Origin of the sequence: Novosphingobium ginsenosidimutans (assembly GCF_007954425.1) — a bacterium.
Lineage (GTDB): Bacteria > Pseudomonadota > Alphaproteobacteria > Sphingomonadales > Sphingomonadaceae > Novosphingobium > Novosphingobium ginsenosidimutans.
This window is the reverse complement of sequence record NZ_CP042345.1, coordinates 1328372-1384239: the sequence shown is the minus strand read 5'-3', so window position 1 is coordinate 1384239 and position 55868 is coordinate 1328372. Positions and strand designations below refer to the sequence as shown.

Below are 55868 nucleotides of genomic sequence, written 5' to 3'. Positions count from 1 at the left end.
AGCATCAGGCCCTTGCCACGGACGAGCTCGAACATGTCGGGGTAGTTGCCGATGAACTGCTCAAGCCGGCTGCGCAGGCGCTCGCTGGTGGTGCGGACCTGGGCGAGGAACTCCGCATTGGCAACGGCATCGAGCACGGCTTCAGCAGCAGCCATGGCCAGCGGGTTGCCGCCATAGGTCGAACCGTGGGTACCGATCACCATGCCGCGGGCGGCCTGCTCGGTCGCGAGGCAGGCGCCGATCGGGAAGCCGCCGCCCAGGCCCTTGGCCGTGGCAACCACGTCCGGAACGATCCCATACTGTTCATAGGCATAAAGCGTGCCGGAGCGGGCCACGCCGCACTGGACCTCGTCCAGCGCCAGCAGCAGGTCATGCTCATCTGCGAGCGCGCGCAGCCCTTGCATGAACGCATCCGAAGCGGGACGGATCCCGCCTTCGCCCTGGACCGGTTCGACCAGGAAGCCGGCGGTGTTCGGGCCGATCGCCGCCCTGGCACCTTCCAGGTCATCGAAGTCGACGTATTTGAAGCCCTGCAGCAGGGGCAGGAAGCCCTTGTGCATCTTCTCTTGGTTGGAGGCGCTGATCGTTGCCATTGTCCGACCATGGAAGGCGTTCTTGAAGGTAATGATCTCAAACTTGTGGTCATTGCCGACATGCTGGTGATAGGCGCGTACCGTCTTGATCGCGCATTCCACCGCTTCGGCGCCAGAATTGGTGAAAAACACTGTGTCGGCAAAAGTCAGATCGACCAGCCGCTGGGCCAGATGCTCCCCCTGCGGGCTGCCATAGAGGTTGGACACGTGCATTAGCGTTTCGGCCTGCTTCTGAATCGCGCCGATCAGGCCTTTGTGCGAATGGCCGAGCAAATTGACCGCGATGCCGGCGGCGAAATCGAGATATCGCTGCCCGTCTTCCCCGATCAAGTGACAGTGCTCACCGCGCACCGGCCGGAAGCCGCAGCGGGGATAGACTGGCATGAGCGGAGTGATCGACATCGCTAAGTTCCTTTGCTGGATGCGAGATATGCACGAATTGGAAAACGACAAATGGCGGCCCCGCGAAGGGCCGCCATTTGCGGTGTTCTAGGCCGTGGCGTGTCCCGGAGCAACCCCGGGACCGGCACCGGCAGGTCAGCCCTGCAGCGGCGTCAGGTTCACGGCCGAATATTTGCCTCGTCGGTCGACTTCGATGTCGAACTCAACGCGGTCACCTTCATTGAGGCCGGACATGCCCGAACGCTCAACCGCGCTGATATGCACGAAGGCGTCCTGCTGACCGTCATCACGGGTGATGAAACCAAAGCCCTTCATCGAGTTGAAGAACTTGACCGTGCCGGTCGCCTTCTCACCCGTGAGCTGGCGCTGCGGCGCGGCTTCGCGCTTGGGCGCTTCGATCAGGTCACCGACGATCTCAAGATCACTGGCCGAAACCTTGCCGCCGCGATCGACGAGCGTGAACTTCAGCGTCTGGCCTTCAGCCAGGCTTTCCAGCCCGGCGCGCTCGACCGCGCTGATGTGCACGAACACGTCTTCGCCGCCTTCATCGCGCTGGATGAAGCCGAAGCCTTTGCCGGCGTTGAAGAACTTGACCGTGCCGGAACCTTCGCCAACGACCTGGGCAGGCATGCCGCCGCCACCGCCGCCGCCGCGGGGAGCGCCGCCGCCGAAGCCGCCGCGACCGCCACCAGCACCGCCGCCGAAGCCGCCGCGATCACCGCCGCCAAAGCCGCGGCCCGGGCCGCCGAAGCCGCCACGATCGCCACCACCTCCGAAGCGGTCGCCGCCACCAAAGCGGTCACCACCGCCACCCGCGAACGGATCGAAACTGTCTTCGCCGAACCCGTCGCGCTTGTCGCGGCCACGGCCGCGACGTCCTCTATCAAAACCCATAAACCCGAACGCACTTTCGTATCGTCCGCCGTATCGCAACCCAAGCCGCGCGGACGAAACGCACCGGGGAGGCAGGCATGAGGGAATCTGGCCCGCAACGCTGCAGGGCTGGTGATAACTCATCTACGGCCCCTTGGCGAATCGAATCGCGCGAGGGCCCACGCCACCAGCCGGACTGTGACATTTCTGCCGAATGAACGACTTGCAGCTGCTGCAAGACCGGCTTGGCAAGCCGGCGCTGCAGGGCTAGGCGGTGAGCAGTTCCAGCCTATTGACGGGATCCTGCACCGATGTTTCGCCGCCTGTCCGATACCGTGCTTGCCAGCCCCCAGATCTCGATCGCCGACCTTGCTGAGGCCAAGGCGCTGGGTGTTGGCCTGGTGATCAATAACCGGCCCGAAGGCGAAAGCGATGACCAGGTTCCGGGCACGGAGATCGAGGCAGCGGCGCGCGGCCTGGGGATGGACTATATCGCCATCCCCGTGACCCATGCCGGATTTTCGGGTCCTCAGGTCGAGGCGATGACGGCTGCTTTGGCGAACAGTGCAGGCAAGGTCCTGGCCTATTGCCGCTCAGGCACCCGCTCGACCCTGCTCTGGGCGCTGACCCAGGCGAGCGAGGGCGCCGATCTGGAAGCGGTAACGGCGCAGGCTGCCGACGCCGGCTATGATGTCAGCCCGGTCCGTCCGCTGATGGATATGCTCAAGGCCCGCAACGGGTGAAGACGATGGAAGGGGTCTGGATCGATCTGGCCAAGTTCGGCGTCTCGCTGATTGCGATCCTGGGGCTCGCCTGGCTCGCGCGCTGGATGGATCTTGGCGGCGATCTGCGCATTCGCGACGCGGCCCATGCGCGCTTCCTGGCGAATGAAGCGATCGAAGGCTTCGAGCCGGTCGACCTGGCACTGGACAAGGCCGGGATTGGCGCGCTGCTGCGCGATGCCGCGGGGCGGCAGATGCTGCTGCGACGCCACGGCGCGGCCTGGGTCGCGCGCCTGCTTGATGAGCGGACCGAGGCACGGCTGGACCGCGATTTCCTGACCATCGGCACCGGTGAGAGGAGCTTCGGCACGATCACCCTGCACCTGGGTGAAGCAGCTGGCGTCTGGGCCGCAGGCCTGCGCCGTTTGCCGCAAATGGGGGCCAAGCATGCCTAAGCTGCCCAACCCGGTCGACTATGCCGTGCCCTTCTTCATCTTGCTGATCGTGATCGAGATGATCTGGGCCAAGCGCCAAGCGCCCGAGAAGTACGAGCCGCGCGATACGCTGGTTTCGCTTGGCTTTGGCCTGGGCAGCACTGTGGCCGGACTGATCTTTGGCGGCGCGATCTATGGCTTGATGCTTTGGCTGTGGGATCATCGCGCGGTGACCGTGCCGTGGACCTGGTGGGCCTGGATCGCATGCTTCGTGCTCGACGACCTGCTCTATTACCTGTTCCACCGCAGCGCCCATCGGGTCCGCTGGTTCTGGGCGAGCCACGTCAATCACCATTCCAGCCAGCACTACAACCTCTCCACCGCGCTGCGGCAAACCTGGACAGGATGGCTGGCGCTGTCGTTCCTGTTCAAGCTGCCGCTGGCTGCGGTGGGCTTCCATCCGGCGATGATCCTGTTTTGCAGCGGGGTGAACCTGATCTATCAGTTCTGGATTCACACCGAGGCAATCAAGCGCTTCCCGCGCTGGTTCGAAGCCGTGATGAACACGCCCAGTCACCACCGGGTCCACCACGCCACCAATCCGCGTTATCTCGATTCGAACTATGCCGGCGTCTTCATCGTCTGGGACCGGATGTTCGGCACTTTCGTGCCCGAGGTTGATGAGGAACCGATCCGTTATGGGATCGTGCGCCAGCTCGGCACCTTCAACCTGCTCTACTCCGTGTTCCATGAATGGATCGGAATTGCGAAGGACGTCTGGCAGGCGCCGTGGCGGCACAAGCTGTCTTACCTGTGGCGACCGCCCGGCTGGACCCACGACGGCAGCCGCGACACCTCGGACACGATCCGTGCCCGCTGGCACGCCCGCCGGATGGCCGAGCCCGCGGAATAGGATTGCAGGTATTTAACCGGTCGCTTAACGCTCTTTCGAAAGTGGAGAGAGCCAGACATGGACCAGTTCGATATCATCGTGATCGGTGGCGGCAGCGCAGGCAGCGCGGTGGCGGGGCGCTTGTCGGAAGATGGCACGCGCCGGGTCTGCCTGCTCGAAGCCGGGCCGGATAACGACACGATCCGGATCAAGACCCCCGGGTTCATGCCGTTCATCCCGGAAAAATCGAACTGGCGGTTCGATACGGTTCCGCAGAAAGGCCTGAATGGCCGGATCGGCTATCAGCCGCGTGGGCGAGGCCTGGGCGGATCGAGCGCGATCAACGCGATGGTCTATATCCGCGGCAACCACTTTGATTACGACCAGTGGGCTGAGCTTGGCTGCACCGGCTGGAGCCACGCCGACGTCCTGCCCTATTTCCGGCGCTCTGAAGGAAACGAGCGCGGCGGCAACGAATGGCACGGCGGTGACGGTCCGCTCAATGTGATGGACCAGCGCTGGCCGAGCCCCGGAAGCGAGGCCTTCGTCGCCAGCGCCGCTAGCCTCCAGCTGCCTGAGAACAATGACTTCAATGGGGCTCGCCAGGATGGCTTCGGGCTGTACCAGGTGACGCAGAAGGCGGGCGAGCGCTGGTCGGCCGCGCGCGCCTATTTGACCCCGCGCCCCAACCTGTCGATCCGGACCGGCGCACTGGTCGAGAAGATCGTGATCGAGGATGGCCGCGCGGTTGGCGTCCAGGCGCGCTTCGGGGGCAAGCGCGAAGTGATCCGCGCGGCCGGCGGCGTCGTGCTTTCGGCTGGTGCCTTCGGCAGCCCGCAAGTCCTGATGCTTTCCGGCATTGGGCCGGCCGCCCACCTCATTGATAAAGGCGTTCCCGTCCTGCTCGACAAGGCCGCCGTGGGCGAGGACTTGCAGGACCACATCGATTTCGTCGCCAGCTGGGAAACCGGCTCGCTCGACTTCATCGGTGACAGCCTGTCCGGCACCTGGAAAATGGCCAAGGCGGTGATCGAGCATCGCCTGAAGCGCACCGGGATCATGACCACCTGCTTTGCCGAGGCTGGCGGCTTCTGGCGCACCAATCCCGATCTGCCCGCCCCCGACATTCAGTACCATTTCGTCCCCGCCATGCTCGAGGACCACGGCCGGACCAAGGTGAAGGGCCACGGCTTCTCGATCCACGCCTGCGTCCTGCGCCCCGAAAGCCGGGGGACAGTGCGGCTGAACTCGGCCGATCCGGCTGCTCCGCCAGCGATCGATCCCAACTTCCTCGATGATCCGCGCGACATTGCGACCCTGCGCGCCGGGGTGCGGCTGATGTACCGGATCGCGGAAAATGGCGCGCTCGGCGCCTATGGCGGCACGCCGCGGCAGCCGGTTGACCTGGCCAATGACGCGGCGCTCGACGATCTGATCCGCAGCCGCGCCGACACGGTCTATCACCCCGTGGGCACCTGCCGGATGGGCGGCGATGCCGGAAGCGTGGTCGATCCGACGCTCAAGCTGCGTGGGATCGACGGACTGTGGGTGGCCGATGCCTCGATCATGCCGCGGCTGGTTTCGGGCAATACCAATGCCCCGTCGATTATGATCGGTGAGCGCGCCGCCGACTTCATCAAGGCCGCGCTGCAATAGCCGCCAAAGAAAAGGGCCCGGCTGCTGGTGCAACCGGGCCCCTTCTTCAGGCTATCGCCAGGTTCAGAAGGTCTGGCGAACGGTGAACCCGTACTTGCGCGGGCTGCCGACGTTGTAGCCGATACGGGCCCGCCCACCGCGCTCACGATCGAGCGAGAGCAGCGGGGTCTCGTTGAACAGGTTGTTCACGTAAAGCGACATCGACAGGCCGCTATCCCACTCCAGCCCGGTCGACAGGTTGACCAGGTTGTAGCTGGGCAGGAGGTAGCTGCCGAAGTTGTAGTTGCCGCTGCCGAAGGCCGAAGTGGCCGGGTTAAAGAACAGCGAGTTCGTGAACGATCCGGTGCCCGGCTCCTGGTCACCCGGCTGGGTGTAGCGGTTGCCAACGTGCTGGAAGCTGGCGTTGAACGACCAGTCGAGCCCGTCGCTCACTTCCGTCACATAGCTGGCATTGGCGGCGATCTGGAACTTCGGCACGGTCGGCAGACGGTTGCCATCGCGCATCCCGGCAATCACCGCGCCGCCAGCATCGACGACCGAGCTGTCGAACTTCGAATCGGTCACGCTGCCGTTGAGCGAGAACTCGAAGCCCGGGGTCGGCTTGATGCCGATCTCGACCTCGACGCCCGCGCTGTGGGCCTTGGGCACGTTGAAGACGACGCGCGACGAGCACGAACCGGCATCAGCGGTGACCTGCAGGTTGCGGATGTCGTTGTAGAACACCGCAGCGTTGATCGTGATGCCATTGGTCGAGGCCTTCACGCCCGCTTCATAGTTCCACAGCGTTTCGTCCTTGTAGCCCGGACGGCCGCCATAGGTCCGCGCATCCGGACCGGTCGCCCCGCCCGAGCAGAGTGGGATATTGAGCGGATCGTTCACGCCGCCGAGACGGAAACCCTTCGAGGCCTGAAGGTTGAGCGACAGATCGTCGCTGGCCTTGTACGACAGGATGACGCGCGGGGTGAACCCGTTCGAGCTGGTCTTGTCGCCCCGGAAGGTGTCGCCGTTGGCGAAAATCCCGCCCGAGATGAAGTCACGCGTTTCGCTGAAGTCGTAGTAGCGGCCACCAGCGGTCAGCTTGAACTGGCCGAACTCGTAGCTGGCTTCGCCGAAGATCGCGTACTGTTCGATCTCGTACGGGATGTCGGCATTGTACGGCGAGTTGGCCGGGAAGCCATTGTAGGTCGCCGAAATCGGCAGGCCACCGGCTGCAGCATTCAGGAAGATCTGGCCGAAGGCATCCGAACCCGGGGTCGGCAGGCGCTGGGCATAGGTGCGATCGACATGGCTGTAGAAGCCGCCGAGCACCCACTGCAGCGGGCCTTCGCCGGTCGAGGCAAGGCGCAGTTCCTGGGTCCACTGCTTGAGCTTGGTGGTGTCGAGCAGGTTCGAATCGAGCCGTGCACCACCCGCTGCTGCGGCAGCAGCACCAGCAAACGAGACGTAGACCGAACCGGTCAATGCCGAGGCATCGCGGCTGACCAGGATGTCACGGTTGATATAGCTGGTGACCGAGGTCAGCGCGATCGTATCGCTCAGGTCGATACCGACGTTCAGATCGGCCAGGGTGGTCTTGTCGCGGAACTGTTCGCGCAGCTTCAGGTACTGCGTGTTCTCCGGCATGACCTGATTGATGTTGATCAGTGGGTTGTAATAAAGGTTGTAGCGCTCAGCCCGGTTGAAACCGTTGGCCTGGACATCCTGATAGATAATGCGCGGCGTGATGCGGATGCCGTCGGTCGGCTCAAGCAGCAGGCTGACGCGGCCACCATAACGGCGCCCGTCGTTGACATCTTTGCCGCCGGCCGGGCCAATCGCGTCGATGAAACCGCCAAACTTCTCACCATAGGCGACAATGCGCAGTGCGGCCTTGTCACCCATCGGCACGTTGATCGCGCCCTTGGCGCCATAGCCCAGCGAACCGCCTTCGAAGGTGTTGATACCGGCTTCGACCTTGCCTTCGGTCACGCCCAGCTTGGGCTGGTTGGTGATGTAGCGGACAGTACCGCCGACCGAACCCGAACCAAACAGCGTGCCTTGCGGGCCGCGCAGCGTTTCTACGCGATTGAGGTCGAACAGATCGAAATCAGGGGTGAACAGCGAGAGCGAGACCACCGATTCATCGAGGTAGACGCCAACCTGTTCCTTCACGCCCGGCTGGTCGCGGACGATCTGACCGGCCGAAACGCCGCGCACCGAGACCTGGCTCTGGCCCGGCCCAAGGTTCTGGACGGTGAGGCCGGCGACATTGCGGGCGATGTCTTCGATGTTGCCCGCGCCGGTCTTCTGAATGTCAGTAGCAGTCACGGCCGCGATCGAGAAAGGCACATCCTGGATCGTTTCGTTGCGCTTGGTCGCGGTCACGACGATCTCGTTGCCGTCAATTGCCTCTTCGGCTTCCTGGGCATTGGCCGGGACAGTCAGCGCCAGCATGGCGGCGCCGGCGAGCAGGCGATAGGCCAGCTGCGTTTCGAACTTCTTCTGCATGTGTTCCTCCCTTGGATTTGCCGGGAATTCCGGCTTGCAATCCTGGTGCGCGCTTGCTGAACCTAGAGCGGAATCAGCGCAAGAGTCTGTGAAAGGCCGACCTTCACTTGGTTAAGGCCTGTCGCAAAAAGGTCACATCGGCAACTAAGGGCCAACTGGCCTCAATGATGGCAGGCAAGCGCCTCGACCACGTCATCCAGTCGCGCCGGATCGCCAAGCGCCAGAACATGGCCCGAGGAAGCAGCATGGAGCGGGTCGCCATTCCAGTCGCACATGGTGCCGCCCGCACCCTCGACCACCGGGACCAGTGCCGCATAGTCGTGCAGCTTCAGGTTGGCTTCGCAGACGATGTCGACATGGCCCGAGGCGAGCAGCGCATAGTTATAGCAATCCCCGCCCATCACCATCCGGCGATGATCGGTTTTGGCAGCAAGGCCCATAAAATGGGCGCCATCGTGATCGTCAAAATAGTGCGGGCCGGTCGTTGCCAGAGTGGCATCGCCCAGCTCGCGGCACGGGCGCGTGCGGACCGGCGCGCCATTAAGCAGGGTGGGCTGACCCGTCGCGCCAAGCCAGCGTTCGCCCAGAACCGGCTGATCGATCACACCCAGCACTGGCCAGCCATCGACCACCAGCGCGATCAGCGTGCCGAAGATCGGCCGGCCGATCAGGAACGACGTGGTCCCGTCGATCGGATCCAGCACCCAGGTGCGCCCCGATGATCCCGCTTCGGCGCCAAACTCCTCGCCATGGATCGCATCACGCGGACACTCGGCCTTGAGGATGCGCCGCATCGCCTCTTCGGCAGCGCGATCGGCCAGGGTGACGGGCGAGGCATCCGCCTTGCGCTCACTGGTCAGGCCCGTGCGGTAGTGCGGCAGGATCGCCGCCCGCGCCGCATCTGCCAGGCGATGGGCCAGGGCAATATCGGCGCCCAGGTTCATCAGTCAAACAGGCTCGAGACCGAGCTCTCGTCGGCAATCCGGCGGATCGCTTCGCCGATCAGCGGGGCAATCGGCAGAATACGGATTTTTGGGCTGTCCTTGGTGGCATCCGTCGGCTGGATCGAGTCCGTAATGACCAGCTCTTTTAGCGCCGAATTGGTCACGCGCTCCACCGCCTTGCCCGAGAGCACACCGTGGGTGAGGTAAGCCGTCACGCTCTTGGCACCAGCTTCCATCAGCGCCTCGGCCGCATTGCACAAGGTCCCGCCGGAATCGATGATGTCGTCGATCAGGATGCAGTCCCAGCCTTTCACATCGCCGATGATGTTCATGACTTCCGACACACCGGGCTTGTCGCGCCGCTTGTCGACAATCGACAGCGGTGCATCGTTGATCCGCTTGGACAGCGCCCGGGCGCGAACCACCCCGCCAACATCCGGCGAAACGACCATCAGGTTCTGACCGCCGGTCCGCTCGAGGATGTCGGCCGCCATCACCGGGGCGCCATAGAGGTTGTCGGTCGGAATATCGAAGAAGCCCTGAATCTGGCCGGCATGGAGATCGACTGCCAGCACCCGGTCAGCCCCAGCAGTGGTGATCAGGTTGGCGACCAGTTTGGCCGAGATCGGCGTGCGCGGGCCGGGCTTACGATCCTGGCGGGCATAGCCGAAATAGGGCAAGACGGCGGTGATCCGCTTGGCCGAGGCGCGGCGCAGCGCATCGATCCCGATCAGCAGCTCCATCAAGTTGTCGTTGGCCGGATAGGACGTCGACTGGATCACAAAGACGTCCTCGCCGCGAACGTTTTCATGGATCTCGACGAAGACTTCCTCATCGGCAAAGCGCCGAACCGAGGCGTCGGTCAGCGGCAGATCGAGGTAGGCAGCGATATCCCGTGCCAGCGGCAGGTTCGAATTGCCGGCCATCAATTTCATTGCGCTGCCTTCCCCATGATTCTGACCCGCTGGAGCCTCTAATCAGGGAGTGGCGGATTGCAAGGCAGACCGCAGGTTCAGGCGTGGATTAGCGCGCCCGAAGGCCGGGGATTAGCGCGGCTTGCGATGCTCGCCGCGGACCCAGCGGACCGTGCCCGAACTGGCGCGCATGACCACGCTTTCGGTGGTCATCGTGCCATCCTTGCGGCGCTTTACGCCAGCTAGGAGCGAGCCATCCGTCACGCCGGTTGCAGCAAAGATGCAATCGCCCTTGGCCAATTCGTCGCGAGTGTAGATCTTGTTGAGGTCTTCGATGCCCCACTTGCGGGCGCGAGCGCGCTCGTCATCGTTGCGGAACAGCAAGCGGCCATTGAACTGCCCACCAACGCAGCGCAGCGCGGCTGCCGCCAGCACGCCTTCAGGCGCGCCGCCCGAACCCATGTACATGTCGATCGTGGTGTCTTCGTTGGTCACCGCGATCACGCCGGCGACGTCGCCATCGCCGATCAGCACCACACCGCAGCCCAAGCCGCGCAGCTCTGCAATCAGTTCGGCATGGCGCGGGCGGTCAAGGACGCAGACGATGATGTCGCAGGGTTCGACACCCTTCGCCGCAGCCACAGCCTTGACATTCTCGGTCGGGGTCTTGGCCAGGTCAATGATCCCGTCAGGATATCCCGGTCCGACCGCAAGTTTGTCCATGTAGACATCGGGTGCGTTGAGCAGGTTGCCTTCTTCGGCGCAGGCCAGCACGGCCAGTGCGTTGGGACCAGCCTTGGCGGTTATGGTGGTGCCTTCCAGCGGATCAAGCGCAATGTCGATCTTGGGACCAGTGCCTTGGGCACCGCCAACCTTCTCGCCAATATAGAGCATCGGCGCCTCGTCACGCTCGCCCTCGCCGATCACCACGGTGCCGTCGATCTCCAGTTCGTCGAAAGCCTCACGCATGGCTTCAACCGCAGCCGCGTCTGCCGCCTTCTCGTCTCCTCGGCCAACCAGTTTCGAGGCAGCGATGGCCGCCGATTCCGTCACGCGGACCATTTCAAGGACGAGCACGCGGTCAAGGACCTTGCTGGCGGTGGGATTGGTCATGGGCGGTCAGGGTCCCTGCTTGGTTTGAATACGAATGCAGCGCGGCGCTTAGCGAGCACATCCTCGCTTGTCGAGTAAGCGCCCATCGCCGCCGAAGGGTTCACCGGGGATTAAGCGCAGGATAGCTCAAGTCCGGCAATGGGATGGCGCGCGCGTTCAATCGGACTGGCATTGAGCGTGATTGCGCCCCCGCTGCTGGCGCAATCCGCCGACCCGGAAGCTGATCCGCAAGTCGCCGAGCGGCTCGCTGCGGCCAAAACCAAGCTGAGCGTCGAGACGGTGCAGGACCGTTGCCGCAGTGCCCGCAAGTCTGGCGAGATTGTGGTCTGCGTCGATCGCGGCGAGGATTTGCGGGTCCCATCGACGGCGGAGAGCGATCCTTCCTCACTGGCTGCGCGGCGGGCGCTCAACAACAGGATTCCCCGAGCGCCGCAGCTCGATCGCGGCTCGTGCAAGGGCCAGCCGGGTTGCGTGGTTGGAGGTTGGGCGCCCGCTCCGATCTACGTGATCGACCCGTCCGCCCTGCCGCAAGCCCCGGAAGGTTCGGACGCAGACAAGATCGCGAAGGGCGAAATGCCGGACCGTTAGTCCTATTCGCCGAGCAGCTGCATCACCAACGGCGGCTCGGTCAGGCTGGCGGAACCGTCCAGCAGGCGCAATGCTTCGGCCACGGCACTTTCCGGCCCTTCGTGCGTCACCATGGCCACCATGACCGCGCCGGCATCGCCCGCGCGGCCCTTCTGGATCAGGCTTTCGATCGAAACGCCGGCATCACGCATGGCAGCGGTGATCTCGGCCAGAACGCCGGGCCGATCGGCAACCATGAAGCGGATGTAAGCCCGCCCAAGGCGCGGACCGCTGTCAGCCGGAGCCATCGCCTCCAGCTCAGCCACGGGGACCGAGAACGGCACGCCGATCTCGCCCCTGCCCATGGTCGAACGGGCGATGTCGATAAGGTCGGCAACCACGGCACTCGCGGTAGGCCCATCACCTGCCCCGGCACCCTGAAACAGCAGCCGGCCAGAGAAATTGCCCTCTGCCACCACGGCATTGGTCGCACCATCGACATGGGCAAGCGGATGGTCGAACGGGACCAGATGCGGCTGGACCCGCTGGAACAGCTTGTCCCCCTGCGTCTCGGCCATGCCGATCAGCCGAATGACATAGCCCAGCGCATCGGCCTGGGCGATGTCGGCAGCGCGCAGGCGGGTGATCCCGCTGGTCTCCACCCCGAGGAAATCGATTTTGCTGCCAAAGGCAATGGCGGCCAGGATCGAGAGCTTGTGGGCAGCATCGGTCCCTTCGATATCGAAAGCGGGATCGGCCTCGGCGAAGCCTTTTGCCTGGGCCTCGGCGAGGACATCGGCAAAGTCCCGCCCGGTGTCCTCCATGGTTGAGAGTATGTAGTTGCAGGTGCCGTTGAGGATCCCGTAGACCCGCTCAATCTCGTTAGCGGCGGCCCCCTCACGCAGGCCCTTGATCACCGGGATGCCACCCGCCACTGCCGCCTCGAACTTCAGCGCGACCTTGGCCGCCTCGGCCTTGGCCGCAAGTTCCAGGCCGTGGTGTGCGATCATTGCCTTGTTGGCGGTGACGAAAGCCTTGCCTGCCTCCATCGTCGCTCGGGCGCAGGACAGCGCCGGACCGTCTGCGCCGCCAACCAGTTCAACCACCACATCGACATCCGCGCGCTCGCCGAGGATGACCATGTCGTCTTCCCAGGTATAAGGCGTCAGGTCGACCGGGCGCTTCTTCGACCGATCGCGCGCGCTGATCACGGTGACGGCGATCGGTCGGCCCGCCCGACGGGCAATCAGGTCAGCATTGGCTTCAACCAGGCGGATCACCCCGGCTCCGACGGTACCCAGTCCTGCCAGTGCCACTCTCAACGGTTCGGCCATGATTGCCCCCTTTCGCCCGCGCGCCCTAGGCGAGCCTGGTTAGCGACGCAACCGCGGGCAAGGGCCCAATTGCTCCAGTACAAAGCGATAGTCGCGCACCGCTGCCTGACGATCTTCGGGCGATGCCGAAACATTGGCACCCGGCGCGAGCTGCTTCGGCAAGAAACAGGCCAGGCGGTACCAGGCCAGCGTTTCGCGCTTCGGCGGCGGCGCTCCCGTCTCGACCAGTTCGGAGAACGAAACCGCCCAGCGCGGCTCACTGCCGGGCGCGCGGGTCACAGTGATCGCTGCCGGCTCGCCGCCAGCGGTGGTCAGGAAGAACTGGGTTTCGCCCTCTCCCGCCAGCGCCCCGGCCACGTGAATGGCTTCGCGCACGGCGCCGATGGCTTGCGGGGCTGACGGAGCGTAATACTCAGCAAGCAGCGCCTTCACGCGTTCCTCCAACGAGGGGTCCCACGGCAACTGGGCATCGGGCGCAACCAATTGCAGCTCACCGGCCCGGTCGGGTACAGGCCGGGCGAACAGGATGACGCTGCGCTTGGACAGCTTGGGCACCTTACCCTTCGCATCGCGCGGGACATCGGCCAGATAACGCAGTGCCTCGCCCAAAGCGGTTTTGCCGCCCAGCACGGCTTCGGTGCGCGCCTCTATATAGAGCCGCGCCCACCCCGGACGCAGCCCGGCGGCGCGTTCGGGCTCGACCTCTGCCACCTTGCGCACTTGCGCCTTCACCACCACCGCCGCGGGTCCGGCAAGGTCGGCGAGGTCGGCATAGCTGGCTATCGGTGCAATCGATTCGCTCGCCGGCGAATCGGCAGCCGGCGCAGGCAGCGCCAGCGCCGAAAGCAGCAGCGCCAGCGTCACGCGCGGGAAGCGGGCCAAGCGGCTTGCGGGAACCGGTTTTTGCATGCGAGGTTTCTTTCTTTTGCCCGGAACGCTGCGGATTCAGCGGTGCTTTCAACGCGTTCCAGCTTAACACAAGTGAATCGACGGTTAATGGATAAAGCGTTGCGCCCTTGCGCCCGCTTGGCTAAAGCACACGGAAATCCGGGCCATACAACAACAAGGGCCCGACATTCTGGTCCATCCGGTGCAGGGCTGCGCCGGGCAATCCGGGTGGGTCGGCAGGGTGGATGTTAAGATTTTGGGTGGCCGTCCCGGCAACGGGCGTCCGCCGGGTCCCGGGTTTTGGCCCGGGACGGGGACTGACTAGGAGTGATGCGTCTGAATGGCTTACGCTGACCAGGAGATGAGTGGCAATCGCATTGCCTCTTTCGTCGTCGTCGCCCTGCTGCATGTCGTTGTTGGCTATGCCCTGGTAACGGGTCTGGCCTATGAGGCCGTGCAACAGGTCGTCAAGAAGGTGACGACTGTCGATATCAAGAAGGAGGAGCCGAAGAAGGAGCCGCCGCCGCCGCCGAAGAAAGCTGCTGCGCCGCCGCCGATCGTCGCGCCTCCGCCGAAGATCAACGTCAATGTGACACCGCCGCCGGTGCAGACCGTCGTGACCCCGCCGCCAGCGGCGCCGGTCGTGCCGATCATCGCCCCGCCGGCCCCGGTGGCCCCGCCGCCGCCGCGGGTCCAGCCCAAGCCGGCCACGCCCAAGGGCAACCCGGCGAACTGGGCCACCACTAACGACTATCCGACCCGCGCGCTGCGCGAGGAACGCGAAGGCACTACGAGCTTCCGCGTCACCGTTGGTCCGGATGGCCGCGTGACGGGCTGCTCGGTCACGAGTTCGAGCGGTAGCCCGGACCTTGACGATGCAACCTGCCAGAACGTGACGCGCCGCGCCCGGTTCAATCCGGCCACGGACGGCGAAGGCCAGCCCACCTCGGGCTCCTACTCCAACCGCGTTCGTTGGGTGATCCCGAAAGATTGACGTTTGAACTTCCCGGTCCGGCTTCGGTCGGACCATCGCCGGGACCCCGGGGGGACCGGCAGATTACCAACCTATTTCGCTTGAGAGGACTTTTCGCATGCTTATCGTTGACCTCCTGACCGCGGCCGCCCAGGCAGCCCCGCAGAACAAGTTCGGCTTCAAGGAAGCGCTGGAGCAGGGCGGTTTCATCGCCTACGCCACCGTCGTCATCCTCGGCATCATGTCGTTCGGTTCGTTCTTCATCCTGTTCACCAAGTTTTTCGAACAGGCCAAGATCATGCGCCAGTACAACGAGCTGAAGGCTTCGTTCTGGCGCGCTCCGTCGCTCAAGGACGGTGCTGCCAAGCTTGATAAGAACAGCGCCTGGCGCCAGATCGTCGATGACGGTCTTGCCGCTGAAGAAGCTCACGGCAAGATGACTGACGCTCTGGAAGCCCATGACTGGCTGCACGGCTCGCTCGCTCGCTCGGAAGCTTCGGTGAACGCCCGTCTCGCTTCGGGTCTGCCGTTCCTGGCAACCGTCGGCGCAACTTCGCCGTTCATCGGTCTGTTCGGCACCGTGGTCGGCATCTATCGCGCGCTGATCAACATCGGCATCGCTGGTTCGGCCTCGATCGACAAGGTCGCCGGTCCGGTCGGTGAAGCGCTGATCATGACCGCGCTGGGTCTGCTCGTCGCCGTTCCGGCCGTGCTTGCCTATAACTACCTGCAGGCCCGCAACAAGCGTATCGCCGAGCTGCTTTCGGGCTTCTCGACCGACGTGCTGGCGAACATCAACTCGAAGGGTGCGGTGAAGCCCGCCGTGGCTCCGGCCCCGGCTGCTGCCAAGCCGGCTGCTGCTCCGGCTGCCAAGGCCTAAGCGTTAAGAGCCGCCGCAGCCACCTTTGGCTGCGGCGGGCTCGCTGCCAACCCAAGGACAGGATGTAACCCATGGCGATTTCAACGGGCGGCGGTGGCGATGACGCACCAATGTCGGAAATCAACACCACGCCGCTGGTCGACGTGATGCTGGTGCTTCTGATCATCTTCCTGATCGCGGTTCCGGTCGCGATCCAGACGATCCAGAAGCTGAAGCTTCCGATCATGGTTTCGACTGAATCGAAGGATAAGGTCGAAAACCTGCTGCTGACGGTCAGCACCACCGACTCGGCCGGCCGCTCTGCGGGCGAACCGGGCTTCGAAGGCGCGAACCTCGGCGGCGAATGCCGCATCTACTTCAACAACATCACGCCGGTGGATTCGGTCGAACTGCGCGACCAGGCCTTCAAGCGTCTCGACGCGATCGTGAAGCGTGCTGGTGGTCCGGAAGCCCTTCGGGACAATCCGGAACTGGTTCCGCAGGTGCATATCCGCGGCGACGTCAACGCCCCGTGGCGCTGCATCGCCGGTGCGATCTACAACGTGCAGATCTCGGGTTACCCGACGGTCGGCTTCATTTCGACCCCGGTCGACCCCAACGGTTAAGGGCATGGGGCGGTCTTGGCCGCCCCACTCCCAACTCGAAATTCAGGAGTAACCCACATGGCAATGTCAGGCGGCAAGGATGATGGCTCGCCGATGATGGAAATGAACACGACGCCGCTCATCGACGTCATGCTCGTGCTCCTCATCATGTTCATCATCACGATCCCCGTGGCGACGCACGCCGTGAACATCGACCTGCCCAACCCGTCGGCCCCGCCGCCGGACGTTGTCGTCAAGCGCGACAAGAACAAGGTCGTGATCATGCCGAACAGCGCGATCCTCTGGAACGGCACCCCGGTCGAATCCGGCCAGCTGCTCTCGCTGCTGCAGGCCACCCTAGCGATCAAGCCGGAGCCCGAGCTGCAGTACCAGCCAGACCCGCAGGCTCCCTATGAGACCTCGGTCCAGGTGCTGAACATCATCAAGGGTTCGGGGGTGACGGCCTTTGGCTTCGTCGGCAACGAACAGTACTCGGAATTCGGCAAGGCGCCGAACGCCAAGTAACCCGATCACGGGTCAAGCGATCGAAGGGGGCGGAGCGATCCGCCCCCTTTTCGTTTTCGCGCAAGACACAATCTTGCACCATTGAAGTTATGTGATACTATTACATTGCCGCGTTGAACGTGGCGCGGCGTGATGGGAGAAAATCCATGGCCGCGACGCTTGCCCCAAACTCCACGCCCCTCGGCGAACTCAACACCACGCCGCTGATCGACGTCCTGCTGGTGCTGCTAATCCTGTTCGTGATCACCATCCCGGCGGCTACTCACAGCCTTGAAGTTCCTCTGCCAGCAGGCGAAGGCAAGACGATCCGAAACGACAGCAACACGATCGCGATCGACGCCCGCGGCACTGCCACCTGGAACGGCGCAGGGGTCAGCCAAACCGAGCTGGCCAGCTTGCTTGCCGCCACCACCAGGCTCAGGCCTGAACCCGAGCTGCGGTTCGAACCGGCCGGCCAGGCCCCCTATGATGCCGCCGCCCGCACGCTCCAGACAATCCACGCCTCAGGCGTGAGCGGGTTCGGTTTTGTTGGCAACGAACGCTACGCCGATTTCGCCAAGCGCACGGCGAACTAGCGGACCGGACGCATGGCCAGGCCGGCCAGGCTCTCTGCCTCGAACAGCAGCTCCTCGTCCGCCTGGCCCTGCGGGGTCGCTTCACGGCCGATCATTACCAGCACCGGCACGGCCAGCGGGCTCACCCGGTCAAGATGCACATGGTGCAATTCGTGCTGGGCGCGGTCGAGGACCCCGGCCAAGCGTCCGACATCGGTCATGCGTGAACGGGCATCGGCCCAGGCCGCCTCGATCAGCACATGATCGGGCTCGTGCTTGAGCAGCACATCATAGATCAGGTCGGTCGAGAACGTGACCTGCCGCCCCGTCTTGCGCTTGCCGGGATGCTGCCGCTCGACCAGCCCCGAGATGACCGCCACTTCGCGAAAGGCGCGGCGCAGCAGGTAGCTGTTCTGAACCCAGTCGACGAATTCATCCGCGAGGATATCGGGCGAGAGCAGCGCTGCCGGATCCTCGATCGGCCGCAGCCCCCAGACCGCCAGGGCATAGTCATTGGCGACGAAACCCAGCGGGGCCAACCCGCGCTCCTCCATTCGCCGCGTCACCAGCATGCCCAATGACTGGTGCGCCGGCCAGCCCTCGAAAGTGTAGAACACAGTGTAGAAGCGGCCCTGGTGCGGGAAGCTCTCCACCAGCAGCCTGCCCGGCGCCGGGAGCTCCGAACGCCAGTCCTGCATCTCCAGCCACTCACGCACGTCATCCGGAAACCGGACCCAACCCGCGCGGTCGGCCAGCAAGGCCTGGACACGGTTCGACAGGTGCGTGGTAAGCGGCATGCGCGCACCCATATAGCTCGGGATTTGCCCGCTACGTTTGGCAGCACGCACCCATAGCTCGGTCTCGCGCATTGCCTCGACCTCGAGGTCGAGCCCGGCGAAGCGGAAGGTTGCCCCCGGCTTGAGACTGGCAGCGAAGCTCTCTTCCACCCGCCCCAGCGCCTTGCCATTGCGGAACCGGACCGAGATCATCTCGCTGTCCATGATAATTCCGGCATTCAGCCGGTGGCGCGCGGCATGTTGCGGATGGGTCAGGCGCCACAGCCCGTCACGCCCCCTGGTAATTCGCTGGAACCGGTCATAGGCCCGCAGCGAATAGCCCCCGGTCGCCACGAAGCCGAGCACGCGCTGCCAGGTCTCGGTATCGACCCAGGCAAAGGCCTGGGCACTCTGCACTTCCGCAAGCAGGGATGCTTCATCGAATGGCCCCGCGCAGGCGCAGGCCATGACGTGCTGGGCGAGGACATCGAGCCCACCCGGCCGGAAGGCATCCCCGTCGCGCTGCCCTTCGGCGACTGCTTCCAGCGCCGCAACCGCCTCAAGGAACTCGAACCGGTTGCCCGGGGCCAGCATCGCCCGGCTTGGCTGGTCGAGCCGGTGGTTGGCCCGCCCGATCCGCTGGAGCAGGCGCGAGGAACCCTTGGGCGCCCCCATTTGCACCACCAGGTCGACGTCGCCCCAGTCGACCCCTAGATCAAGGCTGGCGGTGCAGACCAGCGCGCGCAGCTTTCCCGCCGCCATGGCACTTTCGACCTTGCGCCGCGCCTCGACCGAGAGCGAACCATGGTGGATGCCGATCGGCAGGTGGTCCTCGTTCGCGTCCCACAATTCCTGGAAAATGAACTCGGCCAGGAAGCGTGTGTTGCAGAACACCAGTGTGGTCTTGTTGGCGTTGATCGCCTGATAGAGCTGCGGCACGGCCCAGGCTGCGGCGTGGCCGCCCCACGGCACACGAGCCTCATGCGGCAGCACGATTTCCAGCTCGGGAGCTGCCCCCTGCTCGCCCTCAACCAGCGTTACCGAGTTTGCCAGGCCGCCCGGAGCCAGCCAGCAGCGATAGGCCTCCGGATCAGCCAGCGTCGCGGAAAGCGCCACCCGTTGCAGGTTCGGAGCCAGCGCTTGCAGCCTGGCCATGGCGAGTGCCAGCAGATCGCCGCGCTTGCCGTTGGCGAAGGCATGAACCTCATCGACCACAATCCGCTTCAGCCCAGCAAACAGCGTCGCGCTTTCCGGATAGGATAGCAGCAGCGAGAGTGATTCCGGCGTGGTCAGCAAGACGTGCGGTGGGTTGCTGCGCTGGCGGGCCTTGCGGTCTGACGGTGTGTCACCGCTGCGGGTCTCGATCCGGATCGGCAAGCCAAGCTCTTCAGCCGGGAGCAGCAGGTTGCGGCGCACGTCGTGCGCGAGCGCCTTTAGCGGTGAGACGTAGAGTGTGTGCAGCCCGTCCGAGGGCGGCGAGCCGTCCAACCGCGACGGACAGAAATCGGCCAAGGTCGGCAGAAAGCCCGCCAGGGTCTTGCCCGCCCCGGTATCGGCGACCAGCAGGGCATGCTGCCCGGCCTCCGCGACCGCCAGCATCTCGCGCTGGTGGCGGCGCAGCTGCCAGCCACGCGCGGCGAACCAGCCGGCGAGTTCAGGGGGGAGGTTGGCGGTTTGGTCAGACATGGAGGGTTAGTTGATGAAAGGCATCCGCAGGAGAGGGGCATGAACCTGGCGCCGGGCAAGGCGCGGAAGAAGGCCGGGCGAACATAACAGGCTTGGCCGGAGTAGGAAAATCGCGCTTCCCCTTCCCCGCCGGGCCTGCCACGCTGGGGCGATGTTGCCGGGGCTCGATCAGGATGCGCTGACCTCCATCGCGCTGGCTTTGGCGCTGGGCCTGCTGGTGGGGGTCGAACGCGGCTGGACCCAGCGCGACCAAGCCCCGGGCACGCGCTTTGCCGGGATCCGGACCTATGGCCTGCTCGGCCTGGCCGGCGGGCTCGGTGGCGCCTTGCAGGCGGCCTTTCCGGTGCTGTCGGGCGTGCTGCTGGCCGCGACGGCCGTGCTGGTGGTGATGGGCTATTGGCGCAGCACACGCGGCCAGACTGCAGCGCCGGCCTCGATCAGCGGTACGGCCAGCCTGGTCGGCCTGCTCACTCTCGCCTGCGGGTTTGTGGCCGGCGCCGGCGCGCACGCCCTGGCCAGCGCCGCGACCGGGGTGATGGTGCTGGTGCTGGCCATGCGCCACCAGCTCCACGACTGGATCCGCCAGCTCGACCAACGCGAAGTGCTGGCCATCGCCCACTTCGCGCTGATTGCGCTGGTGATCCTGCCGCTGCTACCCGATACCCCGATGGGCCCGCTCGACGCCTGGCGGCCGCGGCAGATCTGGCTGGTGGTGGTGCTGGTCTGCGGTTTTTCGTTCCTGGGCTATATTGCCGCCCACCGACTGGGTGCCACGAAAGGGACGCTGGCGACAGCGGCCGCGGGTTCGATGGTTTCATCGACGGCTGTCACGGCTGCGGTGGCGGGGCGGCTGCGCGATGGCTCGGGCGATCTGGCTACGCTCAATTCGGCGATCGCGCTGGCCTCGGCCGTGATGTTCATCCGGGTCATGGCCCTGGTCGCGGCGCTGGCCCCCTTCGCCCTGACCATGCTGCTGGCCTGGGCCCTGCCCGGCATGGCGGTGAGCCTGATCGGCGCCTGGCTGATCGGCCGCCGCCGCCTGGACACCGGTGCTGCAGCTGAACAGGCCATGCCACTGCGCAATCCTTTCGCGCTTGGCCCGGCCCTGCTACTGGCAGCATTGGTCATGGTGCTGAGTGTCGCCGCGCGCTGGGTCCTGGCGCGCTATGGCGATGCGGGCCTCGCAACCGTGCTGGCGCTATCGGGCATGCTCGATGTCGATTCGGCAATCATTACCATGGGCAACATGCCTGCTGGCACGGTCGATCCGCGCCTGGCCGCGCTGATCCTGATGCCGCCGGTGCTGCTCAATACACTGATCAAAGCCGGGGCCGCGATCGGGCTGGCTGGCTGGGCGAAGGCCTGGCGCGGGGCGGCGGTGCTGGGGGCCAGCACCGTGGCGGCGCTAGTCGCCCTGCCCTTCCTGTGGCCAGCGCTCTAGTGTCCCGCTTGTCAGTGACCGGCTTGGGGCCCGCGTTCCAGGCCTGAAGCCGCCAGCTGGGCATCGATCTCGGCCAGCAGCCGGTCGCAGCCCGCATGGTTCTCGCTCTCGGCGCGGGCGACCAGCACGTCCTGGGTGTTCGAAGCGCGCAGCAGCCACCAGCCATCAGGCGTGGAGACGCGCACCCCGTCGATCCCGTTCACATCGGCGCCGGCAGCGGCGAGCCGCACCTTGACCTCTTCGATCACGGCGAACTTGCGGCTTTCATCAACCTGGAAGCGCAGCTCGGGCGTGTTGACCAGCGCCGGCATGGCCCCGCGCAGTTCGGTCACCGATTTGCCGAGCCGCGCGCTCGCCGCGATCAGCCGGACCGCGGCATAAAGCGCGTCGTCAAACCCGTAGTACTGGTGCGCAAAAAAGACGTGCCCGCTCATCTCGCCAGCCAGCGGCGCGGAAATCTCCTTCATTTTGGATTTGATCAGGCTGTGTCCAGTTTTCCACATAGTCGGCCGTCCACCGAGCCTTTCGACGTGATCGAACAGGGCGCGTGAGGCCTTCACATCCGCGATAATCGCGGCTCCGGGCTCCAGCTTCAGGAGGTCTTCGGCGTAGATCATGAGCAGCTGGTCACCCCAGATCACCCGCCCCTGGCCGTCAATCGCCCCGATCCGGTCCCCGTCACCATCGAAGGCGACGCCAAAATCGAGGCTCTTCTCGGCGACGAGCTTCCGGAGATCGGCCAGATTCTTCTCTTCCGTGGGATCCGGATGATGGTTCGGGAAGTTCCCGTCGACTTGGGTGAAGAGAAGATGGTGTTCTCCAGGAAGCTGTTTGACCAGCAGTTCGAGCGCGGGGCCGGCGGCACCGTTACCCGCATCCCAGCCGATCCGCAGATCGGCGAGCTGCGCGCGGTCGATGCCGGCCAGCCCCTGGGTCAGCCGGGCGACATAGGCAGTCAGGACTTCGCGGCGCTCATGGGTGCCATTGCCATCGAGCCAGGCCCCGGCCGCAGCGATCCGGCCCAGTTCCTGGATATCCGCGCCGAAGAACGGCCGGCCCTGGAATACCATCTTGAAGCCATTGTAATTGGCGGGATTGTGGCTGCCGGTTATCTGAATGCCGCCATGCACGTCTTCGGCTGAAGCTTCGGCGTAATAGAGCATCGGGGTTGGCCCCATGCCGATCCGCACCGCATCGCAGCCGCTGGCGTTAAGGCCGGCCACCACGGCCTCTTCCAGTTCGGGCGAGCTCAACCGCCCGTCATAGCCAACCGCCACCTTGCTGCCGCCAGCCTGCCGCAGCAGTGTGGCAAAGCCGCGACCGATCGCATAGGCATCGGCGGTGCCCAGCGTTTCGCCGATGATCCCGCGGATGTCGTATTCGCGCAGGACAGTGGCGTGGAACTGATGGCTCATGCTTACTCCGATTCGTTGCGCTCAAGCCGCGCCAAGAGGAGGTCGCGGGCGGCGTTGGCTGCGTGGACCGCATCGTTGCTGCCGCCGCGATCGGGATGGACCCGGGCGATCAGCCGACGATGGGCTTCGATTATGGCCTCGCGCCTAGCCGCGCGATCTACGCCGAGCAGGGCCCGCGCTTGGGCTTCAGCTTGAGAACGCTCTGAAATGGCCCAAAGTTCCCAAGGCCAGCGCTGCGTCAGCACGCGGCAGGCGAGACAAGCCAAAAGAGCGAAGACGATGAGCTTGGCCAAGGGCTATTCCGGCCGGGCCAGCGCCAGCTCAGGCGCCGCGCGGGCGGGCAGCGGCAGGTTGAGATTGGCGAGCAGCGCGCGCAGCTCCTGGCGGGCGACGAGGTGGCTGGTGCCGAGCTCGCCCAGATGACCCTTGTCGAGCAAGGTCAGGCCCGAAGGGAACAGCTCGCGATAAATGACCCGCTCGCTCAGGCCGTTGGCGATCCGGAAACCCACCCGCTTCGACAGTTCGGTCAGCGCTTGGTCAAGCCGGCGCATATTGCGCGCCTCGACATGCTGGGTACGGTTGCGCACCACCACCCAGTCCATTTCGCGGCGCTTTTCCTGGATCGTCGCCATTGCCCGCTTCTTGCGCGCTTCCCAGATCAATTCGGCATAGAACGAGAGCTTGCGGACCTTGAAGGTTTCGGCATCGACCTGTCCGATCAGGTCGAAATCGACGAAACTGTCGTTGAGCGGGGTCACCAGCGTGTCCGCCCCGGTCGCCACATGCCGAGCGAGCGGATCGTCGCGCCCCGGCGTGTCAAAGATCAGGAAGTCATGGCCAGCGGAGAGGTCTGCGCTGATCCGGTCCAACTCTGCGGGATCGGTCCCGTCGAACACCACAAAGTCGGCGGTCGGCAATTCGATGCCTCGCCGCTTGATCGTTTCCGCCCGGTTCTCGAGATAGCGGTGGAAGGTGCGTTGGCGCGGATCGAGGTCTACCGCAGCGACACGGGCGCCCTGATAGGCCAGCGCAATTGCTACATGGACCGCCGTGGTTGACTTGCCCGTGCCGCCCTTCTCGTTGGCAAAGACGATACGGTGGGGGCTCTTGGTGGCAGTCACGGTCAGGTTGGCTCGCTTGTGTGGTTGCCCCGCAGCGCAGGACGGCGCTAGGGCGTGGTCCGGCCTTCTACCCAAGGGGATTCGTCCGTGCAAACCATCACCCGGCTTGATCCACTACGCAGCGCGCTGGAGACGCTGCGCTGCGATGGACCGATTGCACTGGTACCGACGATGGGTGCGCTGCACGAAGGGCACCTTACGCTGGTGCGCGAAGCAAAGGCGCGGGCCGCGCACGTGGTCGTCTCGATCTTCGTCAACCCGCGCCAGTTTGGCGCCAACGAGGACCTTGACGCCTATCCGCGCCAGCTTGCCCGCGACCAGGCGCTACTGGAGGCTGAGTGCGTCAGCCTGCTCTGGGCCCCCGAGCCGGCGGCGATGTACCCAGAAGGCTATGCCACCAATATCTCGGTCTCGGGCGTTTCCGAGGGGCTGTGCGGCGCAGCGCGGCCGGGGCACTTTGATGGCGTCGCGACGGTGGTGTGCAAGCTGTTCAACCAGGTCCAGCCCGATCTGGCGCTGTTTGGCGAGAAGGACTGGCAGCAGCTCGCCGTGATCCGCCGCATGGCCCGCGATCTCGACCTAACCCGCCCGCATGTCGACGCGATCCTGGGCGTGCCGACCAAGCGCGAAGCTGACGGCCTGGCGATGAGTTCGCGCAACGCTTACCTCTCGGCCGAGCAGCGGGCCCAGGCCGCCAGCCTGCCGCAAGCGATGCAGGCCGCGATCTGGGCCCTGACGCGGGGTGAGCCCGTCGCGTCAGCGCTTCGCGAGCTGGAGGAAATACTGCTGGCCGGGGGATTTTCCTCGATCGACTATGCCGAAGTGCGCGATCCGGATTCGCTGACACCGGTCAACGATCCAACGTCCCAGCCCGCACGGCTGTTCGTCGCGGCTCGGATCGGTGGCACTCGGCTGATCGACAACCAGCCGGTGACGCAAATATCCAAGCCATAACCGGATCGCCGGGCTTACCTTCATATGCAGTTGTGGCGCGCTGACCTTCCCCCATTGCCGGGTTGAGCCAGCCGTGGATGAGGGAGATTACCATGCGCAAGTTCATCGCCAGCGCCGTCGCGCTCGCGCTCGTTTCGGCAGGAGGCTCGGCCCCGGCCTTCGCTGCCGACAAAGGTTCGTCCGGTCGCCAGGCCCAGGCCAAGGGCACGCGCGATATTCCGCGATGCACCAAGAACCTTGGCACGATCGCGATTGTCGAGCCGGACAACCAGTGGTGGCGCGAAATGAACCTTGGCAGCCCCGAGGCGATCCTGAAGATCTTCGTGCAGCAGTCGGGCTGCTTCAGCCTGGTGAACCGGGGCCGCTCGATGCAGAGCCGCGCGATGGAACGCGCCATGGCGGATCAAGGCGAGCTGCAAGGCGGATCGAACCTCGGCAAGGGCCAGGTCAAGGCGGCGGACTATTTCCTTGAGCCGGATATCGTTTCGGCCAACCGCAACTCGGGCGGCGGTGGCGTCGGCGGGATCCTGGGCGGGATTGGCGGAGGTTTGTTCGGCCGCGCCGCCGGGGCGATCGCCGGGGGTATCAACATCAAGAAGGGCGAGGCCAACGTAACGCTGTCGGTCGTCAATGCCCGCACGACCGAGGAAATGGCGCTGGTCGAAGGCTATTACCGCAAATCGGACCTGGGCTGGGGTGCCGGCGGCGGACTGTTCAGCGGTGGTACCTTTGGCGGCGCAGCCGGCGGCGGCTATCAGGATACGGCGATCGGCCAGATCATCGTGCTGGCCTATCTCGACGCCTATACCAAGATGGTGACCCAACTGGGCGGCCTGCCCGAGAACGCGGCCGCAGCGGCTCCGCCGGCCAAGTAAGCACTTGCAGGATTGCGCGACAGGCGGCTCCGGACGAGTTCCGGGGCCGCTTTCGTTTGTGATCAGAGAGAAACTGGAGCGGGTAAGGGGAATCGAACCCCTCTAGCCAGCTTGGAAGGCTGGAGCATTACCACTATGCTATACCCGCTTGAGGCCTGGGCCCTTTGCGCCCACGCCTATGCGCCAGCATGGCCGCCTGCGTCAATTACTTCGGCAGCACAAATGGCTCAACCCGCCGCGCGCCAATGAAAAACGCCCCCTGCCAAAAGGCGGGGGGCGCTTTCGGCGTCCAGTTATCGAAGGGCTTAGTGGCCCTTCTTTTCGGCCCAGATGTTGCGATAGGCCATGTAGCCCAGGACCGTCGCGAAGATCAGGAAACCGATCCACCAGAACCCGGTCTGGTGACGGTTTTCGAGCTTCGGCTCAGCCGTCCAGACGAGAAACGCGGACACGTCCTTCGCCATCTGGTCAACGGTCGCCTTGGTGCCGTCGCTGTAGGTCACCTGGCCATCGCTGACCAGCGGAGCCGGCATCGCCAGGTTGAGGTTGGCGAAGTAGGGGTTGTAGTGCAGCCCGTCGCCAGTCTTGGCTTCCGGGAACCGCTTGAGCAGTTCGGCCGGCTGTTCCTGATACCCGGTCAGCAGCGAGTAGACATAGGCTGGACCTTCGTGGCGCGCCTTGGTGATCAGCGAGAGATCCGGCGGATGGCCGAGACCGGCATAGACCACCGGCGGGAAATAGTCGCTCGCCATGCCAGGACGGTCCTTGACCTCGCCGGTCAGCGGATCCTTGCCCGCGACGGTCGACTTGGCAGCAATCGCCTTGATCTCCGCCTCGTTATAACCGAGCGCGGCAAGGTCGCGGAAGGCGACGTGCTTGATGCTGTGGCAGGCGGCGCAGACTTCTTCATAGACCTTGAAGCCACGCTGCAGCTGCTGGCGATCGAACTTGCCGAACGGACCGTTGCTGGCAAGGTGCAGTTCCTTGGGCTTGAGGTGGTAAACCTTTTCAGCCGTCAGGGCATGAGGCTCGGTCGCTGCGGTATAGGCACCGCGGGTGAACGAGTAGCCGAGCACCACCGTGAAGAAGGCGCCGACGAGAAGGGAGAGGATGCGGATCATGGGTCTGTCTCTTTCCGTCTCGCTTAAGCCTTGGCGGGCTGGGGACCCAGCACCGATTCGGTGATCGAATAGGGCAGCGGATCCGGCCGCTCGATCGACGAAACAATCGGCACGATGATCAGGAAGTGGGCGAAGTAGTAGAGCGCAGCCAGCTGGCTGAGCATCACATAGGGTTCTTCAGCCGGGGCACCACCGCAGTAGAACAGCACCGCCATCACCACGACCAGCACATAGAAGAACTTGCGATAGAGCGGGCGATAGTTGGCCGAGCGAACCGGCGAACGGTCAAGCCAGGGCAGGAAGAACCAGATCAGGATCGCCGCGAACATGGCCAGCACGCCCATCAGCTTTGCAGGCACGAAGAAGAAGTCCTGGGTGAAGGCGCGCAGGATCGCGTAGAACGGCCAGAAATACCATTCCGGAACGATGTGCGCCGGGGTCTGCATCGGGTTGGCAGGAATGTAGTTGTCCGGGTGACCCAGCATGTTCGGGGCAAAGAACACCACCGCGCTGTAGAGCACCATGAACAGGCCGACCGTCCAGCCATCCTTCGCCGTGTAGTACGGGTGGAACGGCACGGTATCGCTTTCCGACTTCACTTCGACGCCGGTCGGGTTCGACGAGCCCGGGATGTGCAGCGCCCAGACGTGGAGGATCACCACGCCAAGGATCACGAAGGGCAGCAGGAAGTGCAGCGAGAAGAAGCGGTTCAGCGCGGCATTGTCCGGCGCGAAGCCGCCCAGCAGCCAGTGCTGGATCGGCTCACCGACCAAGGGAATGGCACCGAACAGGCCGGTAATGACCTGCGCACCCCAGAAGCTCATCTGGCCCCAAGGCAGCACGTAGCCCATGAACGCGGTGGCCATCATCAGCAGGAAGATCACGACACCGAGCAGCCAGATCATTTCGCGCGGGGCCTTGTAGGAGCCGAAGTAGAAACCGCGGAAAATGTGTATGTAGACCACGACGAAGAAGGCCGAGGCCCCGTTCGCGTGGGCATAGCGCATCAACCAGCCCCAGTTGACGTCGCGCATGATGTGCTCGGTCGAATCGAAGGCCACCAGGGTGTTCGGCGCATAGTGCATCGCCAGGACCACGCCGGTGACGATCTGGATCATCAGGCAGAGCCCGGCGAGGAAGCCGAAGTTCCAGAAATAGTTCAGGTTGCGCGGCACTTCATAGCCGCCGCCAACCGCGCCGTAGACCAGACGGGGAAGCGGCAGCTTCTCGTCCATCCACACCATCACGGGGTGGGTCGGCTTGTATTCATTTGCCCAGGGATAGCTCATGTCGGGTGCCCTTAGCCGATCTTCACGACAGTGTCGGAGGTGAATGCATAGTCCGGAACCAGGAGGTTCTTCGGCGCCGGACCCTTGCGGATGCGCGCGGCGGTATCATAGTGCGAGCCGTGGCAGGGGCAGAAGTAGCCGCCGTATTCACCCTTAACCTCGCCCTCGGCCGCGCCCATCGGCACGCAGCCCAGGTGGGTGCAGACGCCCATGGTGATCAGCCAGTTTTCGTGGCCTTCCTTGGTCCGTTCGGCCAGCGTCTGCGGATCGCGCAGCGAAGAAACATCAACCTTGTTGGCTTCCTCGATCTCGGTCGGGGTCAGGTTGCGGATGAAGACGGGCTGCTTGCGGAACACCGCCTTGATCGCCTGGCCCGGCGCGATCGCGCTGACATCGACTTCGGTCGAGCTCTCGGCCAACACGTCGGCCGAGGCCGACATCTGGCTGATCAGCGGGTAGACGATCGCAACGCCACCGACGCCAGCGGCGCTAACCGCGGCAATGTTGATGAAATCGCGCCGCCGCACACCCTCCTTCGGGGTCCCTTCGAGCGTGGCGGTGTCAGCATTTTCAGCCATGGTTGAACCTATCCTGCCTTTTGCGGTTACCCGGGCCTGCTCTCGCGAACCCGGAACGGCAACCTAGAACAATGTCCAGGAAGCCCCCTTCCTGTGCCGCCCGACCAGTCTGCCGAAGCAGACGGACCGGTCGATTTGGCGCGCCTGATAGACGCAAGCTGTCACTCTGCCAACACCGATTTTAGCACTGGCGCTTGCAAGGTTTGCATCGGCTTCAGGGCAATCCGATCAGCGAGATCTGGCGGCCGTAATCGGGCTCGTTACAATGCGTTGCCCGGCGGAACGAATAGAACCGCTCGGCATCGGGGTAAGTGTCGAGGCCCAGCGGCTCAACTGCGCCGATACCGGCGGTCTTGAGCCGATGCGCGACATAGCCCGCAAGATCGAACTGGAAGTGGCCGGGCTGGCCGGGGCCGAAAAACTGTCCGTTGTCGGACATCTCGGCGATGAAGCGCGCGCGAAAGCCGGCGTCGACTTCATAGCTGGCCTGGGCAATGCAGGGACCGATCGCCGCCACGATCCGTCCACGCTTGGCCCCTAGCGCTTCCATCGCCGCAATGGTCGCATCGGTGACGCCGCCGACCGCGCCCTTCCACCCGGCATGGGCGGCGCCAATAACGCCGGCGACGGGATCGGCCAGCAAGACCGGCGCACAATCGGCAGTCACCACGCCAAGCAGCAGCCCGGGCCGATCGGTCACCAGCGCATCGGCATGGGGCCGCTCGGCATCGGGCCAGGACTCGGCCACTGTCACGCAAAGCGGTGAGTGAACCTGATAGACCGTCGCCAGCCGCGCGCCGGGCTGCACGGCTTCGACGGCGCGATGGCGGTTCTCGGCTACGGCGGCGAGCTCGTCCCCGGTGCCGAGGCCGACATTGAGGCCGGAAACCACACCCGTCGAAATTCCGCCGCGCCGTCCCAGAAAACCATGCGGCAGTTCGCCAAGGACCGCCGCGCGGTTGACTTCGACCGGCTCAGCCAAGGCTCTTGCTCACCTGCTCGTAGGTATCCTTCGAGAGGGTGGAGGCAGCCAGGATCCGCTCCAGCTCGGCCCGCATCAGCGCCGCCCGGCCCGGTTCGATCCGCCGCCAGCGGCCAAGCGGGGCGACAAAGCGCGCTGCCGTCTGCGGATTGAGCGGGTCGAGCGCTAGGATCAGGTCGGCGATCAGGCGATAGCCGCGCCCATCGGCAGCATGGAAGGCCCCCAGGTTCCCGGCGAGCGCCATATAGAGCGCCCGCACCCGGTTGGGATTGGTCAGGGTGAAGTCCGGGTGCCTGGCCAGCGCTTCGACCTGATCGAGCACGCGCGGATGGAGCGAGCCGGCCTGGAGCGAGAACCACTTGTCGATCACCAGGGCGTTGCCGGCAAAGCGCTGGTAGAACGCGGCAAGCTTGGCGTCGCGCAGCGGCGTGTCGAGCCCGGCTAGGACCAGCGCCGCGCCCTGGCGGTCGGTCATGTTGTCGGCCGCATCAAACTGGGCCGTGGCCAATTCGGCGGCGAGCGCTGGCACCCCGGCCGCCAGATAGACCAGCGCCTGGGTCTTGACCTTGCGCGCGCCGCGCGCCTCGGCCGAGAGGCTGTAGGGCACGGCACTGGCACCGGCATGGAGCGCAACCAGCGCGTCCTTCAGCTCCCCGCCGAGCCAGGCTTTCAACCCTTCGCGCTCGGCCCGGATCGCGCCGGGGTCTGCCGCCTCGAACTGTTCGGCGAGGTAGGTCTCACCCGGCAGCGCCATCAGCTCGCCGCGCATCAGGTCGTCAAGCGAGGGGTCGGCGATCACTGCCGCCAAGGCTCGCCCGATCGCCTCGCGCCCGGCCTGCCGTTCGGCCTCGCACAGCATCCCGCCGCTGATCGCCGCAACGAGGTGCTGGACGACCAGCTGCTGCAAAGCCTCGTAACGGGCGAACGGATCGTCATCGTGGGCGGCCAGGAACAGCAGGTCCGCTGCCGAGCTGTCGATATCGACATTGACCGGCGCCGAGAAGCCGCGGTTGAGCGACAGGACCGGACGTTCGGAAAACCCCGGAAAACTCAACTCTACTTGAGGTTCGCTCAAGGTAACTACTTGTTCACCATGGTGCTGCCCGGTTTTCCGGTCGAACAGCGCGATCTTCAGTGGAATGACCATCGGCTGCTTAACCGGCTGGCCCGGAGTGGCGGGTACTTCCTGTGACAGGGTGAGGAGGGCCGTTTCGCCCTCGTGGCTCAGCCGCGCAGTCACCTTGGGCGTGCCGGCCTGGCTGTACCACAGGCGGAACTGGGCCAGATCGATCCCCGCCCCGTCTTCGATCGCCTTGACGAAGTCTTCGCAGGTCGCGGCCTCGCCATCGTGGCGGTTGAAATAGAGGTCGGTCCCCGCACGGAACCGCTCGGGCCCGACCAGCGTCCGCATCATCCGGATGACTTCGGCGCCCTTGTTATAGACCGTGGCGGTATAGAAGTTGGAGATCTCCTGATAGGCATCGGGCCGGATCGGGTGCGCCAGCGGCCCCGAATCTTCGGGGAACTGAGCCGAGCGCAGCACGCGGACGTCTTCGATCCGCTTGACCGGTTCGCTGCCCATGTCCTGGCTGAACAACTGGTCGCGCAGCACGGTAAAGCCTTCCTTGAGGCTCAATTGGAACCAGTCGCGGCAGGTGACGCGGTTGCCCGACCAGTTGTGGAAGTATTCGTGGGCGACCACCCCTTCGATCCCGTCATAGTCCATGTCGGTCGCGGTATCCGGATCGGCCAGAATGTAGCGGGTGTTGAAGACGTTGAGCCCCTTGTTCTCCATCGCCCCCATGTTGAAGTCTGACACGGCGACGATGTTGAACAGGTCGAGATCGTACTCGCGGCCGAACACCTCCTCGTCCCAGCGCATCGAATCCTTCAATGCCTTCATCGCGTGATGGGTGCGGTCCTGATCGCCTTCGCGGACCCAGATGTTGAGATCGACCTTGCGCCCGCTCATCGTGGTGAAGGTATCGTGGTTGGCTACAAGATCGCCTGCCACCAGCGCGAAGAGGTAGCTCGGCTTCGGCCAGGGATCGTGCCATTCGGCCCAGTGGGTGCCGTTGGCTTCCTCGCCGGTCGCCGTGCAATTGCCATTAGACAGCAGCACCGGGAACAGCGCCTTCGGCCCTTCCATGCGAACCGAGTAGATCGACAGCACATCCGGCCGGTCGGGGAAGAAGGTAATGCGGCGGAAGCCCTCGGCCTCGCACTGGGTGCAGAGCATGGCGTTCGAGGCATAGAGGCCCATCAGCTGGGTGTTGGCGGCGGGGTTGATCGCAGTCTCGATGCCGATCTCGTGGGCTTCGCCGCTGAGCGGCACGACCAGGTCGCCGCCTTCCATTCGCCAGTCCGTGCTGGCTGCGCCATCAATCCAGACGCCAACCGGAGCGAGGCCATCGCCATTGAGGCGCAGGATGCTGCTCGCCTCTGCGGCAGGATTGCGTCGCACCTCAAGGCTAGCCTGGATCCGCGTCTGCTCCAGCCCGAGCGTGAACTTCAGTCGCGTCTGCGGGACCAGCCAGGCGGGCGGCTGATAGTCCTCACGGCGGATCACGGGCGGGGCGGCGGGGGGTGCAGAAATGGCGTCCATGCACCCTCAATGCCGCTCGCACTGCGCGAAGTCGAGACACTTGCACAGGCATCTCGACTTCGCCCGATGCGAACGGGTAGGGAAACGGGATGAGACGCCTATTCATCTTCGGCTTTGGCTACACGGCTGCCCGCTTTGCGAGCGTCATGGCGGCGCGTGGGTGGGAGGTCGTTTCGACCGGCCGCGCCGGGACCCTGCGGTTCGACGATACCGGTTCGGTGCGCATGGCGCTGGCCGATGCGGACCGGGCCCTGTCCTCGGTCCCGCCTTCTGCCGATGGCGATCCGGTGCTGACAGCCTATGGCGACGCGCTGGCCGACAAGCCGCTGACCTATCTCTCTTCGACCGGGGTATACGGCGATACGGCCGGGGCCTGGGTCGATGAAAGCGCGCCAACCGGGACTGGCCGGCGAACCGCACGGGCCGATGCCGATGCCGAATGGCTGGCCCGCGGCGCGCGCGTGCTGCGGCTGCCTGGGATCTATGGCCCGGGTCGCTCTGCGCTGGACCGGGTGCGCGAAGGCAAGGCCCACCGGATCGATCTGGCGGACCAGGTGTTCAGCCGGGTTCATGTCGACGATATCGTCAGTGCGGCCGTGCTCGCGCTCGAAGCGCCGGCCGGGGCCTACAACATCAGCGACGACCTGCCGTGCAGCCAGAACGAGGTGATCGAGCACGCCTGCGCGCTGCTCGGCCTGCCAGTACCGCCGCTGCAATCGCTGGATGAAGCGGGCCTCTCGCCGATGGCGCGCGCCTTCTATGCCGAAAACCGCCGCGTCGCGAACGGCAAGGCGAAGCGAGTGCTGGGCTGGAGCCCACGCTATCCGACCTACCGCGAGGGGCTGGCCAGTCTACTTCCGGCCTGACAGCGCAACCAGCAGTCCAGCCATCGCCAGTACCGCACCGGCGCCGGCCAGCAGGCTCCACTGGTAGCCTTCAAACAAGGTCGAGAGGATCATTGCCACCACCGGCACGGCAACGCCGTTATAGGCCGCCGGACCCGGTCCCCAGTCGCGGATCAGCTGCGAATAGAGCGGGAAGGTCAGCGCCGAGCCGACCAGGCCGAGGTAGGCAATCCCCGCCAGATAGGCTGGGCGCGGATCGAGCACCGGCGCGCCGACCGCGACAATCGCATAGCTGGCGCTGGCCACGATACCCCAGAGCATCCCCCAGGCCATCAGCGACACCACCGGCACGCCGCGAGCGGTTGTGGTTGCCTGGAGGAGATTGCCGACCGAGACCGACAGGATCGCGCCCGTCACCAGCAGCACCCCGGTCGTAACACCGCTGTTCGGCGGGGCGATCCGGTATTCGTGGAGCATCAGCAGGGCGATGCCCGCGAGGGCAATGGCCGATCCTGCCACGAAGCGCCGCGTCAATGCCGCCCCCAGCACCAGCCGCGCGAGGATCGCGTTGGGCACGATCATCAGTGCGAAGACCACTGCCACCAGGCCCGAGGTGAGATAATGTTCGGACTGGTAGATAAGCTGGAAGTTCACGCTGAACTGGAACACCCCCATGGCGATCGCCACAGCCTGCTCACGCCCGGTCAGGCGCAGCCGCTCGCGCCGCAACAGGGCAAAGGCCGCCATCGCCGTCGCTGCCAGAATGAACCGCCAGACCACCGACCACGCCGACGGCACTTCGCTGATCTGATCCTTGATCACCAGCCAGGTCGAACCCCAGACCAGCGCCAGGAAGATAAAGGCCGCGATCGAACGCGGCGTCAGCGTCACGCCGCTCATAGCGCTGCAATCGCGCGGGCCAAGGCCGTGACATGCTCCATCGGGCTGTTCCAGGCCGTCACCATGCGCGCGGCGTCATCACCCCAGTCATAGAAAGAGAAGCCTTGGGCCCGCAGCGCCTCGCGCTCCGGCCCGGTCAGCCGCAGGAACACCTCGTTGGCTTCGACCGGGTGCAGCAAGCGGTCATGCGCCGCGCTGGCCAGCTCCTGCGCCGCGGCATTGGCGTGGCGGGCGTTCGCCAGCCACAGGTCATCCTGAAGCATGGCAAGCAGCTGGGCGGCGAGATAGCGACCCTTCGATTGCAGGTGCCCGGCGCGCTTGCGGCGATAGCGGGCGACATCGGCGAGGCCCGTATCGAAGAAGACCAGGGCCTCGGCGCTCATCCCGCCATTCTTGATCATGCCGAAGCTGAGCGCCGCCGCGCCCTGGCAGGCTTCCCACGGTGTGCAGCCGAGAAAGGCCACGGCGTTGCCGAACCGCGCGCCATCGACGTGCAGCCGCAGGCCGCGCTCGGTACAATAGGCGCCAATCGCGGCCATTTCGGCCGGCTGGTAAGCCCGGCCATATTCGCTGGCCTGGGTGATCGAGACGGCGTGCGGCTGGACCTGGTGGACATCGTTGCGGATCGGATCGATCACCCCGGCGATGGCCGCAGGCGTCAGTTTGGCCCCCTCGCCCTCGGCCAGCATCAGCTTGGCACCGTGAAGGTAAAAGCCGGGCGCCCCGCCCTCGTCGACCTCGATATGGGCCTCGCGGTGGCAGACCACGCCGCCATGCGGCTGGACCATGCTCGCCAGCGTCAGGCAATTGGCCGAAGTGCCGGTCGCCGCCCAGAGCACCGCGCAGTCGCGCCCGAAGACCTCGCCAAAGGCCGCATCGAGCCGTTGGCTCAGCGCATCGCCATCATAGGGCGCATCGGGGGCATCCGCCGCCTGCATCGCCCGCCATAGCGCGGGATGGACCGAGGCGGCATTGTCGGAGAGGAACTGCATGGCCATATCCTGCGCCATATGACGACAGGCCGCGCCGTCAAGCATCAGGAACACGACATGACCGAAGTGACTATAACCCGCCACGGATCGGACCAGGCTGGCGAGTACCATGCGCATGTGGCGGGCGAGACCGCAATCGGGCGGCTGACCTGGGTCATGCACGGCCCTGTCCGCGCGGCCGAGCATACCCTGGTGCGGCCCGAAATCGGTGGCCGGGGGGTCGCCGCCAAGCTGGTCGATGCCCTGATCGCCGATGCCCGCGAACAGGGATTCAAGGTCGATCCGGTTTGCAGCTATGTCGCTGCACAGTTCAAAAGACACCCGGAATGGGCCGACTTGCGCGCGGACTAGGGGCAAACGCCTAGGCCGCCCATACCTCGCATTGGCCATGTTTGTGGCATGCGCAGACGATGGGCGCGCAGAATCCCCAACCCCTCGCACATTGCGGCCGCCGCGCGAGTTCGCGGCTGCGCGTGCGGCTGCCGGCGGAGTTGATCATGCTGGATGGCCAGGGGCCAGCGGTCATCGAGAATATCTCGGCCACCGGAGCGCGGATTTCATCGAAATTCGTGCTGCGTCCCGGAGCGTCCTGCATCCTGCGCCTGGCGGGCCTGGAGCTGTTTGCCGATGTCGCCTGGTGCGCGCAAGGGTTCATCGGCCTGATGTTCGAAGAGCCACTGGCACAGGACCGGCTGATCGCCCTGCGCAACCTCGATCCCGCCGATCTCGCCAACGATCGCGCCGCCAGACAGGACTGGGCGCGCGGCTTCGTCAACGGCACAGTCGGCCGCCGATGCTGAGATAGCGGGACTGTTCGATCGGACTGCGACGTATCAGGTTCGCTCTCCCTGGACCGTTCTACAAAGAAAACTTTTTAATTTACAAAAGTTTGCCGCGTTGACCCGCCGTGCTTTTCACCCGAGCTTTACCGCAAGGGTCAGGCCCCATTGTGTGCAGTGTGACACATAGCCTTCGGCCCGATCTGTTGGGGGGGAACGCTTGTCGACTGGCCTGTTTCGCGACGAGGTAATGGCCAGCCAGACCGACCGGCTCTATGGTGAGGTAATCCTCAGCCAGTCAGTGCCGACGCGGATCTTGACCGCCGGCATCGTTGGCATTGTCGCAGCCGCAGGCCTGTTCGTTGGCCTGGGTAGCTACTCCCGGATCGAAACCGCCAAGGGCGTCGTTGTCCCCGCGGGCCAGTCGAGCAAGGTCTTTGCGCTGCGCCCAGGGGTGATCAGCACGCTCCTGGTGCGCGAGGGAGATGCGGTGGCGGCTGGCCAGAAACTCGCCATCGTCTCTTCCGATCAACCCGCGGAAGATGGCCTACGCTATACCGAGGAAGGCGTGGCCGCCCTCGGTGCCCAGGAAGGGCTTGCCCGCGACCGGATCGCGTTGGCAGGCGACAGTGCCGCGCAGCAGCGCGCCAGGCTTGGCGCGAGCCTTGATGGCTTGGTCCAGCAACAAGCGAACCTTTCGAGACAGCTGGCGCTGCAGGCGCAGTTGGTTGCCTCAAGCCGCAACCTGTTCGAGCAGCTTGGGCCGGTGATCGAAAAGGGCTTCGTCAGCAAGCTTGAGGTCGAGCGACGGCGGCAAAGCTACATCAATGCCCAGCAGCAGGAAGCCCAGCTCAAGACGCAGCTAGACAATACGGCAACGCAGATCGCCCAGGTTGAGGCCGACCTTGGGCGGATTGTGGTCGAGCGGGCGGCCCAGGTGGTTGACGCCAAGACCGCGCTTGAGGGCTATCGCCAGCAGAAGTCGCGGCTTGAGACCGAGCGCTCCTATGCGATCAACGCGCCGATTGCCGGCCGTGTAACCGCACTCCAGACCGCGACCGGGCGCACGGTTGGCGGGCAAGTGCCGCTGCTGACGATCATCCCGGAGGCGGTCAACCTTGAAGCCGATGTCTATGTCGCCTCGCGCGCGATCGGCTTTGTGAGGGAGGGCCAGGAAGTGCGCCTCCTCTACGACGCCTTCCCTTACCAGCGCTTTGGCAGCTTTACCGGCAAGATCGCTTCGGTCTCGCGGGTGATCATTGCCCCCAATGAGCTTGATGCGCCGCTGCGGATCGAAGAGCCGGTCTACAAGGTCAAGGTCCGGCTCGAGCGCCAGGCAATCGATGCCTTCGGTCAGCAGTATCCGCTCCAGGCCGGGATGACGCTTACCGCCAATGTAATCCTCGATCGGCTCAGTTTCTGGGACTGGCTTATGGCCCCCTTGCGGGCAGTCACCAATCGGACGTCGTGATGCAGGGTCCGGAGTTCCTCAACCTTACTGGCGCGCGGCGCACGCCCTACATCGCCCAGAGCGAAGCAGCTGAGTGCGGCCTGGCCTGTATCGCCATGGTCGCGGCCTTTCATGGCTACGAGACTGACTTGGGCACGCTGCGCCAGCGCTTTTCGTTCTCGCTAAAGGGCGCAACGCTCAAGCAGTTGATGGAGGTGGCCGAAGCGATCGGCTTTAACAGTCGGCCGCTGCGGGGCGAGATCGATGACCTTGCCGAGGTCCAGCTGCCGGCCGTGCTGCACTGGGACCTTAACCACTTTGTCGTGCTGACCAAGGTGAGCAAGGGCTTTGGCGGCGAGCGCTATCATATCCACGATCCCGGCCGCGGCGCGCTGGTGGTCGGCCGCGAAGAGCTGTCGCGCCGTTTCACCGGGATCGTGCTCGAGCTTCTGAAGTCCGAGACCTTCCGCCCGGTGATTGAGCAGAACAAGCTCAAGATCACCCAGCTGTGGACCTCGATGAACGGCCTCTGGCCGAGCCTTCGGCAAATCTTCCTGCTCTCGCTGGTGCTGCAGCTGGCGGCGCTGGCGGCGCCTTTCTACATGCAGATCGCGATCGACACGGTCTTCCCAAGCTTCGATGCAGGGCTGCTCAAGGTCCTGGCACTGGGCTTTGCCGGCCTGGCGCTGATCCAGTTTGCAACCAGCTGGACCCGCTCGCTGGTGCTGCTTACCCTCAACAATGCGCTGTCCTACCAGGTCATCGTCAACCTGTTCCGCCATCTCGTCCGGCTGCCGCTGCCGTGGTTCGAGAAGCGGCACGTTGGCGATATCATCTCACGCTTCGGCTCGACCCAGCCCATCACCGCGCAGCTTTCACAAGGGCTGATCGCCTCGCTGATCGACGGGATCATGGCGCTGATCACGCTCTCGCTGATGTTTGTCTATGCGCCGGTCCTCAGCCTGCTCGCGATCGGCGCGCTGCTCGCTTACATCGGCCTTCGCCTCGCTTTCCTTCAGGCGATGAAGCTGCGCAACGTGAATGTCATCACGGCCAACGCGCAGGAAAACAGCACCTTTATCGAGACGATCCGCGGGATCGCCGCGATCAAGGCCTTTGGCCAGGAAGGCAATCGCCAGCGCCTGTGGCAGAAGAAAAAGGCCGAGGCCGTCAACGCCAATATCAAGCTGGGGCGCCTGACCGCCGGTTTTGACGCCGGCAACCAGCTGGTCGTAGGCCTGGAGAACGTGCTGTTCGTCTACCTGGCGATTGGCATGGCCTTCGATGCCAAGATCACGGTGGGCATGCTCTTCGCCTACCAGGCCTACAAGCGTCAGTTCCTTGATGCCGGGATCCGCCTGGTTGAGCAGGCGATCAACTACAACCTGTTGCAGGTCCACCTTTCGCGGATCTCGGACATTGCGCTGAGCAAGCCCGAGAACCTGGCTATCACGCACACCGGTTACGATGACACGGGCCAGCGCCACATCCCCTCGATCGAGCTGCGCAATGTCCGCTTCTCCTATGGAGTTGGTGAGCCAGAGATCCTGAAGGGCATCAACCTCAGGATCGAACCGGGCGAATCCGTCGCACTCGTTGGCCCCTCGGGCGGCGGCAAGACCACTCTCATGAAGATCATGATGGGGCTGCTCAAGCCCACCTACGGCGAGGTGCTGATCGATGGGCAGCCGCTGGAGGCCTATGGCCTCGCCCGCTGGCGCGCACAGATCGGCTCGGTCGCACAGGACGATCAGCTGTTTGCCGGCACGATCGCCGAGAACATCGCGTTCTTCGATCCCGAGCCCGACATGGCGCGGATCGAGGAAGCAGCGCGGACAGCTTGCATCGCAGACGACATCGACCGGCTGCCGATGCGCTACCAGACGCTGGTTGGGGACATGGGGTCGGTGTTCTCGGGCGGACAGAAGCAAAGGATCCTGCTGGCGCGAGCCGTTTATGGTCAACCCACCACCCTCTTCTTCGACGAGGGAACCTCGCATCTCGACAATCAAAAGCAGGATGAAGTCCTAGCTGCGATCCACGGCCTTGATGTGTCCGCCGTAATGGTTGCCCACCGATCAAGCGCGCTTGCTCAATGCAACCGCGCCATCACAGTTTTCGACGGTATCGTCGGAAAAGAGCTCCTATTGGAAGGAGCAGCTACAAACGAAGGGAACGATTTATGAATTCGTTGAGAGTCTTGTCACGCGATGAAGCAGAAGCTGTGAGTGGGGGCACAATCGTAGTGGTAGCAAATCGGATCTTTGACTGGACTAGTTATCTTGATTCATCAGGCCATTTCGTTCAACCAAACGTGATTGGAATGTCCGACCTAAGTAGCGATATAGGGGGTTCCGATGAGTATGCTCAAGTGCTCCCCATTCTGGCGGAACTTGCCAAAATTCTGGCCGCTGCGGGCATTGGCGCTTATATCAATAGCCTATTCAATGACGAGGTAGAAAAAGCCAATGCCGAACGCGATATCTCATCGAAATACGGCAATACCTCAATCGTCGCCAGCACGACCACCGACGGCAAACTTTTCGTGAAGGGGGCTGACGGCTGGTGGTATTCCGACCGAGATGGCAATGGAAAGTTTGACACGCGAACCCGCGAATCTGCCACCGCAATTGAAGTTGACCGTGGAAATGGTATCGTCTTCTTCCCTAAATCAGGAAGCTAATTCTCCTTGTTACCTTTAGATAAGCATTATTCTTTCATAAAACTCGGTGCGGCAGCATCAATTGCTGCCGCATCCTTCTGCCTGTTCGCAGACTCATCATTGCTAACATCGCAGACCGAACCAATCGGATTCGCGCGATACGAACCAAATATTCAAATTTCAAAAATTGAAATAAAGAATATATGCGCATCATTTCAACCTTTCCGAGTTGCTAGGGGCTTTTTTTCTTTAATGATCAATCCGTGGTTCGCGAAAACAGCCGCTCTCCATTCAAGGCAAGATCGGAAATTGTAGTCGCGGCACCCGGATGCGTCACTCGGTCCGGCAAGACAGGATTCTGCCAGTATCGAATGTCAGCCAGCGACGGGCTTAGAGTTGTCGGTATCAGCAATTCGTCAGATTTATTCATTGTTCACGATGACGAAAAGTGGATCAGTCGAATTAAGTTCAGCAACAATGAATTGCCCGAGGTGATTGAGAAAAGGTCAGTTAAAATTCATGATTTCGAGAATGTTTCAAATTTCAATATAACAAATGAAACGAGCGTCGATAGCTTTGTCGCCCAAGTATTGAAGACCAAGATGGAAATCGCAGATACCATCAATTCTGATCAAAGCATATTTGCATTTCACTTCAAATACTCTACTCGATCATTTATTATAAGTGACAATGGTAATCTTCGGCTTTCATTTGTTTTCAATAAACTTTACAGGTCTGATCTATCGGAAACCGACATATATGATCTAAATATGGACATTGACCAACTTCAGAGTGCAGGTTTAAAGTTAACTGCCAAAGGTCCCGATTTGCAAATCATCGATCGACCGTTCAAAACTGCTGCGGGCTTTGAAGATTTCTTTGTCGATCAGTCAATTTTGCTTAGAAGCGGAAGTGACGCATTTGCTCGCTCGGTAAAAGGCGGTCAGACAACTGATTCCTGGGGCCCGAGCAATCGAGAAACGACATCAGCCTCCTGCTATCGGGAGGCTCGGTCTCCGTACGAAGTAAAGAGTTTCGTTCACGAAGGACTCCCGATAAAAGTTATTGTTCCAATCAATCGCCGGAGGAGCGCGAAGCTAGTCGTCTATTTCTTTGGCGGCCCGTCTGGACAGTTTTTCAATAGTTTTCCGGGGCCAATCATTGAGGAGATGCTTCGCGATGGCAGAATTGTGGTCGTCCCATATACCAGCGGATCCGTTGGCGCTGGCTCTGAAACATCTCGCCGCCTAGTGAGGCTTGGCTTGAGAGCGTTCGAGACGGATGCTCAAAAGTTTCAGAGATTTCTATTAAAATATTTCAATAGATACAGTTACGATGTGGTCGGTGTAAGTTTTGGGGCTGTTCCCGCAGTGTCGACCTCCCAGTTTAATGCGGCAAAGCCAGATAAAATCATTCTGGTCGCACCGTTCACCAAGCTACTTCGACCCGATATTTATAGGTCGACAGAGAGGGCAATATTATACCAGACAAGACTTGAGAGATCCTGGTTCGGTGATCTGTCGAATCGCCGCGACGAAACCATAAATCCTTGGCTAAAAGATTTATACAGTCGACTAGCAGCGTCAGGGGTAAATTACTATTTAGTGTTGCGAAGTGTGGACCAAATTTCTCCGCCTTCCAATATTTCAGATTTCGTTGCCGGCCAGGCCAAGGGTATTAAGGTGCTAAAGGCAGATCATGAGCTTGTGACAGTTCATCCTGACACAATAGAATTTGTAAGTCAGAAGCTGCATGAGTAGAATTTTTCGATCTTACCTCGGATTTTTCAGCTTATGATTTTGACGGCAATCGCGTTTGGTTCGGCAGTAGCCTTACCCCTCTATAGAATTAAGGGATGATCAGAATTCAAAGCAGGGTTGGCAGACCTAGCGGTCGCTAACCGGCAATGTGCATCCCTGGAAACCTTCCGAAGCCGACAGATCCCGCTATTGCTCTTCCGAGCGGCCACGGTCCGTCCCGAGACAGTCGATGGCGGTCTGCACGTGGACTGCCGCCATCCAGTCTCCCAGGCGATCGAGATCGGCCAAGATCATCAGCAGGCGCTGGCGCAGCTCTTCCCTGCGCGGGTAGGACGCGCCAGGCGGCTCGAGTGGGTGGTCGTCCGTCGGCATGGGTTGTTCGCCACCCGTGTCAGAAAGGTTAGCTAAGTCTGGATCGCCACTACGACAGTCGTCGGAACCTTCGGCTTATCTTCAGATCAGGGCAACCCCATAGTTGATGCACTACCAATGGTATGGCGGACCCGGCCGCTTGGAATCAAATTACACTTCCGCCCAGGCCAATGTTTTTTTGTTGCGTTTCTTGAATCTGCATTCATATTGGCATGGCGCGTCAGGGGGCATCCGATGAGCAGTTCGAAACCCGCACTTCCCACGCATCTCATCAGCGATACCGACATCCCCCTTGATGACTGGCTAAACCTCGTCAGGATCGTGCGTGAGCGCCGTGACCGGGTCTTTGGTGCCGACCTTTTTCATGACCCGGCAATGTCGATTCTCGTGCTCCTCGGAAGAGAAGCCAGCAAAGGGGGTCTGCCGTTCGAGATCATTGCTGGCGCTGCAAGGTTATCGTCAGAGGCAGCCCGCCGATGGCTGCTGATTCTGGTTGATCGGGGCTTTATCGAAGCAATGCACGCAGATCGGTTCAAGCTGTCTGCCGACGGTAGAGCAAGGCTTGAGAGTGTGTACTCCTGATCGCTGTGCGCAGAATTACCGGGTTGGGCTGCGACATTCTGTTAACCATAAATTAGGCGGCCGGATCTAGTTCGGATTGCGGAGGCGCTCCGGCTTCGCCGAATGACGCCAAACGTCGCTACGGCCCTGCCGAACGCCTCCAACCCCTCACCCGGCGGCATCTGCACAAAACGAGCGAGGACCCTTCACTCTCCTCCGGCTCAAGCAAGGCAATGGCGCCGTTGAGGCCAGTAGTGGCTCACCAACCCTGGCTGACAAAGCGCACAGTTTCCGGCCTCTCTTGCGAGAGGCTGAAAAATGTGTGGGGATCAGGTTCTTGAGGAGTGGAATGGTGCTGCTGGGGAGGATTGAACTCCCGACCTCAGCCTTACCAAGGATGCGCTCTACCACTGAGCTACAGCAGCCAACCATTCGGATAGCCCGCAGCGGCAAGGCCGGTCCGGGCAGGGGCGCGCTATTGGCCGTGCCCCCTTGCTTTGTCAAGCGTGAGCCTGTTAGCGACTATGTGATTGCCGATGGGTAAAGACAGCAACCTCTCACGCGAAGAGCGCCTGGCCGCGAAGCTCAGGGAAAACCTGCGGCGGCGCAAGGAGCAGGCGCGCGCGCTTTCCGAAGGTAATCCGCCCCTTCCCAAAGGCACAGAGCCTCGCTAGGGGCGGGTGCTCCTAAGTCAATTGCGGAGCCAAGCCCTTGCCGCGCCTGATTCTCGTCCGTCATGGCCAGTCCCAGTGGAATCTCGAAAACCGCTTCACCGGCTGGTGGGATGTCGACCTGACCGCCAAGGGCGAGGAAGAGGCCCGCGCAGCTGGGGCGCTGCTGAAGGCGAAGGGCATGCTGCCGACACTGGCCTTCACTTCACTCCAGACCCGCGCGATTCGCACGCTGCACCTGGCACTGGAAGCCGCCGGCCGGGTCTGGATCCCCGAAACCAAGGACTGGCGGCTCAACGAGCGGCACTATGGCGGGCTGACCGGGCTCGACAAGGCCGAGACCGCTGCCAAGCACGGCGATGAGCAGGTCAAGATCTGGCGGCGCAGCTTCGACATTCCGCCGCCGGTGCTGGAAGACGGCTCTGCGTTCGATCTCAAGGCCGACCCGCGCTATGCCGGGATCGCGATCCCGTCGACCGAGAGCCTCAAGGACACTATCGCCCGCGTCCTGCCCTATTACGAGGCGGCGATTGCCCCGGCGCTGAAGGCGGGCGAGGTTGTGCTGGTGGCCGCGCACGGCAATTCGCTGCGCGCGCTGGTCAAGCACCTATCGGGCATTTCCGATGCCGACATCACCGGCCTGGAGATTCCGACTGGGCAGCCGATCGTCTATGAACTGGACGACACCCTGACCGCGCTTGAGCGCTATTACCTGTCGGAGCGTTGAGATGAGCGCACCTGTCGCCATCGTCATGGGCAGCCAGTCGGACTGGGCGACGATGAAGTGCGCCGCCGACGCGCTCGACAAGCTGGGCGTGGCTTATGACGCGCGGATCGTCTCGGCCCACCGCACCCCGCAGCGGCTGGTGGCCTTTGCCGAAGGTGCCGCCGATGAAGGCTTCAAGGTGATCATCGCCGGGGCTGGCGGTGCCGCACACCTGCCGGGCATGGTGGCCAGCATGACGCACCTGCCGGTGCTGGGCGTGCCGGTGCAGTCCAAGGCGCTGTCGGGCCAGGACAGCCTGCTCTCGATCGTGCAGATGCCCGCTGGCATCCCGGTCGGCACCCTGGCGATTGGCGAAGCCGGCGCAACCAATGCCGGGCTGCTCGCCGCCGCGATCCTGGCGACGACCGACCCGGCGCTGGCGGAAAAGATCAAGGCCTTCCGCACCGCGCAAAGCGCCAGCGTCGCCGAGCGACCGAGCTGAGGCCATGTTGATCCCCCCGGGCGAAACGATCGGCATTCTCGGGGGCGGCCAGCTGGGCCGAATGCTGGCCATGGCTGCGGCGCGGCTGGGTTACCGGGTCCATATCTTCGCGCCCGAGCGCGATTCGATCGCGGCTGACGTCGCCGCGCAGTTCACCTGTGCCCAGTGGAACGATGCCACCGCCCTGGCCGCCTTTGCCGCCGACTGTGCCGTGGTAACCTATGAGTTCGAGAATGTGCCGGTCGCCCCGCTCAGGGCGCTCGGCGATGTCGCCCTGCTGCCGAATGCCCGCGCGCTGGAAGTGGCGCAGGACCGGCTGAACGAGAAGCGGTTCGTCACCGATCTTGGGGGCAGGCCCGCGCCCTTTGCAGCAGTCGATACGGCCGAAGACCTTGCCCAGGCGCTCGAAACCATCGGCTCGCCCGGCATCCTCAAGACCCGGCGCGATGGTTATGACGGCAAGGGCCAGTGGCGGATCATGGCTGATCACGATGCCGATGGCGTGGTGCTGACGGGCCAGCCGCTGGTCTATGAAGGCTTCGTCCACTTCACGGCGGAGTTCAGCGTGATCCTGTGCCGTGCCCAGGACGGCACGATCGTGTTCTGGGACAGCGCCGAAAACCTCCACAAGGGCGGCATCCTTGATCGCTCGACCGTGCCCGCCAGGGCGGATGTTGCGGGACAGGTACCGGCCGCGCGTGAACTGGCCGCCAAGGTGGCCGCGGCGCTCGAATACGTCGGAGTGCTGACGCTGGAGTTCTTCGCGACGGCTGACGGCCCCGTGTTCAATGAGATGGCCCCGCGGGTCCACAATTCCGGCCACTGGACTATCGAGGGCGCGCTCACCAGCCAGTTTGAGAACCATGTCCGCGCGATCTGCGGCCTGCCGCTGGGCGATCCGGCGCTGGCAGCGCGGGGCGTGGAGATGTGGAACCTGATCGGCGACGAGGCACATGACTGGGCCCCGATCCTGTCCGACCCACGCAACCACCTGCATCTCTACGGCAAGGCCGCCGCGCGCCCCGGCCGCAAGATGGGCCACGTCACCCGGCTGACCCTGTGAAACAGCGCGAAATCTTCTTCGTGGTCGCGGTTGCGGCCAATGGCGTGATCGGGAACGACGGAGGCATGCCTTGGCACCTTCCGGCTGACTTGCGGCATTTCAAGGCGCTGACCACGGGCAAGCCGATGATCATGGGCCGCAAGACCTTTGAATCGCTGCCTGGGCTGCTGCCCGGCCGCCGTCATATCGTGCTGACCCGCGATACCGACTGGGCCGAGGAAGGTGCGGAAGTTGCCCACTCGCCCGAAGAGGCAATTGCCCTTGCCAATGCGCCGCATATCGCGGTGATCGGTGGGGCAGAGATTTATCACCAGTTCCTGCCCTATGCCGACCGGATTGAATGGACCGAGGTGGCTGCCGAACCCACGGGTGACACGCGTTTCCCCGAATTCGACCGCAGCCAGTGGACCGAAACGGCGCGTGAGGAACACCCGGCGGATGGACGTTTGCCGGGGTTTGCTTTCGTCACCCTGCAACGTAAACCCGCCTGACGGGAACGGAGAAGGGGATAGCGATGCGCAAACGGGTCTGGGTGCCGCTGGCCGCGCTGGCGCTGGGTGCGGTCGGCTTTTTCGGCATTGCCCCCGGCTATGTCGAAGCTGGCATGAACAAGATCGACGGCCAGCCTGGCATTCCCGTCAGCGCCGAGGCCAAGGCGCTGCACCAGACCTTACAGATCGTTGATCTCCATTCCGATACGCTGATGTGGCGGCGCGACCTGCTGAAAGCCGCCGACCGAGGCCACGAAGACCTGCCCCGGCTGCAAGCGGGCAACGTTGCGCTGCAGCTCTTCTCGAGTGTCACCAAGACCCCGCGCGGGCAGAACTATGATGGCAACTCGGGTGAGACTGACAACATTACCCCGCTGGTGATTGCCCAGCTCCAGCCGGTCCGGACCTGGTTCTCGCTGACCGAGCGGTCGCTTTTCCATGGCGAGAAGCTGGACAGGGCGGTCGCCAATTCGGGCGGCAAGCTGGCCAAGGTCAGTGATCCGGCCTCGCTCGACGCGCTGCTCGGGGCGCGGCAGGCAGGCAAGGGACCAGTCGGCGCCATGCTCACCATCGAAGGCCTGCAAAGCCTCGGAGGCCAGCTCGCAAACCTCGACAAGCTCCACGCCGCCGGCTTCCGGATGGCCAGCCTATCGCACTTCTTCGACAACGACATCGCCGGGTCGATGCACGGGGTGAAGAAGGGCGGGATCACGCCGCTCGGCTGGCAGGTCGTGGCGCGGATGGAAGAGCTGGGGATAATTATCGACATCGCCCACCTTTCGCACCAGGGCGTGGCCGAACTCCTGCCCAAGGTGCGCCGCCCGGTCGTTTCCAGCCACGGCGGGGTCCAGGCGACCTGCAAGACCAACCGCAACCTCTCCGATGACGAGATCCGCGCTGTCGCCAAGACCGGCGGGATCGTGGGCATCGGCTATTGGGACGGCGCAATCTGCGACACGTCCCCACGCGCCGCCGCCAAGGCGATGAAGCATGTCCGCGATCTGGTCGGCATTAGCCACGTGGCCCTCGGCAGCGACTATGACGGGGCGACCACCGTGCGGTTCGACACCAGCGGTCTCGTCCAGGTCACCCAGGCGCTGTTGGACGAAGGCTTTACGCCCGATGAAATTCGCGCGGTGATGGGCGGCAACGCCCTGCGCGTGATCCGCGCCGGGATCATGCCCTTGAACGAGACGACGCTGCCGTAATGACGATCCCGCGCCTTCTTGCCTCTGACCCCATGCCCGATCCCTTGCGCGGCGCGATCATCGCGCTGGGCAATTTCGATGGCTTCCACCTGGGCCACCAGGCCGTGGCGGGCGAAGCGATTGCCTGGGCCAGGGCGGAGGGCCGCCCGGCGATCGTCGCGACTTTCGATCCGCACCCGGTGCGCTTCTTCAAGCCCGATGCCGCGCCGTTCCGGCTGACCACGCTGGACCAGCGGCAGGAACTGTTCGCGGCGGCAGAGGCCGATGCCATGCTAGTCTTCGCGTTCGACGCTGAACTGGCCTCGACCACGGCCGAGGATTTCATGGCCAAGCTGCTGGTCGAACGGCTGGGTGCGGCGGGCGTGGTGACTGGTGAGGATTTCACTTTCGGCAAGGGCCGCGGCGGCAATATCGAACTGCTCAAGACCCGCGGGGCCGAACTGGGCCTGTCCTCGCGCGCGGTCGGCCCGGTCATGCTGGACGGTGAAGTCGTCTCATCCAGCCGCATTCGCGAGGCGCTCAAGACCGGCGATTGCGAGACCGCGACCCGCCTGCTCACCCGCCCCTTCGCAATCCGCGGTGTGGTCCAGCATGGCGACAAGGTTGGGCGGACGATCGGCTTTCCCACGGCCAACCTGCCGCTCGGCAACTATCTGCGCCCGCATTACGGGATCTATGCCGTCTCCTCGCAGCTGGCGGATGGCACCCGCCTCCACGGCGCGGCCAACCTCGGCATCCGCCCCAGCTTCGACCCGCCCAAGGAACTGCTGGAGCCGCATTTCTTTGACTGGTCGGGCGATCTTTACGGGCAGGAGATCGAGGTGGCGTTCCACCATTTCCTGCGACCCGAGGCCAAGTTCGACAGCCTGGATGCGCTGACCCAGCAGATGCTGGTCGATTGTGACCAGGCACGAAAGCTCCTGGCATGACGGTATGGGGCCGGCGGATCGGCTTCGTTCTCGCCCTCGCCTTCCTGGTGCTGACTTTCGTCAACGCCTCGTGGCTGGCGGATAGTCCCAGGGGTTACGTCAAACTGGTCGCGCACCGCGGGCTGATGCAGCTGCCCCGCCCCGATGCGGCGGGCGACTGCAAGGCCCAGGCGATCGAGCCGCCGATCCACGACTTTATCGAGAACACCTTGCCCGCCCTCGCCCAGGCCAAGCGGCTGGGGGCGCAGATGATCGAGATCGATCCAGCCCCCACCGCCGATGGCCGGTTTGTGCTGTTTCATGAGGCGGCGCTCGATTGCCGCACCAATGGCACGGGCCCGGTCAGTGCCCAGACGCTGGAGCAATTGAAGGCGCTCGACGCCGGGTACGATTACAGCCCCGATGGCGGCAAGACCTTCCCGCTGCGCGGCCTTGGCCAGGGCCTGATCCCGAGCCTGGAAGAGGCGCTGGCCACCGCGGGCGATACCGCGCTGCTGTTCAACCTGCGTTTTGCCGATGGCGCAACTGCGGCGCGGTTCGTTGCGGCGCTGAAAGCCACCGGGCGCGATCCGGTGGCGCGGCGCGATGCCTTTTCCGGGTCAGAGGCCGCTCTCGCCCCGATCCGTGCGGCCTGGCCCGGGGTGCTGGCCTATAGCGACGAGCAGGTCGAAGCCTGCACCCGCGCTTACCTGTGGCAGGGCTGGCTCGGCCTCACCCCAGCCGCTTGCCAGGGCAGCATGATCGCCATTCCGCTCAACCGGCAGTGGGCCTTTGCCGGCTGGCCCAACCGGCTGCAGGCGCGGATGGAAGCTGCTGGAGCCAAGGTCATGCTGATCGGGCCCAGCGCCGACAAGCCGCGCGGCCTGGATCTGCCCGAGCAGGTCGGCGAGATTCCGGCAAGCTTCACCGGCTATGTCTGGGTGGACGATATCTGGAGCGTCGGTCCGGCGCTGCGCCCGGCCTTCAACAAGCGCAACCCGCGCGAGCAGGCCGAACTGGCCAAGGCGCTCGATGCCCGGCGCGCGGCGCGTGATTAAGCCGGGACTGGCGCGACTTGTGCCTTTGCTCTAACGGCGGCACGCCATGACTGAGAAGCGCGACTACCGAGACACCGTCTTCCTGCCGAAGACCGAGTTCCCCATGAAGGCGGGCCTGCCTCAGAAGGAGCCCGGCATTCAGGCGCGCTGGGAGGCCGAGAAGCTTTACGAGCAGCTGCGCGATGCCCGCCGCGGCCGGCCCAAGTTCATGTACCATGACGGCCCGCCCTATGCGAACGGCGACATGCATATCGGCCATGCGCTGAACCATACGATCAAGGACATGGTCTGCCGCACCCAGAACCTGCTGGGCAAGGACGCGCCCTATGTGCCCGGGTGGGATTGCCACGGCCTGCCGATCGAATGGAAGGTTGAGGAGCAGTACCGCAAGGCCAAGAAGAACAAGGACGAGGTTCCGCTCCTTGAATTCCGCGCCGAATGCCGCGCCTATGCCCAGCACTGGGTCGATGTGCAGCGCGGGCAGCTGAAGCGGCTGGGGGTGATGGCCGATTGGGATAACCCGTACCTGACCATGCAGCCCGAGAGCGAGGCGACGATCGTCGCCGAACTGCTCAAGTTCGCGGAGAGCGGCCAGCTCTATCGCGGGGCCAAGCCGGTGATGTGGTCCCCGGTCGAAAAGACGGCGCTGGCCGAAGCCGAGGTCGAGTACGAGGACATCACCTCGACCCAGATCGACGTGGCCTTCGAGATTGTCGAAAGCACGATCCCCGAACTGGTCGGCGCCCACGCGGTGATCTGGACGACCACGCCTTGGACGATCCCGGTGAACCAGGCGGTCGCCTATGGGCCGGAGGTCGAATACCGCCTTTGCCGGAAGCGCAACTATGATGGCCGCCAGTATCTGGTCGGACTGGAGCTGATGGCAGCTTTCGGCGCGCGCATCGGCGACGAACTCATTCCAGTCAAAGCACTAAAGGGCTCCGACCTCGCCGGCACCGTGGCCCGCCACCCGATGCACCACCTCGGCGGGTTCTTTGCCGAACCGCGGCCGTTGCTCCCCGGCGATTTCGTCACCATCGACAGCGGCACCGGCCTGGTCCACATGGCGCCCGACCACGGCGAGGACGATTTCGAGCTGTGCAAGGCGCACGGCCTGAACCCCAAGTTCGCGGTCGAAGGCGATGGCAAGTACCGCGAGGACTGGGGCTGGCTGGGCGGGCAGGGCTCGGTCATCAACCCCAAGTTCAACGCGCCCGACGGACCGATCTGTGCGGACCTGCGCGAAATTGGCTGCCTGCTGGCCGCCAGCGCCGATTATCAGCACAGCTATCCGCACTCGTGGCGTTCCAAGGCCAAGGTGATCTACCGCTGCACCCCGCAGTGGTTCGTGCCGATGGACCAGCCGCTCGCCTATGGCCGCACCCTGCGCGAAACCGCGCTGAGCGAGATCGAACGCGTCCAGTTCACCCCAGAAAAGGGCCGCAACCGGATCGGTTCGATGGTCGCGGGGCGGCCCGACTGGGTGCTCAGCCGCCAGCGCGCCTGGGGCGTGCCGATGACGCTGTTCGTCAACCGCAAGTCGGGCGACTACCTGGTCGATCCGGAAGTCAACGCGGCGATCATTGCCGCGGTCCGGGCCGAGGGGATGGACGCCTGGACCCCCGATACCGCGCACCGCTTCCTGGAAGGCAAGTACGATCCCAGCGAGTGGGAACCGGTTGCCGACATTCTGGACGTCTGGTTCGATTCGGGCGCCAGCCATGCCTATGTGCTCGACTCAGGGCGCTGGCCCGACCTCTCGTGGCCGGCCGACATCTATGTCGAGGGCAGCGACCAGCATCGCGGCTGGTTCCAGTCCAGCTTGCTCGAAAGCTGCGCCACCCGCGGCCGCGCGCCTTATGACCGGATCCTGACCCACGGCTTCACCATGGACGCCAAGGGCATGAAGATGTCCAAGTCGCTCGGCAACACGATCGACCCGATCAAGGTGATGGAAACCTACGGCGCCGACATCATCCGGCTGTGGGCGTTGACGGTCGACTTTACCGAGGACCACCGGATCGGCGACGAGATCCTGAAGGGCGTGTCCGACCAGTACCGCAAGCTGCGTAACACCTTCCGCTATCTGCTGGGCGCGCTCGATGGCTATGACCATGCGGCTGAGGGCGTCGAAGTGGCGCAGATGCCCGAGCTGGAGCGCTATATGCTCGGCCAGCTCAAGCGGCTCGACAGCACGATCCGCGCGGCGATCGATAGCTATGACTTCAACGAATATACCCGCGCGCTGACCGACTTCTGCAACGAGGACCTTTCGGCCTTCTTCTTCGATATCCGCAAGGACCGGCTCTATTGCGACGATCCGGCCGGGATCGAACGCCGCGCCTACCGCACCGTGCTGGATATCCTGTTCCAGGCGCTGGTCCGCTATGCCGCGCCGGTGCTGGTCTTCACGTCCGAGGAAGTCTGGGCCACCCGCTTCCCCGATCGCGGCAGCGTGCACCTGCAGGAACTGCACGAGCTGCCGGAAGAATGGCTCGACGATGCGCTGGCGGAGCGCTTTGCCGCGCTTCGCGCCCTGCGCGGGCAGGTGCTCGAAGCGATCGAACCGCTGCGCCGGGAGAAAGTGCTGGGTTCGGGGCTTGAGGCGGAAGTGACTGTCCCGGCCGATGCCCCCGAGGGCGATCTGGCCGAACTGTTCATCACCGCGAAAGTCACGCGCGGGCAAGGCGGCGGCGTGACCGTCACCCGAACCTCTGACCACAAGTGCGGCCGCTGCTGGCGCCACCTGCCCGACGTGGCGGAAGATGGCGATCTGTGCGGCCGCTGCGAAAGCGTGGTCGGCGCATGAGCCAGCTGTTCACCCGCAACCGCCTGATCGGCCTGATCCTGGCGGCAGTGATCTACGCCCTGGACCAGTGGATCAAGTACCACGTCACCTGGACGCTCCGCCTGCCGGAAAAGGGCAAGATTGACCTGCTGCCGTTCTTCGACCTGACCTGGGTGGAGAATTATGGCGTCTCGCTCGGCATGCTGACCGCGCAATCGATGGAGATGCGCTGGGGGCTGGTGGCGCTGACCAGTGTGATTGCATTGGTCGTGTTCGTGTGGATCATGCGCGAGAAGGCCTTTGCCGATATCCTGGGCCTGTCGCTGGTCCTGGGCGGGGCGGCCGGCAATATCGACGATCGGATGAACTTCGGCTTCGTGGTCGACTATGCCGATTTCCACATCGGTGATTTCCGGCCATTCCTGGTCTTCAACCTGGCCGATGCGGCGATCACCATCGGCGTCCTGATTATCCTTGCCCGTTCGTTCCTGATCCGCGAAAAGGCGGAACAGAAAAGCGATGCGGGTGCTCCCGTGACGGAGAATTGAGACAATGCGCAAGTACTTGGCCAGCAAATCGATGGTTTTGGCCGTAATTGGCTCCGCCACGCTCCTCTCGGGCTGCGGCAGCACCGGCCTGTTCAACCGTGACCGGCCTGACGAGTTTGCCGTGCAGCGCCAGGCACCGCTGGTGATCCCGCCCGATTTCGCCCTGACGCCGCCGGCCCCCGGCGCGCCGCGTCCGTCGGACCGCAGCGCCGCCCAGCAGGCGCAGGACGCACTGTTTGGCCCGCCTGCGCCGCGCAGCAGCATCGAAACCACCGCCGGCAACCGCGCCGGGACGGCCGCCGCCTCGATCCGCTCGACCGTTGGCGATCCCAAGACCAACACAGTCGCCAAGGGTGACGTGACCCGCGACATCATCGCCGCCCCGCAGGGCGACGGGCGCGAGGCACAGGCCGTTATCGGCGGCTGAGCTTTCGGATTATCGGTGAATGCAGAAGGGCTCGTCCGCCGGACGGGCCCTTCTCCTTTTTATTCGTCGTCCCCGCTTTCGCGGGGGTGACGAATTGGTCTGGGTTCAATCCTGCTCCACGACCTGGCTGACCAGCAGCTTGTCGATCTTGCGGCCGTCCATATCGACCACTTCGAAACGCCAGCCTTGCTCGGTGAAGTGCTCGCCTTCATGCGGCAGCTTCTTCATCACCCAAAGCGCGAAGCCTGCGGCAGTGGCGAAGTCACGGTCATCGGGCAGGTCGATCCCCAGCCGCTCTGCCAGGGCATCAGCCGGCAGCGCGCCTGCCACCAGCAGCGTACCATCCTCGCGCGTCACCACATGCGGATCGTCGCCTGCGTCGGCATGGCTGGCAAAGCTGCCGACAATCGCCTCGAGCAAGTCCGCCGGAGTCACCACGCCTTCGAGGTGGCCATACTCGTCATGGACCAGCGCCATCGATACCCCCGATTGCTGCAGGATGCGCAGTGCGTCCATCGCATCAAGCTGGTCGGGTACCACCTCGGCCTTCTTCATTACCCGCGCGATCTGGACCCGCTTGCCGGCAAGCAGCAGCGCCTGGACATCGCGGACCTTGACCACGCCAACGATATTGTCGGGCGAGCCATCGGCGACCGGCAGAAGCGAGTGCGGGCTGCCCTTGATCGCGGTGCGAATTTCGTCCTCGCTGGCACGGCGATCGATCGTGTCGAGCTCGGTCCGCGGCGTCATCAGTTCGCGCACCGGGCGGTCGGCGAGCTTCATGATCCCGGTCATGATCTGCCGTTCGTCCTCTTCGATCGCGCCAGAACGGGTCGCCTCGGCGAAGATCATGTGCAGCTCTTCGGCGGTCACCCCGGCCTCGCCGCCATGGCGCACGCCCATCAGGCGCAGCAGCAAGGCGGAAGAGCGATCAAGCAGCCAGACAAACGGCGCCGTCACCCGCGCCACGATCGCCATTGGCAAGGCGGCCAGCATGGCAATCGGCTCGGCCGCGCGCAGCGCCACCTGCTTCGGCACCAGTTCGCCCACCACCAGGCTGAAGTAGGTAGTCAGCGCGATGACCAGGGCAAAGCCGGAAACATCGGCGTAGCGTTCGGGAACGCCTAGCATGGCCAGCCGCTCACCGGTCGGCCCGCCCAGGCTGGCGCCCGAATAGGCCCCGGCGATGATCCCGACCAGGGTGATCCCGATCTGCACAGTCGAGAGGAACTTGCCCGGATCGGAAGCAAGCAGCAGCGCCATCTTCGCCCCGGCATGGCCGCGCTCGGCCTGGACCTTCAGCCGAGCCGGGCGCGCTGAAACGATCGCCAGCTCGGACATCGAGAACAAGCCGTTGAGCAGGATCAGCCCTGCAATGATAGCTACGTCGGTCCAGGGAAAGGGTGTCACGCGGCGAGTGCTAGCAGGAATAGGTCGAGCCGCGAAGGGGGAAGCCCCAACTCATTGACAATGCAACCATCCACCTTCCATTCAGGTTATGGCGCGCAGGGTCGTTGCAAATACCCATGTCCTAAAGGGGATAAGATCATGAAGAAGTCCCGCCTGCTGATTTCAGCTTTCGCCGCATTCTCGCTCGTTACCGTGTCGGGCTGCGTTACCGATCCCAACACCGGCGAGAAGAAGGTCTCGCGCACCGCAATCGGCGGTGCAGGCGGCGCGCTCGCCGGCTTGCTGCTGGGCGGCCTGATCGGCGGCAAGACAGGGCGCATCGTTGGCGCCGGGATCGGCGGCATCGCCGGGGCTGCAGTCGGCTACACGATGGACAAGCAGATCAAGGAACTGAAGGAGCAGACCGCCGGCTCCGGCGTCGACGTGACCGAGACTGACAATGGTTCGGCAATCCTGGTCAACCTGCCCGATGGCGTGACTTTCGATGTCGCCAGCTACACACTCAAGCCGACCTTCCGCACCACGCTGGACCAAGTGGCCGAAAGCCTGATCAGGTATCCCAACAGCCTGATCGATGTTTACGGTCACACCGATTCGACCGGATCGGACGCCTATAACCAGACTCTGTCCGAAAACCGCGCCCGCACTGTCGCGGGCTACCTGCAGTCGCGCGGCGTGCCGGCAGCGCGGATCCGCAGCCAGGGTTTTGGGGAAACGATGCCGATTGCGGACAACGCCACCGAGGCGGGCCGGACCAAGAACCGCCGGGTCGAGATCAAGATCGTACCGGTGACCCAGGAAGACGTGCAGGCCGCCCGCGCCGGCCAGTAACCACCGCTAACCGGCGAGCGCCCTGGCCCGGTCGGCTAGGCGCTCGACCGCGGCGGCGTGGATATCGGGCGCCGATACCAGCACGCCGAAATCCCGCGGATCGCGCTTGTTGTAGTTTAGCGGTTCGCCAAAGGCATCGCTGACCGCCGCACCCGCTTCGCGCGCGATCAGGGCGGCGGCACCGATATCCCATTCAAAACCCCAGCGCAGCGTCGCAACCAGATCGGCTTCGTCTGCCGCGACCATCGCAATCCGCAACGCGATCGAATTGGGCCGCTCAACCGGGACCAAATCGAGATCGCTTTTCGGCAGGGTATCAGCCGGCACGCGTGAACCGGGAAACTCGGTCCGGCGGCTGGCGGCCAGCTTCACCCCGTTGCGCCAGGCCCCCTGCCCTGCCTCGGCCGACCACAGCTCGTCCCGCGCCGGCGCGCAGAGCAGGCCGAGCAAGGGCCGGCCCGAACTGACCAGCGCAACCGAAACCGCCCAGCCGGGCCGGCCGCGGATGTAGTCGCGCGTTCCGTCAATCGGATCGACCAACCAAAGCAGACCGCCATCAAGCCGCTCGGGCGCATCGATCGTCTCTTCCGAGAGCCAGCCGGCCGAGGGCAACAGCGCCGCGAGTTCGCGCTTTAGGAACACGTCGACCGCTAGGTCGGCCTCGCTGACCGGGCTGCCGGGATCTTTTTCCCAGCTTTCCAGCGCATGGCCATGCCCCGGCCATCGACCGAGCGCAATCCGCCCGGCTTCGCGGACAA

General features: G+C 64.1%; 55 protein-coding genes and 2 tRNA genes (2 of these 57 running past the window's edge). 33 read left to right on the top strand and 24 right to left on the bottom strand.

Going from position 1 to position 55868, the window contains the following annotated elements; genetic code table 11:
* Positions 1–995, bottom strand: the 5' portion of a protein-coding gene (locus FRF71_RS06960) for an aspartate aminotransferase family protein (protein WP_147089933.1). It extends 199 nt beyond the left edge of the window; only the first 995 of its 1194 coding nucleotides appear in the window; it begins with the start codon at positions 993–995; its stop codon lies beyond the left edge, outside the window.
* 135 nt (positions 996–1130) lie between these two features.
* Positions 1131–1889 carry a cold-shock protein gene (locus FRF71_RS15695; RefSeq protein WP_147089932.1) on the bottom strand — a complete coding sequence of 253 codons (759 nt, stop codon included), beginning with the start codon at positions 1887–1889 and terminating at the stop codon, positions 1131–1133.
* Between the two features lie 290 nt (positions 1890–2179).
* Between FRF71_RS15695 and FRF71_RS06950 the strand changes: the two genes are divergently transcribed.
* Genes FRF71_RS06950 through FRF71_RS06935 form a run of 4 tightly spaced genes read left to right on the top strand, consistent with a single transcriptional unit; the run spans position 2180 to position 5572 of the window.
* Positions 2180–2611, top strand: a complete 432-nt coding sequence (locus FRF71_RS06950; protein ID WP_147089931.1) for a protein tyrosine phosphatase family protein — start codon at positions 2180–2182, stop codon at positions 2609–2611.
* Between the two features lie 5 nt (positions 2612–2616).
* A complete protein-coding gene (locus tag FRF71_RS06945) occupies positions 2617–3045 on the top strand; it encodes a hypothetical protein (RefSeq protein WP_147091559.1) in 429 nt (142 codons plus the stop codon).
* Complete coding sequence (locus tag FRF71_RS06940) at positions 3038–3937, top strand: sterol desaturase family protein (RefSeq protein WP_147089930.1); 900 nt, start codon at positions 3038–3040, stop codon at positions 3935–3937. Before FRF71_RS06945 ends, FRF71_RS06940 begins: the two co-directional genes overlap by 8 nt.
* A gap of 57 nt (positions 3938–3994) precedes the next feature.
* Positions 3995–5572, top strand: coding sequence for a GMC family oxidoreductase (locus FRF71_RS06935; RefSeq protein ID WP_147089929.1), 1578 nt, complete (start codon positions 3995–3997; stop codon positions 5570–5572).
* A gap of 63 nt (positions 5573–5635) precedes the next feature.
* Here the strand turns inward: FRF71_RS06935 and FRF71_RS06930 are convergent, their stop codons facing one another.
* The 4 genes from FRF71_RS06930 to glpX all read right to left on the bottom strand — a co-directional run bounded on the left by FRF71_RS06930 (position 5636) and on the right by glpX (position 11030).
* Positions 5636–8059 carry a TonB-dependent receptor gene (locus tag FRF71_RS06930; RefSeq protein WP_420359395.1) on the bottom strand — a complete coding sequence of 808 codons (2424 nt, stop codon included), beginning with the start codon at positions 8057–8059 and terminating at the stop codon, positions 5636–5638.
* Positions 8060–8220: 161 nt separating this feature from the next.
* Positions 8221–9003 carry an inositol monophosphatase family protein gene (locus FRF71_RS06925; protein WP_147089928.1) on the bottom strand — a complete coding sequence of 261 codons (783 nt, stop codon included), beginning with the start codon at positions 9001–9003 and terminating at the stop codon, positions 8221–8223.
* On the bottom strand, positions 9003–9938 hold the full coding sequence (locus FRF71_RS06920) for a ribose-phosphate pyrophosphokinase (RefSeq protein ID WP_147089927.1): 936 nt from the start codon (positions 9936–9938) through the stop codon (positions 9003–9005). Before FRF71_RS06920 ends, FRF71_RS06925 begins: the two co-directional genes overlap by 1 nt.
* A 111-nt stretch (positions 9939–10049) precedes the next feature.
* Positions 10050–11030 carry a class II fructose-bisphosphatase gene (glpX, locus tag FRF71_RS06915; RefSeq protein ID WP_147089926.1) on the bottom strand — a complete coding sequence of 327 codons (981 nt, stop codon included), beginning with the start codon at positions 11028–11030 and terminating at the stop codon, positions 10050–10052.
* 171 nt (positions 11031–11201) lie between these two features.
* On the opposite strand from glpX, the gene FRF71_RS06910 reads away from it, so the two are divergent.
* The gene (locus FRF71_RS06910; protein ID WP_147089925.1) at positions 11202–11618 is read left to right on the top strand and encodes a hypothetical protein; all 417 of its coding nucleotides are present in this window, start codon (positions 11202–11204) and stop codon (positions 11616–11618) included.
* Positions 11619–11620: 2 nt separating this feature from the next.
* Here the strand turns inward: FRF71_RS06910 and FRF71_RS06905 are convergent, their stop codons facing one another.
* Together FRF71_RS06905 and FRF71_RS06900 are read right to left on the bottom strand one after the other, a co-directional pair.
* Positions 11621–12931, bottom strand: coding sequence for a homoserine dehydrogenase (locus tag FRF71_RS06905; RefSeq protein WP_147089923.1), 1311 nt, complete (start codon positions 12929–12931; stop codon positions 11621–11623).
* 39 nt (positions 12932–12970) lie between these two features.
* Positions 12971–13840, bottom strand: a complete 870-nt coding sequence (locus FRF71_RS06900; RefSeq protein ID WP_147089921.1) for a hypothetical protein — start codon at positions 13838–13840, stop codon at positions 12971–12973.
* A gap of 319 nt (positions 13841–14159) precedes the next feature.
* On the opposite strand from FRF71_RS06900, the gene FRF71_RS06895 reads away from it, so the two are divergent.
* From FRF71_RS06895 to FRF71_RS06875, 5 genes are all read left to right on the top strand, one after another.
* Positions 14160–14813, top strand: a complete 654-nt coding sequence (locus FRF71_RS06895) for an energy transducer TonB (RefSeq protein ID WP_147089919.1) — start codon at positions 14160–14162, stop codon at positions 14811–14813.
* Positions 14814–14910: 97 nt separating this feature from the next.
* The gene (locus FRF71_RS06890; RefSeq protein ID WP_147089917.1) at positions 14911–15672 is read left to right on the top strand and encodes a MotA/TolQ/ExbB proton channel family protein; all 762 of its coding nucleotides are present in this window, start codon (positions 14911–14913) and stop codon (positions 15670–15672) included.
* 71 nt (positions 15673–15743) lie between these two features.
* Positions 15744–16277 (top strand): ExbD/TolR family protein, encoded by a 534-nt coding sequence (locus FRF71_RS06885; RefSeq protein ID WP_192900043.1) that lies wholly within the window; start codon positions 15744–15746, stop codon positions 16275–16277.
* A gap of 57 nt (positions 16278–16334) precedes the next feature.
* Positions 16335–16781, top strand: coding sequence for an ExbD/TolR family protein (locus FRF71_RS06880; protein WP_147089915.1), 447 nt, complete (start codon positions 16335–16337; stop codon positions 16779–16781).
* Positions 16782–16927: 146 nt separating this feature from the next.
* Complete coding sequence (locus FRF71_RS06875; RefSeq protein WP_147089913.1) at positions 16928–17356, top strand: ExbD/TolR family protein; 429 nt, start codon at positions 16928–16930, stop codon at positions 17354–17356.
* Here the strand turns inward: FRF71_RS06875 and FRF71_RS06870 are convergent.
* Positions 17353–19797, bottom strand: coding sequence for a ligase-associated DNA damage response DEXH box helicase (locus FRF71_RS06870; protein ID WP_147089911.1), 2445 nt, complete (start codon positions 19795–19797; stop codon positions 17353–17355). The genes FRF71_RS06875 and FRF71_RS06870 overlap by 4 nt on opposite strands.
* A gap of 151 nt (positions 19798–19948) precedes the next feature.
* On the opposite strand from FRF71_RS06870, the gene FRF71_RS06865 reads away from it, so the two are divergent.
* Positions 19949–21238: an MgtC/SapB family protein gene (locus FRF71_RS06865; RefSeq protein ID WP_147089909.1), complete on the top strand. Its 1290-nt coding sequence runs from the start codon at positions 19949–19951 to the stop codon at positions 21236–21238.
* An 11-nt stretch (positions 21239–21249) separates the two neighbouring features.
* On the opposite strand, the gene pgmG is transcribed toward FRF71_RS06865, so the two are convergent.
* The 3 genes from pgmG to FRF71_RS06850 are packed head-to-tail and all read right to left on the bottom strand — an operon-like array spanning position 21250 to position 23774.
* Complete coding sequence (pgmG, locus tag FRF71_RS06860; RefSeq protein WP_147089907.1) at positions 21250–22653, bottom strand: phosphoglucomutase/phosphomannomutase PgmG; 1404 nt, start codon at positions 22651–22653, stop codon at positions 21250–21252.
* Between the two features lie 2 nt (positions 22654–22655).
* Positions 22656–22946, bottom strand: coding sequence for a J domain-containing protein (locus FRF71_RS06855; protein ID WP_147089905.1), 291 nt, complete (start codon positions 22944–22946; stop codon positions 22656–22658).
* Positions 22947–22949: 3 nt separating this feature from the next.
* Entirely contained in the window at positions 22950–23774 is an 825-nt protein-coding gene (locus tag FRF71_RS06850; protein ID WP_147089903.1) for a division plane positioning ATPase MipZ, read from the bottom strand.
* An 87-nt stretch (positions 23775–23861) separates the two neighbouring features.
* Between FRF71_RS06850 and panC the strand changes: the two genes are divergently transcribed.
* Both panC and FRF71_RS06840 read left to right on the top strand, forming a co-directional pair.
* Positions 23862–24728, top strand: a complete 867-nt coding sequence (gene panC / locus FRF71_RS06845; RefSeq protein ID WP_147089901.1) for a pantoate--beta-alanine ligase — start codon at positions 23862–23864, stop codon at positions 24726–24728.
* Between the two features lie 92 nt (positions 24729–24820).
* Positions 24821–25603, top strand: a complete 783-nt coding sequence (locus FRF71_RS06840; protein WP_147089899.1) for a CsgG/HfaB family protein — start codon at positions 24821–24823, stop codon at positions 25601–25603.
* Positions 25604–25677: 74 nt separating this feature from the next.
* Here the strand turns inward: FRF71_RS06840 and FRF71_RS06835 are convergent.
* From FRF71_RS06835 to pepN, 6 genes are all read right to left on the bottom strand, one after another.
* Positions 25678–25751: transfer RNA gene (locus FRF71_RS06835), tRNA-Gly, on the bottom strand.
* A gap of 157 nt (positions 25752–25908) precedes the next feature.
* Entirely contained in the window at positions 25909–26724 is an 816-nt protein-coding gene (locus FRF71_RS06830) for a cytochrome c1 (protein ID WP_147089897.1), read from the bottom strand.
* Positions 26725–26747: 23 nt separating this feature from the next.
* Positions 26748–28013: a cytochrome b gene (locus tag FRF71_RS06825; protein WP_147089895.1), complete on the bottom strand. Its 1266-nt coding sequence runs from the start codon at positions 28011–28013 to the stop codon at positions 26748–26750.
* 11 nt (positions 28014–28024) lie between these two features.
* On the bottom strand, positions 28025–28591 hold the full coding sequence (petA, locus tag FRF71_RS06820) for a ubiquinol-cytochrome c reductase iron-sulfur subunit (RefSeq protein ID WP_147089893.1): 567 nt from the start codon (positions 28589–28591) through the stop codon (positions 28025–28027).
* A gap of 214 nt (positions 28592–28805) precedes the next feature.
* Positions 28806–29573: a peptidoglycan editing factor PgeF gene (pgeF, locus tag FRF71_RS06815; RefSeq protein ID WP_147089891.1), complete on the bottom strand. Its 768-nt coding sequence runs from the start codon at positions 29571–29573 to the stop codon at positions 28806–28808.
* Positions 29566–32178: an aminopeptidase N gene (gene pepN, locus FRF71_RS06810; protein WP_147089889.1), complete on the bottom strand. Its 2613-nt coding sequence runs from the start codon at positions 32176–32178 to the stop codon at positions 29566–29568. Before pepN ends, pgeF begins: the two co-directional genes overlap by 8 nt.
* An 89-nt stretch (positions 32179–32267) precedes the next feature.
* Here pepN and FRF71_RS06805 point away from each other — a divergent pair, with 89 nt between their 5' ends.
* On the top strand, positions 32268–33044 hold the full coding sequence (locus tag FRF71_RS06805) for a Rossmann-fold NAD(P)-binding domain-containing protein (protein WP_147089887.1): 777 nt from the start codon (positions 32268–32270) through the stop codon (positions 33042–33044).
* On the opposite strand, the gene FRF71_RS06800 is transcribed toward FRF71_RS06805, so the two are convergent.
* Together FRF71_RS06800 and FRF71_RS06795 are read right to left on the bottom strand one after the other, a co-directional pair.
* Positions 33030–33923, bottom strand: a complete 894-nt coding sequence (locus FRF71_RS06800; protein ID WP_147089885.1) for a DMT family transporter — start codon at positions 33921–33923, stop codon at positions 33030–33032. The genes FRF71_RS06805 and FRF71_RS06800 overlap by 15 nt on opposite strands.
* Complete coding sequence (locus FRF71_RS06795; protein WP_147091556.1) at positions 33920–34915, bottom strand: threonine aldolase family protein; 996 nt, start codon at positions 34913–34915, stop codon at positions 33920–33922. Before FRF71_RS06795 ends, FRF71_RS06800 begins: the two co-directional genes overlap by 4 nt.
* Before the next feature lie 18 nt (positions 34916–34933).
* Here FRF71_RS06795 and FRF71_RS06790 point away from each other — a divergent pair, with 18 nt between their 5' ends.
* The 6 genes from FRF71_RS06790 to FRF71_RS06765 all read left to right on the top strand — a co-directional run bounded on the left by FRF71_RS06790 (position 34934) and on the right by FRF71_RS06765 (position 41566).
* The gene (locus FRF71_RS06790) at positions 34934–35266 is read left to right on the top strand and encodes a GNAT family N-acetyltransferase (protein ID WP_420359394.1); all 333 of its coding nucleotides are present in this window, start codon (positions 34934–34936) and stop codon (positions 35264–35266) included.
* A 59-nt stretch (positions 35267–35325) separates the two neighbouring features.
* Entirely contained in the window at positions 35326–35715 is a 390-nt protein-coding gene (locus FRF71_RS06785; RefSeq protein ID WP_147089883.1) for a PilZ domain-containing protein, read from the top strand.
* Positions 35716–35944: 229 nt separating this feature from the next.
* Positions 35945–37165 (top strand): beta-barrel domain-containing protein, encoded by a 1221-nt coding sequence (locus FRF71_RS06780; protein ID WP_147089881.1) that lies wholly within the window; start codon positions 35945–35947, stop codon positions 37163–37165.
* On the top strand, positions 37165–39330 hold the full coding sequence (locus FRF71_RS06775; RefSeq protein ID WP_161597897.1) for a peptidase domain-containing ABC transporter: 2166 nt from the start codon (positions 37165–37167) through the stop codon (positions 39328–39330). Before FRF71_RS06780 ends, FRF71_RS06775 begins: the two co-directional genes overlap by 1 nt.
* Positions 39327–39827, top strand: coding sequence for a hypothetical protein (locus tag FRF71_RS06770; RefSeq protein WP_147089878.1), 501 nt, complete (start codon positions 39327–39329; stop codon positions 39825–39827). The genes FRF71_RS06775 and FRF71_RS06770 overlap by 4 nt, the downstream gene beginning before the upstream one ends.
* Positions 39828–40069: 242 nt before the next feature.
* Positions 40070–41566, top strand: coding sequence for a hypothetical protein (locus tag FRF71_RS06765; protein WP_147089876.1), 1497 nt, complete (start codon positions 40070–40072; stop codon positions 41564–41566).
* A 186-nt stretch (positions 41567–41752) separates the two neighbouring features.
* Here the strand turns inward: FRF71_RS06765 and FRF71_RS06760 are convergent, their stop codons facing one another.
* The gene (locus FRF71_RS06760) at positions 41753–41938 is read right to left on the bottom strand and encodes a hypothetical protein (protein WP_147089874.1); all 186 of its coding nucleotides are present in this window, start codon (positions 41936–41938) and stop codon (positions 41753–41755) included.
* Between the two features lie 234 nt (positions 41939–42172).
* Here FRF71_RS06760 and FRF71_RS06755 point away from each other — a divergent pair, with 234 nt between their 5' ends.
* On the top strand, positions 42173–42520 hold the full coding sequence (locus FRF71_RS06755; protein ID WP_147089872.1) for a hypothetical protein: 348 nt from the start codon (positions 42173–42175) through the stop codon (positions 42518–42520).
* A gap of 329 nt (positions 42521–42849) precedes the next feature.
* On the opposite strand, the gene FRF71_RS06750 is transcribed toward FRF71_RS06755, so the two are convergent.
* Positions 42850–42924, bottom strand: a tRNA-Thr gene (locus tag FRF71_RS06750).
* 111 nt (positions 42925–43035) lie between these two features.
* Between FRF71_RS06750 and FRF71_RS15495 the strand changes: the two genes are divergently transcribed.
* From FRF71_RS15495 to FRF71_RS06700, 11 genes are read left to right on the top strand one after another with little or no spacing between them, the layout of a single operon-like run.
* Positions 43036–43173, top strand: a complete 138-nt coding sequence (locus FRF71_RS15495; RefSeq protein WP_192900042.1) for a hypothetical protein — start codon at positions 43036–43038, stop codon at positions 43171–43173.
* A 37-nt stretch (positions 43174–43210) separates the two neighbouring features.
* Positions 43211–43897, top strand: coding sequence for a 2,3-diphosphoglycerate-dependent phosphoglycerate mutase (gpmA, locus tag FRF71_RS06745; protein WP_147089871.1), 687 nt, complete (start codon positions 43211–43213; stop codon positions 43895–43897).
* Position 43898: 1 nt separating this feature from the next.
* Entirely contained in the window at positions 43899–44378 is a 480-nt protein-coding gene (purE, locus tag FRF71_RS06740) for a 5-(carboxyamino)imidazole ribonucleotide mutase (protein ID WP_147089869.1), read from the top strand.
* Positions 44379–44385: 7 nt separating this feature from the next.
* A complete protein-coding gene (locus tag FRF71_RS06735) occupies positions 44386–45441 on the top strand; it encodes a 5-(carboxyamino)imidazole ribonucleotide synthase (protein ID WP_147091554.1) in 1056 nt (351 codons plus the stop codon).
* Complete coding sequence (locus FRF71_RS06730; RefSeq protein WP_147089867.1) at positions 45438–45932, top strand: dihydrofolate reductase; 495 nt, start codon at positions 45438–45440, stop codon at positions 45930–45932. The genes FRF71_RS06735 and FRF71_RS06730 overlap by 4 nt, the downstream gene beginning before the upstream one ends.
* 23 nt (positions 45933–45955) lie before the next feature.
* Complete coding sequence (locus FRF71_RS06725; protein WP_147089865.1) at positions 45956–47140, top strand: dipeptidase; 1185 nt, start codon at positions 45956–45958, stop codon at positions 47138–47140.
* The gene (locus FRF71_RS06720; protein WP_147089864.1) at positions 47140–48069 is read left to right on the top strand and encodes a bifunctional riboflavin kinase/FAD synthetase; all 930 of its coding nucleotides are present in this window, start codon (positions 47140–47142) and stop codon (positions 48067–48069) included. Before FRF71_RS06725 ends, FRF71_RS06720 begins: the two co-directional genes overlap by 1 nt.
* Positions 48066–49106 (top strand): glycerophosphodiester phosphodiesterase family protein, encoded by a 1041-nt coding sequence (locus FRF71_RS06715; RefSeq protein WP_147089862.1) that lies wholly within the window; start codon positions 48066–48068, stop codon positions 49104–49106. Before FRF71_RS06720 ends, FRF71_RS06715 begins: the two co-directional genes overlap by 4 nt.
* A 46-nt stretch (positions 49107–49152) precedes the next feature.
* Positions 49153–51915 carry an isoleucine--tRNA ligase gene (ileS, locus tag FRF71_RS06710; RefSeq protein WP_147089860.1) on the top strand — a complete coding sequence of 921 codons (2763 nt, stop codon included), beginning with the start codon at positions 49153–49155 and terminating at the stop codon, positions 51913–51915.
* Positions 51912–52442, top strand: a complete 531-nt coding sequence (lspA, locus tag FRF71_RS06705; RefSeq protein WP_147089859.1) for a signal peptidase II — start codon at positions 51912–51914, stop codon at positions 52440–52442. The genes ileS and lspA overlap by 4 nt, the downstream gene beginning before the upstream one ends.
* 4 nt (positions 52443–52446) lie before the next feature.
* Positions 52447–52869, top strand: a complete 423-nt coding sequence (locus tag FRF71_RS06700; RefSeq protein WP_147089858.1) for a DUF3035 domain-containing protein — start codon at positions 52447–52449, stop codon at positions 52867–52869.
* A 105-nt stretch (positions 52870–52974) separates the two neighbouring features.
* Here FRF71_RS06700 and FRF71_RS06695 read toward each other — a convergent pair whose 3' ends face one another.
* Positions 52975–54279, bottom strand: coding sequence for a hemolysin family protein (locus tag FRF71_RS06695; protein WP_147089856.1), 1305 nt, complete (start codon positions 54277–54279; stop codon positions 52975–52977).
* 138 nt (positions 54280–54417) lie between these two features.
* On the opposite strand from FRF71_RS06695, the gene FRF71_RS06690 reads away from it, so the two are divergent.
* Entirely contained in the window at positions 54418–55110 is a 693-nt protein-coding gene (locus tag FRF71_RS06690) for a YiaD family glycine zipper/OmpA-like lipoprotein (RefSeq protein WP_147089855.1), read from the top strand.
* A gap of 6 nt (positions 55111–55116) precedes the next feature.
* Here the strand turns inward: FRF71_RS06690 and FRF71_RS06685 are convergent, their stop codons facing one another.
* Positions 55117–55868 carry the 3' portion of a 3'(2'),5'-bisphosphate nucleotidase CysQ gene (locus FRF71_RS06685; RefSeq protein WP_147089853.1) on the bottom strand. It continues 28 nt past the right edge of the window, so the window shows 752 of its 780 coding nt (coding positions 29–780); its start codon lies off the right edge, out of view; the stop codon is at positions 55117–55119.

Excerpts from the sequence above, each read along its gene's own strand:
- FRF71_RS15695 (WP_147089932.1), bottom strand. The coding sequence starts at position 1,889 with ATGGGTTTTGATAGAGGACGTCGCGGCCGTGGCCGCGACAAGCGCGAC.
- FRF71_RS06950 (WP_147089931.1), top strand. The coding sequence starts at position 2,180 with ATGTTTCGCCGCCTGTCCGATACCGTGCTTGCCAGCCCCCAGATCTCG.
- FRF71_RS06945 (WP_147091559.1), top strand. The coding sequence starts at position 2,617 with ATGGAAGGGGTCTGGATCGATCTGGCCAAGTTCGGCGTCTCGCTGATT.
- FRF71_RS06940 (WP_147089930.1), top strand. The coding sequence starts at position 3,038 with ATGCCTAAGCTGCCCAACCCGGTCGACTATGCCGTGCCCTTCTTCATC.
- FRF71_RS06935 (WP_147089929.1), top strand. The coding sequence starts at position 3,995 with ATGGACCAGTTCGATATCATCGTGATCGGTGGCGGCAGCGCAGGCAGC.
- FRF71_RS06930 (WP_420359395.1), bottom strand. The coding sequence starts at position 8,059 with ATGCAGAAGAAGTTCGAAACGCAGCTGGCCTATCGCCTGCTCGCCGGC.
- FRF71_RS06925 (WP_147089928.1), bottom strand. The coding sequence starts at position 9,003 with ATGAACCTGGGCGCCGATATTGCCCTGGCCCATCGCCTGGCAGATGCG.
- FRF71_RS06920 (WP_147089927.1), bottom strand. The coding sequence starts at position 9,938 with ATGAAATTGATGGCCGGCAATTCGAACCTGCCGCTGGCACGGGATATC.
- glpX (WP_147089926.1), bottom strand. The coding sequence starts at position 11,030 with ATGACCAATCCCACCGCCAGCAAGGTCCTTGACCGCGTGCTCGTCCTT.
- FRF71_RS06905 (WP_147089923.1), bottom strand. The coding sequence starts at position 12,931 with ATGGCCGAACCGTTGAGAGTGGCACTGGCAGGACTGGGTACCGTCGGA.
- FRF71_RS06900 (WP_147089921.1), bottom strand. The coding sequence starts at position 13,840 with ATGCAAAAACCGGTTCCCGCAAGCCGCTTGGCCCGCTTCCCGCGCGTG.
- FRF71_RS06895 (WP_147089919.1), top strand. The coding sequence starts at position 14,160 with ATGGCTTACGCTGACCAGGAGATGAGTGGCAATCGCATTGCCTCTTTC.
- FRF71_RS06890 (WP_147089917.1), top strand. The coding sequence starts at position 14,911 with ATGCTTATCGTTGACCTCCTGACCGCGGCCGCCCAGGCAGCCCCGCAG.
- FRF71_RS06885 (WP_192900043.1), top strand. The coding sequence starts at position 15,744 with ATGGCGATTTCAACGGGCGGCGGTGGCGATGACGCACCAATGTCGGAA.
- FRF71_RS06880 (WP_147089915.1), top strand. The coding sequence starts at position 16,335 with ATGGCAATGTCAGGCGGCAAGGATGATGGCTCGCCGATGATGGAAATG.
- FRF71_RS06875 (WP_147089913.1), top strand. The coding sequence starts at position 16,928 with ATGGCCGCGACGCTTGCCCCAAACTCCACGCCCCTCGGCGAACTCAAC.
- FRF71_RS06870 (WP_147089911.1), bottom strand. The coding sequence starts at position 19,797 with ATGTCTGACCAAACCGCCAACCTCCCCCCTGAACTCGCCGGCTGGTTC.
- FRF71_RS06865 (WP_147089909.1), top strand. The coding sequence starts at position 19,949 with ATGTTGCCGGGGCTCGATCAGGATGCGCTGACCTCCATCGCGCTGGCT.
- pgmG (WP_147089907.1), bottom strand. The coding sequence starts at position 22,653 with ATGAGCCATCAGTTCCACGCCACTGTCCTGCGCGAATACGACATCCGC.
- FRF71_RS06840 (WP_147089899.1), top strand. The coding sequence starts at position 24,821 with ATGCGCAAGTTCATCGCCAGCGCCGTCGCGCTCGCGCTCGTTTCGGCA.
- FRF71_RS06830 (WP_147089897.1), bottom strand. The coding sequence starts at position 26,724 with ATGATCCGCATCCTCTCCCTTCTCGTCGGCGCCTTCTTCACGGTGGTG.
- FRF71_RS06825 (WP_147089895.1), bottom strand. The coding sequence starts at position 28,013 with ATGAGCTATCCCTGGGCAAATGAATACAAGCCGACCCACCCCGTGATG.
- petA (WP_147089893.1), bottom strand. The coding sequence starts at position 28,591 with ATGGCTGAAAATGCTGACACCGCCACGCTCGAAGGGACCCCGAAGGAG.
- pepN (WP_147089889.1), bottom strand. The coding sequence starts at position 32,178 with ATGGACGCCATTTCTGCACCCCCCGCCGCCCCGCCCGTGATCCGCCGT.
- FRF71_RS06805 (WP_147089887.1), top strand. The coding sequence starts at position 32,268 with ATGAGACGCCTATTCATCTTCGGCTTTGGCTACACGGCTGCCCGCTTT.
- FRF71_RS06800 (WP_147089885.1), bottom strand. The coding sequence starts at position 33,923 with ATGAGCGGCGTGACGCTGACGCCGCGTTCGATCGCGGCCTTTATCTTC.
- FRF71_RS06795 (WP_147091556.1), bottom strand. The coding sequence starts at position 34,915 with ATGCAGTTCCTCTCCGACAATGCCGCCTCGGTCCATCCCGCGCTATGG.
- FRF71_RS06790 (WP_420359394.1), top strand. The coding sequence starts at position 34,934 with ATGACGACAGGCCGCGCCGTCAAGCATCAGGAACACGACATGACCGAA.
- FRF71_RS06785 (WP_147089883.1), top strand. The coding sequence starts at position 35,326 with ATGGGCGCGCAGAATCCCCAACCCCTCGCACATTGCGGCCGCCGCGCG.
- FRF71_RS06780 (WP_147089881.1), top strand. The coding sequence starts at position 35,945 with ATGGCCAGCCAGACCGACCGGCTCTATGGTGAGGTAATCCTCAGCCAG.
- FRF71_RS06775 (WP_161597897.1), top strand. The coding sequence starts at position 37,165 with ATGCAGGGTCCGGAGTTCCTCAACCTTACTGGCGCGCGGCGCACGCCC.
- FRF71_RS06770 (WP_147089878.1), top strand. The coding sequence starts at position 39,327 with ATGAATTCGTTGAGAGTCTTGTCACGCGATGAAGCAGAAGCTGTGAGT.
- FRF71_RS06760 (WP_147089874.1), bottom strand. The coding sequence starts at position 41,938 with ATGCCGACGGACGACCACCCACTCGAGCCGCCTGGCGCGTCCTACCCG.
- FRF71_RS06755 (WP_147089872.1), top strand. The coding sequence starts at position 42,173 with ATGAGCAGTTCGAAACCCGCACTTCCCACGCATCTCATCAGCGATACC.
- FRF71_RS15495 (WP_192900042.1), top strand. The coding sequence starts at position 43,036 with ATGGGTAAAGACAGCAACCTCTCACGCGAAGAGCGCCTGGCCGCGAAG.
- purE (WP_147089869.1), top strand. The coding sequence starts at position 43,899 with ATGAGCGCACCTGTCGCCATCGTCATGGGCAGCCAGTCGGACTGGGCG.
- FRF71_RS06725 (WP_147089865.1), top strand. The coding sequence starts at position 45,956 with ATGCGCAAACGGGTCTGGGTGCCGCTGGCCGCGCTGGCGCTGGGTGCG.
- FRF71_RS06720 (WP_147089864.1), top strand. The coding sequence starts at position 47,140 with ATGACGATCCCGCGCCTTCTTGCCTCTGACCCCATGCCCGATCCCTTG.
- FRF71_RS06715 (WP_147089862.1), top strand. The coding sequence starts at position 48,066 with ATGACGGTATGGGGCCGGCGGATCGGCTTCGTTCTCGCCCTCGCCTTC.
- ileS (WP_147089860.1), top strand. The coding sequence starts at position 49,153 with ATGACTGAGAAGCGCGACTACCGAGACACCGTCTTCCTGCCGAAGACC.
- lspA (WP_147089859.1), top strand. The coding sequence starts at position 51,912 with ATGAGCCAGCTGTTCACCCGCAACCGCCTGATCGGCCTGATCCTGGCG.
- FRF71_RS06700 (WP_147089858.1), top strand. The coding sequence starts at position 52,447 with ATGCGCAAGTACTTGGCCAGCAAATCGATGGTTTTGGCCGTAATTGGC.
- FRF71_RS06690 (WP_147089855.1), top strand. The coding sequence starts at position 54,418 with ATGAAGAAGTCCCGCCTGCTGATTTCAGCTTTCGCCGCATTCTCGCTC.